Source organism: Fibrobacter sp. (genome assembly GCF_017545445.1).
Classification (GTDB): Bacteria; Fibrobacterota; Fibrobacteria; order Fibrobacterales; family Fibrobacteraceae; genus Fibrobacter.
Map to the genome: position 1 here is coordinate 1 of NZ_JAFWOM010000069.1, position 57671 is coordinate 57671.

General features: G+C 48.2%; 40 protein-coding genes and 1 tRNA gene (1 of these 41 running past the window's edge). 21 read left to right on the forward strand and 20 right to left on the reverse strand.

Annotated features, from left to right (window positions below):
* Nucleotides 1–239 precede the first annotated feature (239 nt).
* Complete coding sequence (locus IKG78_RS07815) at nucleotides 240–431, reverse strand: hypothetical protein (protein WP_290941948.1); 192 nt, start codon at nucleotides 429–431, stop codon at nucleotides 240–242.
* Nucleotides 432–700: 269 nt separating this feature from the next.
* On the opposite strand from IKG78_RS07815, the gene IKG78_RS07820 reads away from it, so the two are divergent.
* Nucleotides 701–2110: an ATP-binding protein gene (locus tag IKG78_RS07820; RefSeq protein ID WP_290941951.1), complete on the forward strand. Its 1410-nt coding sequence runs from the start codon at nucleotides 701–703 to the stop codon at nucleotides 2108–2110.
* 165 nt (nucleotides 2111–2275) lie between these two features.
* On the opposite strand, the gene IKG78_RS07825 is transcribed toward IKG78_RS07820, so the two are convergent.
* From IKG78_RS07825 to IKG78_RS07850, 6 genes are all read right to left on the reverse strand, one after another.
* Nucleotides 2276–5212, reverse strand: a complete 2937-nt coding sequence (locus tag IKG78_RS07825; protein WP_290941955.1) for an FISUMP domain-containing protein — start codon at nucleotides 5210–5212, stop codon at nucleotides 2276–2278.
* Between the two features lie 228 nt (nucleotides 5213–5440).
* A complete protein-coding gene (locus tag IKG78_RS07830; RefSeq protein WP_173802956.1) occupies nucleotides 5441–6601 on the reverse strand; it encodes a sodium ion-translocating decarboxylase subunit beta in 1161 nt (386 codons plus the stop codon).
* A gap of 14 nt (nucleotides 6602–6615) precedes the next feature.
* The gene (locus IKG78_RS07835) at nucleotides 6616–6978 is read right to left on the reverse strand and encodes an acetyl-CoA carboxylase biotin carboxyl carrier protein subunit (protein WP_290941963.1); all 363 of its coding nucleotides are present in this window, start codon (nucleotides 6976–6978) and stop codon (nucleotides 6616–6618) included.
* Between the two features lie 49 nt (nucleotides 6979–7027).
* A complete protein-coding gene (locus IKG78_RS07840; RefSeq protein ID WP_290941966.1) occupies nucleotides 7028–7861 on the reverse strand; it encodes a hypothetical protein in 834 nt (277 codons plus the stop codon).
* A gap of 174 nt (nucleotides 7862–8035) precedes the next feature.
* Entirely contained in the window at nucleotides 8036–10387 is a 2352-nt protein-coding gene (locus tag IKG78_RS07845; RefSeq protein WP_290941969.1) for a histidine phosphatase family protein, read from the reverse strand.
* 46 nt (nucleotides 10388–10433) lie between these two features.
* Entirely contained in the window at nucleotides 10434–12437 is a 2004-nt protein-coding gene (locus IKG78_RS07850; protein ID WP_290941973.1) for a histidine phosphatase family protein, read from the reverse strand.
* Between the two features lie 257 nt (nucleotides 12438–12694).
* Between IKG78_RS07850 and IKG78_RS07855 the strand changes: the two genes are divergently transcribed.
* From IKG78_RS07855 to IKG78_RS07890, 8 genes are all read left to right on the forward strand, one after another.
* On the forward strand, nucleotides 12695–13486 hold the full coding sequence (locus tag IKG78_RS07855; protein WP_290941977.1) for a hypothetical protein: 792 nt from the start codon (nucleotides 12695–12697) through the stop codon (nucleotides 13484–13486).
* A gap of 277 nt (nucleotides 13487–13763) precedes the next feature.
* Nucleotides 13764–15191: a phosphopyruvate hydratase gene (gene eno / locus IKG78_RS07860; RefSeq protein ID WP_290941980.1), complete on the forward strand. Its 1428-nt coding sequence runs from the start codon at nucleotides 13764–13766 to the stop codon at nucleotides 15189–15191.
* 208 nt (nucleotides 15192–15399) lie between these two features.
* Nucleotides 15400–16566 carry a phosphoribosyltransferase family protein gene (locus IKG78_RS07865; RefSeq protein ID WP_290941983.1) on the forward strand — a complete coding sequence of 389 codons (1167 nt, stop codon included), beginning with the start codon at nucleotides 15400–15402 and terminating at the stop codon, nucleotides 16564–16566.
* Nucleotides 16567–16704: 138 nt separating this feature from the next.
* A complete protein-coding gene (locus IKG78_RS07870; RefSeq protein WP_290941986.1) occupies nucleotides 16705–20487 on the forward strand; it encodes a response regulator in 3783 nt (1260 codons plus the stop codon).
* 7 nt (nucleotides 20488–20494) lie between these two features.
* Nucleotides 20495–23524 carry a response regulator gene (locus IKG78_RS07875; RefSeq protein ID WP_290941989.1) on the forward strand — a complete coding sequence of 1010 codons (3030 nt, stop codon included), beginning with the start codon at nucleotides 20495–20497 and terminating at the stop codon, nucleotides 23522–23524.
* A gap of 63 nt (nucleotides 23525–23587) precedes the next feature.
* Entirely contained in the window at nucleotides 23588–24922 is a 1335-nt protein-coding gene (gene nhaA, locus IKG78_RS07880; RefSeq protein WP_290941991.1) for a Na+/H+ antiporter NhaA, read from the forward strand.
* Nucleotides 24923–25331: 409 nt separating this feature from the next.
* Entirely contained in the window at nucleotides 25332–25796 is a 465-nt protein-coding gene (locus IKG78_RS07885; protein ID WP_290941994.1) for a GIY-YIG nuclease family protein, read from the forward strand.
* A gap of 482 nt (nucleotides 25797–26278) precedes the next feature.
* The gene (locus IKG78_RS07890) at nucleotides 26279–27226 is read left to right on the forward strand and encodes a hypothetical protein (protein WP_290941996.1); all 948 of its coding nucleotides are present in this window, start codon (nucleotides 26279–26281) and stop codon (nucleotides 27224–27226) included.
* Nucleotides 27227–27229: 3 nt separating this feature from the next.
* Here IKG78_RS07890 and IKG78_RS07895 read toward each other — a convergent pair whose 3' ends face one another.
* From IKG78_RS07895 to IKG78_RS07920, 6 genes are all read right to left on the reverse strand, one after another.
* Complete coding sequence (locus tag IKG78_RS07895; protein ID WP_290941999.1) at nucleotides 27230–28000, reverse strand: sulfite exporter TauE/SafE family protein; 771 nt, start codon at nucleotides 27998–28000, stop codon at nucleotides 27230–27232.
* Nucleotides 27997–29268, reverse strand: coding sequence for a hypothetical protein (locus IKG78_RS07900; RefSeq protein WP_290942002.1), 1272 nt, complete (start codon nucleotides 29266–29268; stop codon nucleotides 27997–27999). Before IKG78_RS07900 ends, IKG78_RS07895 begins: the two co-directional genes overlap by 4 nt.
* A gap of 131 nt (nucleotides 29269–29399) precedes the next feature.
* A complete protein-coding gene (locus IKG78_RS07905; protein WP_290942005.1) occupies nucleotides 29400–30071 on the reverse strand; it encodes a hypothetical protein in 672 nt (223 codons plus the stop codon).
* 257 nt (nucleotides 30072–30328) lie between these two features.
* Nucleotides 30329–30580 carry a hypothetical protein gene (locus IKG78_RS07910; RefSeq protein ID WP_290942008.1) on the reverse strand — a complete coding sequence of 84 codons (252 nt, stop codon included), beginning with the start codon at nucleotides 30578–30580 and terminating at the stop codon, nucleotides 30329–30331.
* Nucleotides 30581–30702: 122 nt separating this feature from the next.
* Entirely contained in the window at nucleotides 30703–31254 is a 552-nt protein-coding gene (locus IKG78_RS07915) for a hypothetical protein (RefSeq protein ID WP_290942011.1), read from the reverse strand.
* Nucleotides 31255–31565: 311 nt separating this feature from the next.
* Nucleotides 31566–34979, reverse strand: coding sequence for a transglycosylase domain-containing protein (locus tag IKG78_RS07920; protein WP_290942015.1), 3414 nt, complete (start codon nucleotides 34977–34979; stop codon nucleotides 31566–31568).
* 178 nt (nucleotides 34980–35157) lie between these two features.
* Here IKG78_RS07920 and IKG78_RS07925 point away from each other — a divergent pair.
* The 4 genes from IKG78_RS07925 to lysA all read left to right on the forward strand — a co-directional run bounded on the left by IKG78_RS07925 (nucleotide 35158) and on the right by lysA (nucleotide 38401).
* Nucleotides 35158–35246: transfer RNA gene (locus tag IKG78_RS07925), tRNA-Ser, on the forward strand.
* A 116-nt stretch (nucleotides 35247–35362) separates the two neighbouring features.
* Nucleotides 35363–35923, forward strand: a complete 561-nt coding sequence (locus tag IKG78_RS07930) for a hypothetical protein (protein ID WP_290942018.1) — start codon at nucleotides 35363–35365, stop codon at nucleotides 35921–35923.
* Nucleotides 35924–36300: 377 nt separating this feature from the next.
* Nucleotides 36301–36915 (forward strand): FISUMP domain-containing protein, encoded by a 615-nt coding sequence (locus tag IKG78_RS07935; RefSeq protein ID WP_290942021.1) that lies wholly within the window; start codon nucleotides 36301–36303, stop codon nucleotides 36913–36915.
* A gap of 226 nt (nucleotides 36916–37141) precedes the next feature.
* Nucleotides 37142–38401: a diaminopimelate decarboxylase gene (gene lysA, locus IKG78_RS07940; protein ID WP_290942024.1), complete on the forward strand. Its 1260-nt coding sequence runs from the start codon at nucleotides 37142–37144 to the stop codon at nucleotides 38399–38401.
* Between the two features lie 864 nt (nucleotides 38402–39265).
* Here lysA and cas6 read toward each other — a convergent pair.
* Both cas6 and IKG78_RS07950 read right to left on the reverse strand, forming a co-directional pair.
* Complete coding sequence (cas6, locus tag IKG78_RS07945) at nucleotides 39266–39778, reverse strand: CRISPR system precrRNA processing endoribonuclease RAMP protein Cas6 (protein WP_290942026.1); 513 nt, start codon at nucleotides 39776–39778, stop codon at nucleotides 39266–39268.
* Complete coding sequence (locus IKG78_RS07950) at nucleotides 39736–40128, reverse strand: hypothetical protein (protein ID WP_290942029.1); 393 nt, start codon at nucleotides 40126–40128, stop codon at nucleotides 39736–39738. The genes cas6 and IKG78_RS07950 overlap by 43 nt, the downstream gene beginning before the upstream one ends.
* Nucleotides 40129–40219: 91 nt before the next feature.
* Here IKG78_RS07950 and IKG78_RS07955 point away from each other — a divergent pair, with 91 nt between their 5' ends.
* From IKG78_RS07955 to glmM, 4 genes are all read left to right on the forward strand, one after another.
* Complete coding sequence (locus IKG78_RS07955; RefSeq protein ID WP_290942032.1) at nucleotides 40220–41125, forward strand: bile acid:sodium symporter; 906 nt, start codon at nucleotides 40220–40222, stop codon at nucleotides 41123–41125.
* A gap of 196 nt (nucleotides 41126–41321) precedes the next feature.
* On the forward strand, nucleotides 41322–42095 hold the full coding sequence (locus IKG78_RS07960; protein WP_290942035.1) for a lysoplasmalogenase family protein: 774 nt from the start codon (nucleotides 41322–41324) through the stop codon (nucleotides 42093–42095).
* Nucleotides 42096–42154: 59 nt separating this feature from the next.
* The gene (locus IKG78_RS07965) at nucleotides 42155–42487 is read left to right on the forward strand and encodes a cupin domain-containing protein (protein WP_290942038.1); all 333 of its coding nucleotides are present in this window, start codon (nucleotides 42155–42157) and stop codon (nucleotides 42485–42487) included.
* A gap of 60 nt (nucleotides 42488–42547) precedes the next feature.
* On the forward strand, nucleotides 42548–43888 hold the full coding sequence (gene glmM, locus IKG78_RS07970) for a phosphoglucosamine mutase (protein ID WP_290942041.1): 1341 nt from the start codon (nucleotides 42548–42550) through the stop codon (nucleotides 43886–43888).
* A gap of 349 nt (nucleotides 43889–44237) precedes the next feature.
* On the opposite strand, the gene IKG78_RS07975 is transcribed toward glmM, so the two are convergent.
* Nucleotides 44238–45737 carry a T9SS type A sorting domain-containing protein gene (locus IKG78_RS07975; RefSeq protein WP_290942044.1) on the reverse strand — a complete coding sequence of 500 codons (1500 nt, stop codon included), beginning with the start codon at nucleotides 45735–45737 and terminating at the stop codon, nucleotides 44238–44240.
* Nucleotides 45738–46118: 381 nt separating this feature from the next.
* On the opposite strand from IKG78_RS07975, the gene IKG78_RS07980 reads away from it, so the two are divergent.
* Nucleotides 46119–47000: a hypothetical protein gene (locus IKG78_RS07980; protein ID WP_290942047.1), complete on the forward strand. Its 882-nt coding sequence runs from the start codon at nucleotides 46119–46121 to the stop codon at nucleotides 46998–47000.
* A 185-nt stretch (nucleotides 47001–47185) separates the two neighbouring features.
* Here the strand turns inward: IKG78_RS07980 and IKG78_RS07985 are convergent, their stop codons facing one another.
* The 4 genes from IKG78_RS07985 to IKG78_RS08000 all read right to left on the reverse strand — a co-directional run bounded on the left by IKG78_RS07985 (nucleotide 47186) and on the right by IKG78_RS08000 (nucleotide 54634).
* Nucleotides 47186–48727, reverse strand: coding sequence for a T9SS type A sorting domain-containing protein (locus IKG78_RS07985; RefSeq protein WP_290942050.1), 1542 nt, complete (start codon nucleotides 48725–48727; stop codon nucleotides 47186–47188).
* 349 nt (nucleotides 48728–49076) lie between these two features.
* On the reverse strand, nucleotides 49077–50636 hold the full coding sequence (locus tag IKG78_RS07990; protein ID WP_290942053.1) for an esterase: 1560 nt from the start codon (nucleotides 50634–50636) through the stop codon (nucleotides 49077–49079).
* A gap of 484 nt (nucleotides 50637–51120) precedes the next feature.
* Nucleotides 51121–52641, reverse strand: coding sequence for an esterase (locus IKG78_RS07995; protein WP_290942055.1), 1521 nt, complete (start codon nucleotides 52639–52641; stop codon nucleotides 51121–51123).
* A gap of 229 nt (nucleotides 52642–52870) precedes the next feature.
* Nucleotides 52871–54634 carry an ABC-ATPase domain-containing protein gene (locus IKG78_RS08000; protein ID WP_290942058.1) on the reverse strand — a complete coding sequence of 588 codons (1764 nt, stop codon included), beginning with the start codon at nucleotides 54632–54634 and terminating at the stop codon, nucleotides 52871–52873.
* Between the two features lie 132 nt (nucleotides 54635–54766).
* Here IKG78_RS08000 and IKG78_RS08005 point away from each other — a divergent pair, with 132 nt between their 5' ends.
* The 3 genes from IKG78_RS08005 to IKG78_RS08015 all read left to right on the forward strand — a co-directional run.
* The gene (locus IKG78_RS08005; RefSeq protein ID WP_290942061.1) at nucleotides 54767–55318 is read left to right on the forward strand and encodes a PEGA domain-containing protein; all 552 of its coding nucleotides are present in this window, start codon (nucleotides 54767–54769) and stop codon (nucleotides 55316–55318) included.
* 116 nt (nucleotides 55319–55434) lie between these two features.
* Nucleotides 55435–56043, forward strand: coding sequence for a penicillin-binding protein activator LpoB (locus IKG78_RS08010; RefSeq protein WP_290942063.1), 609 nt, complete (start codon nucleotides 55435–55437; stop codon nucleotides 56041–56043).
* A gap of 232 nt (nucleotides 56044–56275) precedes the next feature.
* Nucleotides 56276–57671, forward strand: the 5' portion of a protein-coding gene (locus IKG78_RS08015) for a hypothetical protein (RefSeq protein WP_290942066.1). The gene runs 5 nt beyond the window's last position; only the first 1396 of its 1401 coding nucleotides appear in the window; its start codon is at nucleotides 56276–56278; its stop codon lies beyond the right edge, outside the window.

A 57671-nucleotide genomic window follows, 5' to 3' on the forward strand; every position in this document is an offset into this window, starting at 1 on the left:
AGCTTATACAAATTTTTCATAACAAACCACCGCAAAAAAGCTCGCCGCCAACAGGACCCGCAAGCAGTAGAAAAAATGGGTGAGAGCACCATCCAATAAGGATATCACAATCTTATAATAGCTAAAAATATGGCAAAGCGTTAACATTAATTTAAAATTTTATTACAATATGGATATTTACCATAAAAACACAAAAAAACGACAGGTTTAAAGCCTGCCGCTTTTGAAAAACAATCAAGCTATATTAGCTGATACATAAAAATACAGCCTTCGTCGTATTTGGGCTTCACATGCTGGTGTACAAACTTTTCTTCTTCAGCACCCAGCCTATTAAAACCCATCGTCTTGTAATGTTCTATAAGTTTATCCTGCGGAAGGGCATAAATGTAGATGGCCTGAACACCAACAAAAGAACTGAGACACTTTACCAAAGGTAAAATAAACTCCGAAAAAATTGTTGATCCCAGATTTCTTGAATCCGGATGATTAAGCCTGTATGAAGGGTTTCATGCTGTGGTTCCTTGTTCTGTAAAAAACACGGAACTATAATAGCAAAATGTAATGCAAGATATCAGCATTGACTTAAAACTGAATTATCCCCCATTCTTAATTTACCAAATCTGTACTTTTTTATAAGATTTGGTAAATGATTTATAAGAATGCGTTACCAAATCTCACTTTTTATATTAGATTTGGTAATATGGATAAAAAAGAATTAATCGGAAGAGAAGACGAAATCGCACTCCTTGAAAAGTGCGTCAACAGCAAAAAATCCGAATTCGCAGTCGTTTATGGCAGACGACGCATCGGTAAGACTTTTCTAGTCAACCAAGTGTTTAAAGACCGCTACGACTTTTGCTACGTAGGTGGACATAACCTGTCAGAAGAAGAACAACTGCAAAAATTCGCCGAAGCCCTGAAGAAATACGGAAATTCAGCATTCCTCCCTCGATTGAAGGACTGGTTCGAGGCATTCACCAACTTGCAAGAAATTTTGCAGGCAAGCAAAGCCAACAAAAAGGTTCTTTTTATTGATGAAATGCCCTGGATTGACACGCCAAATTCCAAGTTCATAAAAGCACTGGAATCGTTCTGGAATGGATGGGCCGCCCTCCGTAGCGACATCTTGCTGATTGCAAGTGGTTCAGCAATATCGTGGATGGCGGAGAATCTCTTTGAAAATCAAGGCGGACTCTACAACCGGATAACAGCAAAAATTTACCTGCGTCCATTTTCACTGAACGAGGTGGAACAGTTTTTCAAGAACAACGGCTGCCATTGGGATCGCTACCAGATTGCACAGTCCTATATGATCTTTGGTGGCATTCCTTATTATTATAGTCTTCTTAATTTTAGCAACAGTCTTGCACAAAACGTGGACTCTATGTTTTTCAGCAAAAGCGGACAACTCACAAACGAATTCGAGGAACTGTATAGCGTTTTGTTCAGGTCTGCAGATAAATACCTTGCTGTGGTGCGGCTTTTGGCGAGTAAACCCAAGGGACTTTCTCGCGACGAAATACTGAAAGGAACTAAATTACAAGGCGGTTTTTTGACCAAAATATTACTGAATTTGGAACGATCTGATTTTATTCAGGGAATTGCCGCATTCGGAAAAAAGAAAAAAGGAATCGTTTATCGATTGACTGATTTTTTCAGCATATTCTATTTAAAATTTGTCGAACACAATCGAAGCCGAGACATACACTTCTGGACGCACAGCCTCAATTCGCCCGTAGTCAATTCTTGGCAAGGATTAACTTTTGAAACCCTTTGCTTACTTCATGGTGAACAAATCAAAAGAAAGCTAGGCATTTCGGGAATGCTCACGAGCATCAGTTGTTTCCAGAATAAAAACGCACAAATTGATATGGTTATTGACCGGGCTGACCGAATCATCAATCTTTGCGAAATTAAGTTCAGTACGGGGCCATACGCCTTGACAAAAAGCTATTCCGATAAAATCCGCTCGCGTATGGCAGAATTTCAGGCGGCAACAGGCACACGCAAGGGAATTATCAACACATTTATTACAACTTATGGAATCCACCATGGGGCAGATTCCAGTATTGTAGGGAATGAAATCGTCCTTGACGACCTGTTTGCCTAATGTGAATGGAGAATCCTTACCAAGTCTGGCAAAATGACGGCTCTATACCGTAGGTGCATTAAAGCTCAGACTCCTAAGGGATAGACTTTATGGACGACATGCAGACTATGAGAATCGGATAACCGTTCTTGCACGAGTCTGCATGATCGAGTTCATAGGGATTGCCTACGGTGTGTCTTGAATGCAACGAACCGAGAAGCGCAATCTCTTGTAGCTGCCGTCGAAGGACGCTCTACCCGCCTTTAAATACCAAAATTTGGCATCGTTATATTCGCTCTCGGAGGCACTCCAGAAGAAGGCTTCGGAGGCGCTAGAACCGCCATGATTGCCGACTGGGAGTGCAGAAAAGCCACTAGCATTCGTCGCATCCGGCCACCCCACATTGCCCTTAGCCTGTTGTGATGCATAACCAATATCTTTAAACAATGCTTTCCATTCATCTCCTGTCGGAATATGCCAGCCATCTGGGCAAATTCCTTGGTGTGGAATCTCAATCACTCCAGCAGGAACAGAATCCGTCAGCCATTTAGAGTCGATATCCATTGCGGCAGTCCAAGTGTAGTAGCGGCCACCCTTCAAGCAATTTGTGGTATCGTTATTGTAGCACCAGTTGTTACCCACCAAGTAACTGTGAGCTCCTTCGTCCGCGTAGTTCAAGTTCTCCGCCATCACAGTTATGCCATTGATGGTTACAGTCTTGTAAGTGCGACCATCACGTTCGTCTTTTAGCGTACCGTATTCCACTTCGGGATTAAAATAATTTTTGACACCCACATCAAAGTCATACACATGAGTTTCGCGGAACTTATTGTTTTCGCATATTCGAGTTGAATCCTGATTAAAAGTTCTATTCATAGCAACGGTACAAGCCATACCTTCTTGTTCTTCAGCAGTTGTCGCTTCACGCCAAACCCCGGAATCGCACACAAAATAAGTTTTTGTATCTACAAGGCCTGTTACATATTTGCCTTCCTTATCGCAATCATAGCCGACGGTATTGTAGGCAACCTTATCAACCATTAATGTCCATGCATGGTTCGCCGCACAACTGTAATAGCGGTTGTCCTTGCTAGAACGCCCCATTTCACCCGTGCGGTTCGTAGTACAGCCCATCAAGCCCAAATTCACATCATTCGCACTTGCATCACGCCATTGTTTTTCAGCCTCATCATAAACATAGTAGGCCGAAGTGCTGTCGCCCTTTTGAACATCGCCGTCGCTACCTTTAACCCAACCTTGCGTATCCACGATATAAGCGGTAGTGCGTACCCATTCGCGATTTTCGCACTTGTACCAATAACCGTTCACAAAGCCCGTATTTTTGCTCATGTTTGCGGTGACACTTTCAATACAGCCGCCTAACTTCTGTTCTACAACAGACGCATCTCGCCATTCCTTGGTAACAGCATCGTATAGATAATACTTTGATTTCGTTACAGAGCCGACTTTTACTTCGCCGTCTTTGCCGGCAGCCCACCCGTACGTGTCTTTTTCAAAATCGCTCGCAATCACCCAACGAAGGTCGTTTGCGTTCGATCCCTCAGCAGCGTCTTTGCAGATGTAACGTGTTTTTGTTCCTTTCTGTTTGCCAGAGGTCGCCGCTTTGACTGTTCCTGTCTTTTTCGCAGTACAGCTATCTAAGCCGTATTCCTTGTACCAAAAGTTACGTACAAACTGTTCAAAGTTCGGAACTTTAGAAGACAAGCCCCAGCCAGCTACGTTATTACGAATCGTCGCGAGTTTGCCCGCACTATCCGCGTCGGCACTCCATTCCGCAATTTTCATGCGTGTCGCAGCGTCGTCCCATGTTCCGTCTTTTTCCATGTCGTTTGCAATCGTCTGCAAAAGCGTGGTGAGATCTGCTACGGAGCGGTCTCCCTGGAACATGAGAGAAAATGCGAGCAAGGCACCATCTTCATCGGAACTACCTGCAATGTTCAAATCTTCAGAATTGCTGAAATTGGTAGCGTCAATGTTCAGCAAGCCGAACACTTCTTTCTGGGCTTGTTTCTTGGCTGCACGGACTTTCATCTTCTTTTGCGTGACCAAATAAATCACGCGTTCATATTCCAAATGCGTGAGCAAGTTGATGTTCACGATGTTGCGGTCATTTACGTCCGTAATTGCGAACAGAGTCAGCTCCGAATTTGAATTTTGCCCCGTCACTTCGTTGCGGTAGTAGCCGGTCGCTTCGAGCATCACGTACTGGCTCACGAGCATGCGAGCGTTTATCTTAAATTCTCCCTTGTCGTTCAAAATTTTTCCGTTGAAGCTGTTGCCTGTTTGCGTGAGCGTGTGACCATCTTCCATTTCACGAACGAGCACCTTGGAACCCATCAGGAATGGGCCTTTCTGCGTCACACCCGAAACTTCGTCCAAAGAAACCGCAATCTTTTCGGAATCAAGCACAACAGTATCTTGCGTCGTCTCGCTAGGAGCACTGCCAGTATAGAGAATTGAGGAATCCTTTCCGCAAATCACGCGGACAGACTGTTCGTCAATCTTTTCCATGGAGCAACCTGCACCAGCCGCTCCGGTATCACCCTTGTCACCTTTTTCGCCTTGTGCTCCAGTCGCACCGTTTTTTCCTGCAACACCTTGCTTCCCCTGAGCTCCTGTTGCACCCGTATCACCTTTGTCGCCCTTTTCGCCCTTAGCGCCATCCTTGCCGTCTTTGCCATTGACACCGTCTTTTCCGTCGGCGCCGTCTTTTCCGTCCTTGCCGTTCAGCACAACGCCAATGGAATCGCCACCACAGATAATCTTGACGCCGCTTTTGTCCTTGAGTTCCTTTGTCGTGCAAGTCGCAGCCACGCTACCTTCGGCAACAGCATACCACTTGCTATCGGTGCATTTTCTGGGAGCGTATTCGCCTTTGACCCACACCATTTCGCCGTCGTTGTCCTTTTTGCATTTGGGGAGCTTTGAAACATCCGAAATGACTTCGATGCCGCTCTGGTTCACCTGCGTAATGTTCTCGACCGTAGAATCTTCGCCGCAAGACGCAAGGAAAATCGCGATGGATCCTATCGCCACGATGTGGCTCCAGGGTGACATGTTAGAGAGTGACATTTTCTTTTGGGTGGCGTTTGTGGGTTTCATGGCATTTCCCCTTTTCGTTCTGTAAAAAAACACTAACCTATAATAGCTAAAAGTAAAGCAAGGTGTCAATATTGGCTTAAAACATCTTTACAAAGCGAACTCATTCCGTAAAAAAATCCCTCGGCGTAATGCCGAGGGGTTTAATGGCGATCCCGGAACGGAGTCCGGGATGACAATGTAGGCGATGCCTGTCACCCCGTGCGTGTCACGGGGCCGGCATACACAATCTTAGCTCAAGCGGCTGATCATATAACCAGCGCAAACTGCCGTACCAATCACGCCGGACACGTTCGGGCCCATAGCGTGCATGAGGAGGAAGTTCTGCGGGTCATACTTGGCACCTTCAACCTGAGAAACACGGGCAGCCATCGGCACAGCGGAAACGCCTGCGGAACCGATAAGCGGGTTCACCGGGTTCTTCGGAGAGCACTTGTTCATGATCTTTGCGAGGAGCAAACCGCCGAAAGTGGAGAAGCCAAAGGCAACCACACCCATAGCGATGATCATGAGAGTCTGCGGCTTGAGGAAGATGTCGGCAGACATCGTGAGACCCACGGACGTGCCGAGGAAGATCGTCACAATGTTCATGAGTTCGTTCGAAGAAGTCTTCACGAGGCGTTCGACGACACCTGCTTCCTTGAAGATGTTGCCCATCATGAGCATGATGATAAGGGCAGAAGCATCCGGCACGACGAGCACGCAAACGATCATCACCATCACGGCAAACACGATGCGTTCGGCCTTGGAAACCTGGCGGAGAGCCTTCATGCGAATCTTGCGTTCAGCGTCGTTCGTCATAGCGCGCATGATAGGCGGCTGGATGAGCGGCACGAGAGCCATGTAGGTGTAAGCGGCAACGGCGATGGGGCCGATGAGGTGCTTAGCAAGCTTGTTCGCAGTGAAGATGGACGTCGGACCGTCAGCACCACCGATGATACCGATGGAAGCTGCTTCGCCGAGCGTAAAGCCACCGAGAGCGACAGCTGCAAACATGGTCATGAACACGCCAAACTGTGCGCCACCACCGAGGATGAGCGTACGCGGATTAGCGATAAGCGGTCCAAAGTCCGTCATGGCACCCACGCCCAAGAAGATGATGGGCGGGAAGAGTTCCAGATGGATACCCTGGCTGATGTAGTAGTAGAGACCGCCAGTCGGGCTGAACATACCTTCGATGCTCCAGCCACCGTCGTAGAACGCGACGGACGGGATGTTCACCGCAAGTGCACCGATAGCAATCGGCAAGAGCAGAAGCGGTTCGTATTTTTTGACAATCGCAAGGAACATCAACACGAAGCTCACGATCCACATAATCACCATCGGGAAGGTGATTTGCGCGAATCCTGTGCTCGAGGCGAAGTCCGCGACTGAGTTAATAATTCCACTCATTGACTTTTACCTCATTAGGCAATGGTCATCAAGACCTGGCCATCAGTAACAGTGTCGGTTTCCTTGACGGAGATGGAGTTCACAGTGCCTGCGCACGGAGCGACGACCGGGTTTTCCATCTTGAGGGCTTCGATGATAGCCACTTCCTGGTTGGCTTCGACGTGATCGCCGACCTTGACCTTCAGCTTGAATACAGAACCAGCGAGCGGGCACTTCACTTCAGTACCACCAGCAGCAGCCGGGGCCGGAGCTGCGGCAGGAGCCGGGGCCGGTGCGGCAACCGGAGCAGCAGGAGCTGCAGAAACGGCGGAATCAAGAACTTCTACTTCGACGTCGTAGGTCTTGCCTTCGAAACTGATACGGACTGTTTTCTTCATTTTGATTTTTCCTGGCTTATAAGCCTGTTAAGTTTTTAAAAGTTGAACCTTACTTGACGATCGTCCAAGCAGGGGAGTTAATGTTTCTGTAAGCGGTCACGCGGCAGGGCTGACCAAGAGCCTGCGTTGCAGCAGCAGTAGCAATCACGAGGAACTGTTCGTTTGTAAGTCCCGGATGTTCTTCGAGAGCGGCGACGGCGGCAATGCCGAGGAACGCCTGGAGCTGCTTGTTGGTGAATCCCGGATGGATGCTCTTTGCATTCGGATCCCAGTCGCAGTGTGCCGGAGCACGAACCGCAGGAGCCGGAGCGGCAGCTGCCGGAGCAGCCTTCTTAGTAGGAGCCGGAGCTTTGACCTTGTCCAAGCCGAGCTTCTTCATGATTGTGCTCATGATAGTGCAGAGGACGAGGAGGCCAATAATCACAGACATCACGACGATGAGGCCTGTAGCTTGGAATTCGATGAGCTTGCCAATGCCGAACTTCTGGACTTCGCCATGGCACTTGCCACCTTCCATCTTGCCTTGGCAGTATTCGCTGCCGAGCTTAGCCTTTGCAATCGGGAGCACGGCCGTACCGTTAGCATTTTCGACGGAATCGCGGATATCGCGGGCGCGAACGGACTGTTCGTATGTCTTATAAAGAATGGAATAGCCACCACCGTGAGTTTCCACAATCTGGAAAACAGTAGATTCATCCATCCACTTGAGCTGTTCCTTGATCGGGGCGGCAATGGAGTCCGGCATCAGAGCAATCTGCTCGTCAAAACGGCCAACCTTTGCACCCTTGGAAGCAGCAGGTTGAGCTACGAAATCAGACGCGAAGGCACCGGAAACCGTTGTCACCGCGGCAAAAATCATAGCTTTCTTTAGTGTATCATTCATATCGGAATGCGTCCATGTTTATTAAGTGAACTGTTTGATAAAAATCAACGCGCGTGAATATAGCAATTTTAGGGAGTGGTTAGTGGCTAGTGGTTAGTGGTTAGGAATGTAAAAAGATCGTTCTTATCACGATCCTGTTTACTAGCCACTGTTTACTAACCACTGGCGAAGCCACTACATCGTCATCGTGCCGGAACTGAGGCCCTTCACAGGCACATAGCGGATAGAACCGTCAGTACCCATGATAATTGCAACTCCAGCGAGGTAATTGATCCACTGCTTCGTATCGAAATAACGCAGATTCACCTTGCCCTCCGTGCAATAAACAACAAGCGGAACGACAAGCATGTCATGGGAAATCCAGACCGCCACCTTATTCACTTTTTCAAAGCGTGGTTTCACGACTTCAGCGATATATTCATCGCCACGAGACTTCATCGGGTAGAACGCATCGGAGTAGCTCCCCCTGTACGCATAGGCCGAAGTGACCACCCAGCCGCCACCATCGGAATTCTTGTATTCTTCGAACTTCGATTCGTCTTTGACGAACCATTCGCCGTCCAATTCCGGAATGGTATCGTTCCCCATCGCCGTAATTCCAGCTCCCAGAGCGATATTTTCGCACGTTTCGTAGCTACGTGTGTAAGTCGAATTGGCAAAGTAAATATCTTCGCCCTTGAACATTTCGCCTACGGTCTGAGACTGTTTCTTTCCGTTCGTCGTCAAGTGACCTTTTTTACCAGTGTCGTCACCGCGTTCCGCATGGCGCAAGAAGAAGATGACTTTTTCGCCAGCCGCAAGGGATTTCAAGACATCGTCAACACTAGAGAAATCAAGGATTTCACCCGGCAGCGGTTCACGCCAGCCCCTCTTGCTTTGGTCATAGACGTACAACTTATTCTGGTTGATAATTCCGTTCTTAATTTGTCCATTGTAATCGCCCTTCAAGCCGTACGTATCCTTTTCAAGGTCCGTCGCAACGCGCCATGACTTGGTCGAGGCATCACAAATAAAGCGGATTCTCGGGCCATCGGGCTGTTCGTAATAAGAGACAAAGTATTCGCTTTGGCTATTGTTCACATGTTTCACTTGCCCTGCGTTCATCGTGCCGCAGGTTTCAAAGTTATGCGTTCTCGTCCAGAAACTACGCACATACTTTTCGAAGTCGGGAACTTCGCCAAGCTTCCAGCTTTCCATGTTCCTGCGGATTTTTGCAAGCCCGCCTTCCGAGTCTAGTTTTAATAGTTTATCTGCAAGTTTCGCTTTCGTATTGTTGTCGCCCCAGTTTCCGTCGCCCTGGATGTCTTCGGCGACGCGGTTTGCAAAATAAAGCATCTCGTTTGCCGAGCCATAACTCTGCATCATCACGGAAATGGCAAGCAGCGCGGCACCGTAATCGTCATTGTCGAAAATGCTCAAGTCTTCCGCAGCCTTCTGACCTGATGACGCGGTCGCCCCGCCACGATTCCAACCTCCGTTGAAACCGCCCGTCGAGCCGCCAAGACTAATGCCAAAGGACGAAAGCACGTCGCTCAACGCACGCCCGCTTTGGCTCCCGATGGGCTGGTTGTTGCCCGCATCTTGCACAAGCTTCAACACACGCGGTGCAGCCATGTGCGTCAGCATGTTCACGTTGAAGGAATCGCGCTTTGACAAATCGACAACCGCGTTGAGCTTTAAAAGAGATGATGACTGGCGGCCTGTCAACTCGTCCCTGTAAAAACCGTACGCTTCGACCTTCGCATAAGGAGAGACTAAATCGACTCCGTCAAAGGCAAACGTTCCGTTCGCCGAGACGATGCACGCTTCGTGCGTTCTCCTAGTTTCTGCCAAACGCTTGGCGCTGTCCAATTCTACAATCTTTATAGACGCGCCCGCCTGGAACGGTCCCTTTTGCGCGACACCCGAAATGCGGACGCCCTCCCTACGGTACACCGACGTAGCAACGGAATCAGAATCCGCAGCAGGAGCAAACATCGGCTTGTACGCCCTTACTTTTTTCAAATTCAAAACGCCATCTTTGCACGTTACGCCTTCTGTTATCTGGACATCCGTTTCCCACTTGCCCGATAGGCAATAGTAAAGTACGCCCGCAAGCGTATAGGCTCGGCCTTCGCTGGCTGCATTGCATTCGGGGAGCGTTTCCGGCTGTTCTTCAACAGACGAACTTGTGGGTAAACTGATTGAACTCGATGGAGTATGCGAGGCAGACGACGTTACAGGAGTAGATGCACTAGACGTTTTCTCTACGTGGGTGGTATCCTTGGTCCCATTGCTACTAGAGGAGTGGCGTTGCCACCGGTGCGTCGAGCTGCTCGAACTATTTGAAGACTTTTCCACCGAAGAACTGGATTTATTTTTGTCCTTCGAGGAACTGCTTCCAGAGCTTTCTGGCGAATCATCGTCTATCGAAGACGAACTGATTTCGGAATCCACTCCATCGCTCAAAACAGCGATGCAATCGTCCCCTTCGCACGGCAAAGTACCGTGATGTACAGAGTCACACGCGGTCCATACTAGAACCAATGAAATTAATAACCACCGAATCCTCATAATTTGAAGTTAGTAATTTCTAGTTCATAAATCCCGAAGCCAACCCTCGAATAACGACATAACGGCGATTTCCGTCCTTATCGATGATGATGGCGACCCCGGCGAGGTAATTAATCCACTTTCCGTTGTTCTCGTACTTCTTAAATTCAATCTGCAAATTTGAGCAATAAGCCACAAGCGGCACCATCAACTTGTCATGCGAACTCAAGAGGACAAATTTTTCCTTGGTGTATTTTTTTGCAAGGACATCTTCGATGAGTTCCACGGAGCGTTCAGCAAGATTATAATAGGCGGCATTCGCACCCGTCGAATAGGCTCCCGTATAAGCGTACTTGGAAGTCACTTCCCAGCCGCCGCCGCATTCATTCTTCGCTTTTTCGACTTCATCGCTGTTCTTCGTGTACCAATCGTCATTCAACTGCGGAATCGTATCGCGCTTGTCGTAAGCCTGTCCGCGGCCTTTTGCAATGGACTCCACCGTCTGATGGGCACGCAAGAATTCCGACGCGCCAAGAACAAAGTCTTCCTTGAACTTTTTGAGCCTTGCACCGACTTGTTCGGACTGTTTCTTGCCGTTGTCGGTAAGCGTCCCGCCCTTGCTCGTATCATCGCCGCGTTCCGCATGGCGCAGCACAAAAATCACGCGTTCATCGTCCTTGATGCTTTCATAAACATCCTGGATATCGACAAACTTATCCGCATTGGATTTCAGAACAAAATATCTATCTTTTTCAATAGCGTTTGCCTTGTGCCACGTCTTGGTTTTTCCGTCATACGCAAGCAATTCGCCTGAGAACGCGCCACGACGTACTTCGCCATCTTTTGCCGGAGTCGCATCTCCCATGACATCCTTCAGACTGTCTGGGATTGCTGTCCATCCCTTCTTTTCGTCGCAGATAAAGCGTTCACTGGACTTCGTAACATCGTCGTACTTCGACGCATAGAAATTGCTGGACTGGTTCTTGACAAAGAATACTTCGCCTTTAGAACTGGCATCGCAAGTGGGGAATTCAAGTTCAGTTAAATAGAAATTCTTGAGGTAATTCTCAAACTTGGCTGCCTTGCCTATCTTTTTTTCGATTGATTTTCTAAGCGCTGCAAAACCGTCTTTTATGTCGGTCGCAAGTGCCCAGTCCGCAATCGCGAGTCGGGTTCCGTCATCGTCCCATTTACCGTCATTGGCCACGTCAGCAGAAACGGCTTTGAAGAACTTTGCAAAATCGCCGTTGACGCTACTGGCACCGGCCTGCAACAGGACCGTAGATGCTAAAAGTGCCGCCCCTGATTCGCTGGCGTCAGAAACATGAATATTCTCGGTCACGTCAAAATCAATTGATTCGAGATTGAACATTTTCCACACGTCTTCGGCGGCTTCAAACTTCGCTTCTTCAAACGACGCCTTCTTTCCACCCAACAGCTCAAGAGTGCGTTCCGCTTCAAGCGTCGTCAGCAAATTCAAATTGAACTTTTCACTCGAAGTCGCATCGCCCAAAGCCTTGAGCGAAACCGACGCAGACTTGCCGTCCGTGACATTTTCTATTTTACCATCAACCGAAATTTGCACATAAGGTTGCGGCAATTCTATTTTCTTTATCTCGTATGCGCCGCCTTTGCCGACATCACCTGAAAAGGCAATACTCGTTTCTTTGTACGCATCGGCGGTATCCAACTGCACAATGCGAACCTTCGCCTTTGCAAAATCATCCAAGGCGACAACGCCCGAAACAGTTCCATCCACGAGCACATAAATGATATCCAGCCCTTCAAGTGTATCAATCTCCATCAAAGAAGAACTCGAAGACAAAAGAGTCTCCTTTGCACTACTTGACGAAGTACCCTTTGGGGAGCTTACGCTAGACAAGGTGGTTTTCGCGCTACTGCTAGAAGAAACAGGTTTTTCATTACTGTCGGAAGAAATTTCCGAATTAGGAAATACAGCATTGTTGCTGGAATCATCACCGCACGCCACAAGAAGTGTGGTAATCAAAACAGGTATATAAAGCTTTTTGAGAATAAATCCCATAGAATGTCGCCCTCTCCATCAAAATTTTACGCCTAACAAAACACCCCTTAGTTAAAAAATATAATTATTGTGTATTTTTTGCAACAAAAAAGATACAAAGTCCCTGCCAAAAACCCTCAATTTAATAAATGCCCATTTTGCTGTTTCTTATTGTTCGATGATAATTTATTTGGATCTTTTCCTTTGGTTTTTCTAACCGCTAACTACTTTTTTATAATTAAAGCATAAAAAAATCGCTCTAGCAGAAGGTTTATAAAGTGGCTAAAAACGTTAAAGTTTGGGCTCGTCAGATCTTTGTGTGTTGCATTTTGATGCTTGCGGTGTGTGCTTTTGCGCAACCGTCTGCGCAGGATTTGCAGGACTCGTTGGATGCAGATTCTCTTTCGAAAATTTCGCTTGCGCTTGATGTTGATACGAATGGCGTTGTTGATACGAATAAAGTTGAGCATATTGATGCTGGGATTGAAAAAATTCCTATTGCAGAAAGAGAGTTTTTCCCGAGCGGTTTTGTTATGGAAATAGCTTATGCCGCACCAACGGTGATACAAGTCCCTTTTTTAGGAATGCGTGATAAATCTGCGGTATGGGGAAATGAGTTTGTTGCTACTGGATATGCGGTAGTGTCAGTAGATGTTGAATTTCGGTCAGGTGGGGTAAGAGTTTCGGATGAATTTTTGTGGGCATTTATTTTATCTGTGTCGGTTTCTGGAAATCCCAATGATCCTACTATTAACAGAGAAAAACGTGAGAGAATTTCAGAATGGGTTGAATACATAATGATTGGCAATACTTATTGGGCGTTGTCGCAAAATGCGAAAATTGGGTTGTTTGAATCGCATCATTTTGTGGATTATCTCTTCAGCAGTGCCGCTTATTCTGAATTTTGGGAATTTGGTTGGTCACAAGCTGTGGGACTTAGGTATGTTTATTCGGGAAACGCAAAAGATGGAGGTGCTTATATTGATTTGGGCGCACACGCGAGAATCACGAATAAACATTTCCTTTTTGGCGTATTCGTGCAGCTAGGAATTTTTGGCAATTATAAGTAAAAGTCACTGGATCCTGTCGGCTTCTGCGAACCCTCCAGGATGACACCTTTGTTTCTACTGCCTACTAACCACTAATCACTAACCACTAAAACTTTACTGGATCCTTCCCCTTACAGGGTCAGGATGACGAATAAGCATTAACTAACAACTAATGACTAATGACCAATAACTAATAACTAAATCTTCACATTTTTTCTTCCTACTGTCTACTTCCTACTTCCTACTTTTTTATATTTAAAACACAAAAAATTTTTCACTCTAACAGAAGGTTAATAAAATGGCTAAAATCGCTAAAGTTTGGGCTCGTCAGATCCTGGATTCTCGTGGCAATCCGTCTCTCGAAGTCGATGTCACTCTTGACAACGGTATCGTTGGTCACGCAGCAGTTCCGAGTGGTGCATCCACTGGTGAACGCGAAGCTTGCGAACTCCGCGACGGTGACAAGAAGACCTATCTCGGCAAGGGCACTCTCACTGCCGTGAAGAACGTCAACACCAAGATCGCTAAGAAGATCGTTGGCATGGATCCGTCCAAGCAGACTGAAGTTGATGACGCTATGATCGAACTCGACGGCAACCGCATGCTCAAGAACACGCTCGGTGCAAACGCTATCCTCGGCGTTTCCATGGCTGTTTGCTGCGCTGCTGCTAAGGATGCTGGCCTTCCGCTTTACCAGTACATTGCTAAGCTCCATGGCACTGAAAAGCTCACCCTCCCGTGCCCGATGTGCAACGTGATCAACGGTGGTGCTCACTCTTCCGCTCCGATCGACTTCCAGGAATTCATGATCGCTCCGGTTGGCGCTAAGACGTTCTCCAAGGGTCTCCAGATGGTGACCGAAATCTTCCACGCTCTTAAGGCTGTCCTCAAGAAGGGTGGTTTCGACACGACGGTTGGTGACGAAGGTGGCTTTGCTCCTGGCGTTGCTATCAAGCCGGCTAAGAACAAGTTCGGTTACGAAATCAAGGACGTGATGACCCTCGAAAAGGCTCTCGCTGCTTTGAAGACCGCTACTGAAAACGCTGGTTACGTTTTCGGCAAGGACATCAAGATTGCTCTTGACGTTGCTTCTTCTGAATTCTGCGACAAGGATTCTGAAAAGGAAGGCTCCAAGGCTGTTACTTACACGTTCAAGAAGAGCACCAAGAAGACCCTCAAGTCTGCTGAAATGGTCAAGCTCTATGAAAAGCTCATCGACAAGTATTCCATCTTCTCCATCGAAGACGGTCTCGATGAAGCTGACTGGGCAGGTTGGAAGGTTCTTACCGACAAGCTCGGTGGCAAGATCAACCTCGTGGGTGACGACCTGTTCGTGACCAACCCGACCATCTTCGACGAAGGCATCAAGGCTGGCATCGCTAACGCTATCCTCATCAAGGTGAACCAGGTCGGTTCTGTTTCTGAAACCCTCGCTGCTATCAAGCGCGCTCAGGTTGAAGGCTATGCTCCGATCGTTTCTCACCGTTCTGGCGAAACCGAAGACACCTTCATTGCTGACCTCGCCGTCGGTACTGCCGCTGGCCAGATCAAGACTGGTTCCCTCTCTCGTACGGACCGCGTCTGCAAGTACAACCGCCTCCTCCGCATCGAAGAAGAACTCGGCAAGGCTGCTGTCTATGCTGGCGATCCGCGCAAGGGTGCCAAGGCTTCTGCTCCGGCAAAGAAGGCCGCTTGCAAGAAGGGCTGCGCTAAGAAGGCTAAGTAATCTAATTTTTTAGAGTTACTAAGAGAAGCCGCTCCCATGTGGGGCGGTTTCTTTGTACAACGATTAATTACTTTATTCTAAATCACGCAATTTGCGATGTCCCTGACATTTTGTTTTTGCTTTTTTAGATGTTCAAAACTTGAAACCCCGCCCAATTCTAACTATATTTGGGATTAAACAAAAATAACCCTTCAATCAAGGCAAAAATATGTCAGATCGTTTTATCGTGACCGGTAACTTTACCGATGATCCGTTTGCCATCGACATGGCGCAGTACATCGGTCTCCGTGAAGATATCTCCGACGTGGTCTCCCTGAAGACTTTCGCCAACTCCGAATTCTGCCCCCGCTACATGCTGGATGTGGCCGACATGGAACATATCGGCAATCGTCTTGAAGGCAAGATTGTCTTGATTTGCTCGGTTTCGAACCACGAACGCAGCCGCAACGACTACGCTATGCGCAACTGCATCCTCGCTCGCGCCGCCAAGGACAACGGTGCCGAACAGGTCGTGTTGGTTGAACCGGACCTCTTCTACAGCGCCCAGGACCGCGGCCCGCACCGCGTTGGCGAACTCGAAAAGGACCGCCCGGATATCGACCTTAAAAAGTTCGACGGTCAGGCTTTCACGAGCCTCCTTTACGCCCAGCTTTTGAAGACCGCCGGTGTCGATGCCGTTGTCACTTGCCACAACCACAGCATCAAGGTGCAGAACCTCTTCAACGAAATTTTTGAAGGCAACTTCCACAACTTGATCCCGACGGACGTTTACGCCCACTACATCAAGAACAGCAACTTTGTCCAGACCGGTAAGGACGGCAACAATCTCGTGATTGTCTCCCCGGACAAGGGCGCACGCCCGTTCATGAACGCCGTGTTCGACGCTCTCCAGCTCCCGGAATGCAAGCGCGTGGTGATGGACAAGGTTCGCACGGGCGAACGCGAAATCTCTATGACGTTCAACCCGGAACTCTCTGACATCAGCATCGAAGAAATCGAAGGCAAGGACGTAATCGTGTTCGACGACATGGTCCGCACCGGTACGACGATTGTTCAGTGCTGTGAACACATCAAGAAGGGCAACCCCAACCGCGTCTGCTTCGGTGTTACGCACTTCCACACCAGTGCCGAAGCTCGCGAAAAGCTCAACAGCCCGGCGATTGACGAAATCCTCACGACCTCTACGCTCCCGGACATCATGAACCGCGACTGCCAGGGCCGCCTCCGCAAGAAACTCACCGTGCTCAAGCTCGGCAAGTGGATTGCACGCCACGTGATGCAGATGTACGGCATGGACGACGGACGCTTCCAGAAGGACTTCTACAAGATCGATATGTCTTCCAAGAACCCGCGTTGGCCGCCTGCATTCTTCTAAAATTTGTTGTATATGGAAAAGAGTCCCGGGCGGCAACGTCCGGGATTTCTTTTTTAGGGGAAAAGGGTAAAAATTTCACTGGTTTGGAATTTTAATGATAAATGGTATTATTTTTATAAGGTGATAATTGGGATTCCTATGACTGAAGAAAAATCGATACCGTTGACTGTTGATATCTTGGAGGGTGTGGGCATTGGACTTTGGGCTGTCGAAATTGACGATGGCCAGGCTCCCCGAATGTTCGCTGATAAAACCATGCTCAAGTTGCTTGGGCTTGATGCGGGGCTTTCGAGCGAAGATATTTTCCATGCTTGGTTCGACAATATCGACCCGGAGCATTTTGCTGAAGTCAAAGCGTATGTCGATAAGATGAGCGCGGGCGAGAAGGCCGAAATTCAGTATCCGTGGCATGCGCCTGACGGCCACGTCCGTTTTGTTCGTTGCGGCGGGTCCCGTAATTTTGATTATAAAAAGGGGGTCCGGCTCGAAGGCTGGCATCGGGATATTACCGAACTTGCCTTGATTCAAAAGACGACCGAAGAAGAATTGCGTGATGAAATCAAGGCGATGGACTTGGACGCAAAACGCGAAAGTTTCTTGAGGACCCTCAATGAAAAATTGTACGGCAAGGCGATTCTCGACAAGGCTTACAGTTACTTCAAGGTGAATCTATCCGAGGATAAGGTCTATAGGCCGTTCGTCCAAATTGTCGAGGGAAAATCCGAAGATGTGAGCGGCTTTTTTGGCTCCGATTTCCCGTCTTACAGTGCTGTAGTGGATCGAATTGCGAACCAGCTTGTCGATAAGGAATACCGGGATGCGTTTGTCCAGCATCTTTCGGCGAAATCGCTTATCGAGCAGTTCCAAAAGGGCGATTCTATCCCGGAATACACATGCAGGTTCTATTCACCGCATATCGGTTGGCATTACAGCCGCTTTGTCTGCTATGTGTCCAAAAATGAAATTTTGAATGAGTACCAGTCGATGATGGTTGCGTACAATGTTTCGGAACAGCAGAAGCAAGATGCGGCCATCCGGGACTGTATAGATGTTCTTTATAAGGAAAAACGCTCAAAGGATGCCATTGAAGATGTGCTTTCGACGCTTGCCTCTTTTTACAAGGCGGACAGGGCTTATATTCTGGAATGCGACAAGGAGAGGTTGAATCTCAACAGCACGTATGAATGGTGCCGGAAAGGGGTGAAGTCCAACAAGGCGATTCTTCAGCGGCTTCCGTTTGAAATTGTTCATCCGTGGATAAAGACTGTTGGCGATAGGGATGCCGTCTATCTCGATTCGCAAAATGATGAATCCGGCGTTTGGGAAAAACTGTATAGCATTTTGCCGGTGCAGGATGTAAAGAGCATTAGCGTATCGACGATTGTGTCCAGTGAACGGCGTTATGGCTTTGTCGTGCTGGACAATCCGAAAGAATCGCTGAAGAGCTTTACGTTGCTCAAGTTCGTGGCGGGGTTTGCCGAAAACGAAATCAACCGCAGAAAACGCATGGACGAAGATGCCGCCGTGACCTCGCTTTTGGCATCGGATTATTCGTGCATTTTCTATTGCGACCTCGAAGCGGACCAAGTGACTCCGCACAAGCTGAATGCCAACATCCAAAAGCTGTTGGGCAACTCCCTCAGTGAAATGACTTATAGCGGGGCGATTGACTTTATTGTGAGTAAAGTGGTCTCTCCCGAAAATGCGGATGTTGTCGCAAGAAAGCTTTCGCTGAAAAACTTAAAACCGATTCTCCAGAAGACCGGCATCACGAGTTTTGAATACTTGAACTATGCAGACAGGTTTTGCGAATGCAAAGTCGTTGGTGTTAACAAGAAGCAGAAAGCTTTTGTGATTGGCTTTGCCGACAAGGATGAACAAATCCGCACGGTCCGCATACATCAGAAAAAGATCGAACAGGATTTGGAAATTATCGATGTTCTTGCGTCGGAATATTCGTCGGTTTATTACATCGATTTGGAAAAGGATTCCATTACGCCTTATTCGATGAACAAGGAATCGGAATCGCTGTTCGGGAGCAGTTTCCGTACGGGTATTTCGTATTCCGACGTGTTTGACGAATTTGTCGAAAACGTGGTCTGGGAACGTGACCGTCAGATGGTACGCTATGCGGGTGCCCTTGAAAATATCAAGAAAGAGCTAGCGCTGCAAAAGACATTTATTACAACGTATCGCGGCAATGTCGAAGGTCGGCCTCATTATTGCGAAATGAAGTTCGTGAAAGTCGGCAACGAATTCGATAGCCCGAAAGCTGTTGCGTTGTGCCTTGCCGAAAAGGATGATTTGATTCTCAAGGATTTCGTGAACGATATTTTGTATGATGACTACGTGTCCATTTACTTTGTGAATGTCGAAGACAATTCGTTCCGCACCATCAAATCTTCTAACCTTTCATTGGTGGATAAGCGGCCCGCGTATAGCACTTATTCTTACGAAGTCAAGAAAATAAGCGAAATTGTGCAAGCGGAGTATGAACAGGATTGGCGTAAGCTGTCGAACTTGTTCTATGTGCAAAATTTTTTGAAGAACGCCGACCAGCGTGAGCTGGAATTCAAGATTGAAAGTGGCGAATGGCTGCGGGCGAAGTTTACGACTATTGAACGCAATGACGACAACGAGGTCGTATCGTTCGTGCTTTCTTTTATGCTTTTGAGCGATGACCAGATTGAGAAAAATGAACTGGACGCAAAGATTGCAGAACAGAACGACTTGCTCGAAAAACAGCAAATAATGTTGCAAAAGGCTCTTTCGATGGCGCAGTCGTCTGACCGTGCAAAGACGGCGTTCCTCTCGAACATGAGCCATGATATCCGCACGCCGATGAACGCCATTGTCGGCTTTACGGGGCTTGCAATTGCCCACATTGACGAAAAAGAACTTGTTCTGGATTATTTGAAAAAACTTGCTCAAAGCTCGAATCATCTGCTATCGCTCATCAACGATGTGCTTGATATGAGCCGCATTGAATCGGGCAAGATGGTGATTGCAGAAAATGCAGAAAACCTCTATGAAATTATCGACGCACTCAAGGATATTGTCCAGGCGGATCTCCATGCGAAAAAACTGACGTTTGAAGTTCAAATGAACGTGACCAATGCCGGAATCATGTGCGACAAGCTACGCTTGAATCAAGTGTTGCTCAACGTGTTGTCGAATGCGATTAAATACACGCATGACGGCGGTTCTGTCGAGTTCTTGATTGACGAAATGAAATCGGCAAAGCTAGGTGCCGCGCATTTTAAATTCCGAGTCCGCGATAACGGCATGGGGATGAACGCCGAGTTCTTGAAGAAAATTTACGAACCGTTTACGCGGGCGAATTCTTCGACGGTGAGCGGCATCCAAGGGACGGGTCTTGGCATGTCCATTACAAAGAACATTGTCGAGATGATGGACGGTTCTATTGAAATCTCTAGCGAAGAGGACAAGGGAACCGAGGTTGTCATCGATATTGATTTTATGCTGCATGATCAGAACTGTGTTGGGAAAAAGCCGTTGTCGTTCAACTTCAATTTTGCGGGCAAGAAAATCTTGCTTGTTGAAGATAACGAAATGAACCGGCAAATCGCATGCGATGTTCTGGCGGATTATGGACTTAAAGTCTTTACGGCGGAAAATGGCCGTGAAGCTGTTGAAATGATGAAATCTTCTACGCCGGGGCAATATGACCTTATCCTTATGGATGTGCAGATGCCTGTGATGGACGGCTTTACGGCGACTCATGAAATTCGCGCTCTCAAAGAAAAGTACAAGTCGAACATTCCGATTATCGCCATGACCGCGAACGCCTTTGAAGAAGACCGTCGCGCAGCTTTTGACGCAGGCATGAACGAGCATATTGCAAAACCGATAGACCTTGAAAAAATGAAGTATATTTTGGCAAGGTTTCTTAAAAAGTGATGAATGAATGATTAAAAATATTGATGATGTTCACAGTGAAAAGGTGATGCGTCGCGATCACTTTATTTTCGCTATAGTTCTTGTTGTTGTTGCCGCTTTGTCTTTTTTATTTTCGTGTCAGAAAATTTTGAAGATTGTCAAGGATAGTTGTTTTAGTAGGCTTCAAGAATATGCGAATGTCGTATCGCATGAATTTATTATAAATAATCTGCATTACGGCGGAACGCTCCAGTTTGTGGCGACTTCATTGGAAGATCGCTCGGAGTATTCCGTCGATAGTGTGCAGTCATGGCTCAAGGACATGCGGCCTTTTTTAAAGGACCAAAAAATCAATGTCCTCTTGCCGGGCGATACGGTGATTCTGCCGAATGGCCTTGTCACTCAGGCTTCTGCGATGGGGCTTTCTTATGAAAAAGAAAAAACGACAGAAGCGCATGTGACTGTTCGCCTTGAAGGTGATGACCAGAATGAAAAATTCCTATACCATTTTGTTCCTGTAAAAAATCAAGGGCAAACGGTTGCCATGATTTTTTGGAGCTATAGCTTGGGACTGATCCATCAGTATTTGCGGACTGAAAAGGGCTATGACCGCAAAATGTTTGTCTATGTCGTCAATCGCGAAGATGGCAGATTCGTGGCGGATACGGAACACGATTCGTTGAAGAGCATTTTTGATTATAAGAATGAAAAGGACAATGAAAGTGGTTTGTTCTCCGCCATTGTCGATAGCATCCTTGCTGGTAAAGAAGGGCAGGCGTGCATTGAAAATTATTGGGAAAGTTCCAATTGCATTTATTTCCGTCCTATAGAAATTGGTAATTGGAGCATTTTAATCTCGTCTCCTGAAGAGTATGCAATGAGCGATATTCGCAAGATTCGTTTTATTTTCCTTTGCTTGGGAATAGGCGTGTTCTTGTTCTTTGTCGCTTATTTTATCCTTTTGCGGCGCGTGGCGATACGGTGCTTTGCCGAAGAAGCGGAACGCTCCGCTCTTGATGATGTGGGTAAAGTTCGTTACATGCAAATGAAATTACTTGGACTTCTTTCCAAGAATTTTACCAATATTTATTACGTGAATCCTGAGACCGGTTCTTACGTTGCGTATTCCAATGCTAAAAATGATTTGTATAAGGAAATTACAAGTCGTTTCGACTTGAATGCTTCGATTTACGATATCATGAACGATGATGAATTGACGAAGATCCACAAGGACGATTTGGAACTTTGCCATAGCGTATTCAACAAGAAATCCTTCCTTGAAGTTATGAGCAATTCTGAATCGAGGCGTATTGTTGATATGCGTTGCTTTATCAATGGTAACTGGGTTTGGATTCGCCATACGCTGATTGGCTTTGCCGATGCCAAGGGACAGGGTTATGTGATTATCGGCGTCGAAGACGTGAACGACGAAAAGGTGGCTATCGAGGCTGAAAGAGAAAGGTTGTCTGTTATCAACGGACTTTCGGAAGACTTCTCTCTAGTTAGCTTTATCAATCCGGCGACAAAGGAAGACCATCTTTATTACGTCAAGAAAAATGATTGGGCCGATAACCCGAACTGGAAAAAGGTCGGAAATTTTGAAGATCGCTTGAATTTGATTGCCAATACGCTTGTTCACCCAGATGATCGTCAAAAATTCTTGGAGATGACGAATCGTGATGTTGTTGTAAATAAGCTTTCGTCAAAGAATGCGTATTATGTGAACTTTAGAATGATTATTAACGGCACTGTTGAATATTGGCAGTTGAAGTTCGTGATGGTGGGTAAAGCCCCCGATGCACGGGAACAGATTGTCGCAGGATTTATCAGCGTCGATGAATCGACCCGCTTGCAGTTGGAACAGAAGGAACAGCTCGAAAGTCAGGCCGAGGCTTTGAAACAGGCTCTGTCGTCGGCACAATCTGCAAATAATGCGAAAAAGGAATTCTTGAACAGCATGAGCCACGAAATCCGTACGCCGTTGAATGCGGTTATCGGACTTACAGAACTGGCATCTTCGCATTTGGATGATAAAGATCGTGTCAGGGATTGCTTGATCAAGATCGATCAAAGTTCTGACCGCTTGCTTTCCATCATTAACGACATTCTTGACATGAGCCGTATTGAATCGGGCAAGTTTGATCTCAACGAATCTCCCACGCACTTGTTTGAAATTATTCACGAAGTGGAACGCGACGTTCGGGCCGATTTGCGGGAAAAAGATTTAAAATTCGAAATTGATTACGCCGACATCAATGATGAAGAAATTGTCTGTGACAAGGATCGCTTGCGTCAGGTCTTGCTTAAGATTCTTTCGAATTCGATCAAGTTCACGAAAGAGGGCGGTTCTATTTCGATGAGCGTCAAGGAAGCTCCTCTTTCGAAGTCGAGCTATGCGGCTTACGTGTTCTGCATCAAGGACAACGGTATCGGCATGAGCGAAGATTTCCTCAAGACGGTCTATGAACCGTTTACGAGAGGGGTTGCCGCATCGAGTGATGTTCGCGGCATGGGCCTTGGGCTTGCCATAACGAAAAACACCGTTGAAATCATGGGCGGTCAAATTGAAATTGCGAGCCGCTTGAACGTCGGTACGGAAGTTACCGTGACGTTTGAATTCAAGCTGGTGCAGTCGAAAAAGAATGAAGTCAATTCGATTGAAGTTGAGCAATCGGGCTTTGCCGGAAAGAAAATTCTTTTGGTCGAAGACAATATCCTCAACCGCGAAATCACGATGGAACTTTTGCAGGACAACGGTTTTATCGTGACGGCTGTGGAAGATGGCGATATTGCCGTGAAGATGCTTTCGAAGGCGTCGTCGAGACCGTTCGACCTAGTGTTGATGGATGTCCGCATGCCTGTGATGGACGGCTACGAAGCGACAAAGTGCATTCGCGCGTTCGAGAACAAGGACGTGGCCGAAATTCCGATTGTCGCTATGACCGCAAACGCCTTTGACGAAGACCGCAAGGCTTCTTTCGAGGCTGGCATGAACGAGCATATCGCAAAGCCGGTCAGTATTGAAAAGTTGAAGGATGTGCTTTCGAAGTTCTTGTAATATTGCGTAAAAAATGATGGACGCGAAAAATTTTTTGAAAAACTTATCTATATTGATTTGCATATGTCAGCACGAGTAACTAGCAGCGATAAAATTGAAGACATGTTTCCGGAAACCCCGGTACGTAAGATTATCACCCCGATAGAACGCCTCATGAAGGTGGAGACGACTGGCGGCATAGTGCTTATCATTATGACACTTGCAGCCCTCGTCTGGGCGAACCTCAGTCCTGAATCGTACGAGCATTTTTGGCATTTGCCGTTCGTAGTGACGATTGGCAGCTGGGTGGGCACGGGCGATTTGCACTGGTTCATTAACGATGCCTTGATGACGATATTCTTCTTCAACATCGGGCTCGAAGTCAAGGGCGAAATGACGTATGGCGAACTTCATGACCCGAAGGCGGCGAGCCTCCCGATTATCGCTGCCGCGGGTGGTATGCTGTTCCCGGCGCTCATTTACTTGGCGCTTTGTCCTCCGGGAACGTCACACGGCTGGGGAATCCCGACGGCGACGGATATCGCGTTCGTGGTCGGCTGCATGGCGATTTTGGGCAAGAAGGTGCCGCATGCGCTCCGCGTGATGATTTTGACGCTTGCGATTGCAGACGATATCGGCGCGATTCTCGTGATTGCTATTGGATATCCGAGCGGCGACGGCATCAATTTTGCGGCTCTGGGAACCGCTTTTGCTCTCCTCGTCTTGATTAACTTGCTTTTCCGTATTGGCGTTCGCAACTTGCTTTTGCATGGCGTGATCGGCGTTGCCATTTGGGCGTTCTTTGTCAAGTCCGGCGTGCACCCGACGATTGCGGGCGTGCTGCTTGGCCTCTCTGTTCCTGCAAAGCCGGTCGTTGCAAAGGGTATGGTCGCCAATTTTGCGAATAGCGTGGGCGATGTGCTTTCTGGCGACGAGAAGGTTTCTGGCGAAGAAAAGTACCGCGTGTTCAATTTGCTCCAGCGTGGCGCCCGTGAAAGTGTCTCGATGCAGGAACGTTTGTACAAGCCTCTCGTGCCGTGGGTGAACTTTGCGATTATGCCGATCTTCGCTCTCTCGAATGCTGGTGTCGAAATCAAGCTTGGCGGTTTGGATGTTCCTGTACTTAGTGCTGTTGCGCTCGCCCTTGTGTTCGGCAAGCCGATTGGAATTTTCCTCTTCAGCCTGTTGTCTGTAAAGATTGGCGTTTCCAAGAAACCGAGCTACTCCTGGAAGGTGCTCTGGGGCGGCGGCATGCTTGCCGGTATCGGATTTACGATGGCTCTCTTTGTCGCAGGCCTTGCCTTTGAAGACGGCTCGAACAAGGATTCTGCAAAGCTTGGAATTCTCCTCGGAAGCTTCAGTGCTGCAATTCTTGGCACAATTTACATGAGCATCGTATCGAAGAAGAATAAGCAGTAGGAAGTAGACAGTAGTCGGTAGGAAGTTGGAGGTGAGGAATAATTGTTCTCGAAGCCGTCATCCTCGATCTGTCATCCTGGAGCCTGTCATTCTGGAGGCACGGAGTGCCGATAGAAACCATTATTTCTTGAATAGCACTTGGCGATAGGATCCAGTCACAGTCCTAGTAAGCAATGGCGAGTAAACAGGAAATGTCATCCCGGACTCTGTTCCGGGATCGGCTTGCAAACTAAGCAATAACTGACCCCGCAACAAGTGCGGGGTGACAGACTCAAATCACTAACCACTAATCACCAACCACTTTTAATTTAAATCCTAACCACTAACCACCAACCACTGTTTACTAATCTCTCGTCTCTCGTCTTTGTATATTCGCCTTCGGCTCATATACCAAATGCTGGGCTCGGTCATGGGTGTGCGAGCACCCCCGCGAACGCTCGCCCTCCGCATTTGTCGTCTCTCGTCTAATATGCCTCATTTCGTCTATATGCTCCGTTGCAAGGGTGACCGCATTTACACGGGCTATGCCGTTGACGTGCAAGCTCGCTATGAAGAACATTGCAGTGGGCGAGGGGCTAAGTTTACAAGGGCGTTCCCTCCCGAATGCGTTTTACGCACATTTGAATTGCCAGATTACAAATACGCCCTCCGCTTGGAAGCTCGCATTAAAAAGCTCAAACGCCCGCAAAAAGAACTCCTCGCCGCTGGCGACAAAACGCTGGAATCAGAATTGCTTGCTGGCCTCGGCGAAACACTCAAAAAGCGTGCCTCAAGAATCCGTCGTGAAAAAGCGAGAGCCCGTGAAAAATTGAAATCTTGCGAGAGCCAAGAATCTCGAAAGAAAGTTTCCACGAAAAAAAATCAGGAAAAGTGAAACGTCTATTTTCCATTCGGTCGGTTCTTGGCCAAAAATGCTAAGATTTCCGACGTGTCGGTTAATATACGCCCATTAAAATGAGGTCTTGGTATAGATGCAAGCTTTTCTGCGCGTTCCAAAGACTCTGCAAAACGCTTTGAGCCTTCAGGACTTATCACAAAATTATGCGTAATGCTTGATGTAGCCATATTTACTCCTAATATTGTGCCCTTGTGCTCTACGTTGAAAGTTAGGGGCCCGCCTCCCCAAAGGGTTCCTGCAGCGTTTGCTGCGACATCAAGCAGAGAGTTCAACTTGCCCCACGTATGGGGATTAAGAATACAGAGATAATATACTTTTTCTATAAGTATCGGTCAAGGGTTCGCGCATTTGCCAAATTTTGGGTTGAAGAGTCCTTAATGGCGTGTTTGTGATGGTGGTGGCTGCTTTTCGATTTAAAAATGAGTATTTTATTACTGAATCTTTTTTGAACGTCGATTATGCTATCCATCGAAGCTGCAAAAAATTTAGAGGATCTGTTCCAGATCAAAGCCGCCATCATGCGACAAAAGCTCGAAGATGTTGGCGGTCGAAATGGCGTGATGGAAATTTTGGATTTGTCCCTTGAAGCATATAAACGTAAAGATTATCAGAAATCGCTGAAAATTATTGCCCCGTTGATGGAGGCTTTGAAAAATCATCCGTTCGTATCAAATGATTCGGTTACGTTCGTTTCTATTTCTGACAGGATGGAGTGGGCACTTTATCTGCACTACTACCAAGCTTCTTCAAATCAACAGATAAAAAATATCAGTGCCGTATGTCCTGCGGATTGGATTTACCGCCAATACGCTTTGACTTCTTTGGATTTAGGGGATTATGATGGTGCACGGAATGCGGTGAACGAAGCTATCAAGTGGAACCCGACGTCGGCAAAATGCAGAATCTTGTTTGCGATGCTAAGCAGTGCAGAAGGCCACTGGGATGAGCTGCTCCAAGAGACGATTTCTGCCATGAAATGTGCGTACCGTTCGAACGATTTGGTCCATTGCTTCCGATTCCTGAAAGATTATTTTATTAATAAAAAGATGTATAAAGAAGCGGTGTATTGCAGTTTTTTGCGTGCTCGTTTTTCGTCTTCCCACGAAGTGCTGTGCGATATTGTTGACGATATGATTGCGCTTGTCAATAGGGCCGATTTTGACTATAAAAGCGTCACCGATGACGACATGGCTGAAACCTGCAATAAGTATGGCTTTTCATCGAGCTTTTATCCCGAAGTGCTTACGGTCGCCCAGAGAAATTACGAAGAAATGTATTTGGCGGGAAAGACTGAAAAAGCAAATTATTTTGCACAAATTATGGCGGACTTGAAAACGGAACAAGAAAAAAGAGATTCCATCAGTTTAAAGCAACTCGTCGAACGTCACCGAAACATTGTGAGCTAGGTTTTATTTTGCAATCAAGTCTATGACGAGGGCGATTGCCATGCCGATGCTGCAAACGCTGATGAATCGCTGAATGAACTTGTTGCCTTTTTTGCGCTGTGTAAAACTGCCGAGGTAGCCGCCAAGCCACGCTCCTGCTGCCATGACGAGGGCGATGGGCCAGTCGATTTTTCCTGCAACGCCAAGAGCGATCGTGCTTACGAGTAAAAATACATTGGTAAGTGCGTTCTTGAGAGCGTTCACGTGAATGGGGTCAAGTCCGGTGTAACGCGTAAGCCCGAAAATTTGTACGAAGCCGACGCCGACTTGCACAATGCAACCGTAAATAGCGATGGCGAAAAAACCGAGGGCGCCTTTAATCGTGAGCTTTGCTGGCGGAACTTCGGGAGGCTTGCCGAGAATGTCCTTGCGCAAGTTGCTCATCACGACCACAAGGCAAATAACAACCGCGAGAATCGCTTGGAACAGTTTGTCTCCAATGCGGACTAAAAAACACGCGCCAATCAGCGCTCCTAAAAATGTCGGCGCGAGGAGTTGCAAGAATAATTTTTTGTTCAAATAACCGTGCCGAGCGAGGTTCAACGCGCTGCTGAAATTCCCGATGATAAGCCCGATGCGGTTCGTACCGTTTGCGACAGTTGCAGGGAGCCCGAGAAAAATCATGATGGGGAGGCTAAGCGTAGAGCCGCCTCCGGCAATGCTGTTGATGAGGCTTACGACTCCGCCCAATATAAAGAATGCTGGATATTGGGCGTAATACCACCAGTCTGTCACTTGCCGAGTTCCTTTTCGATGAACTTCTTGTTGCTTTCGACTTTTTCTTTTTGCGTTGTTTCCGGGTATTCCGCAAGGCACTTGTCAAGCGCTGCGATGGCGTCGTTCAGCAATTTCTTTTTCTTGGCTTCGTCTGTTTGCTTTTGCGATTTTGCAAAGAATTGCGATGTCGCTTTGCGTTGCTTGTTACAGTAAGCGTCGGCGAGGACGATGTATTTTTCGTTTGCTTCTTTGCGGAGCTTGCTCGACTTGAGCTTGTTCAGCAAATCTTTTGCCTTGTCGAATTTCTCGGTGGCGATAAGCGTATCGACCTTGGCGAGAGCTTGTTCGGGGTCGTTCTTTTCCCACATTTTTGCGGTTTCGGAATCGACTGCTTTTTCGAGTTCTGCAATGTGGTCGATGAACGCCTGTACGTGAAGCGTGTCTTCGAAATCGCGGTAGCGGATGCGGAATTCTTCGGTTTGCTTGCGGGCTTCGGCGAATTGAGATTTTTCATCGGCGAGAGCCTTGATTCCGTTAAATTCTTTCGTCGCTTTCTTTAGCGTGTTCGTATAAGCGATTTGCTTTTGGCCTTTGGCCCAGTTGGCAAGCGAATCGCCCGGTGCGAGCTGTGCAATCAAGCTGTCTGCCGTTTCGGCGACCATGCTGTACGAAGACTGTACGCGGTTCATGTTCTGAATCTGGAGAGCCATTGATTCGAACTCTTTCGCTTTTTCTTCGCGACGTTTCCCGAATGCGTCACGCAACGTGTCCGATTGGGCTTGCCATTGTTGCCACATCGGAGCCATCGAAGAAAAACTGTTTAGGATAACAGAAGCGGAATCGCTTTGGCCCGCTCTGTTGAGCGTATCGGCATAGCTGAACACGTAATTGGCGAGTGCGGGGAAAGCCTTGTATGGGTCCATCGTCGTTTCGAGCGTGCAGTGCGAAAAGTGCGTCTTGTCGCAAGGCGGCAACATCATCAAGACCGTATCGACTCTAGTTTGTACGAGAACCGTCGGCGTTGCATCCTGGGGTTGGTCGGGAGTTGTCAACTTGAACTGGTCAAGGATTTGCGTTGCGCTGTCGCCTGTGACAACCTGCATTTCGGAGTAAGTGCCAGTTTGTGTTTCTGCGGCTTGAACTGTGTCTTGCCCTAAAATGATAGACGTCTGCGTTTTTTCAGCGGGAGCTGTATCTGGAGAAGGGCATTGGTAGGCGATGCACGCGGTGAGCGAAAATGCTGCGGTGATTGCTGCTGCTTGAACGAGAACCGTCGATTTTGACATGAAACGCTCCGAAAAATTTCGTTAATTACAGGACTAAAGATAATAATTTTTTAGTGGCTAGTGGTTAGTAAACAGTGGTTGGGGCGTTGTCATCCTCGACTTGATCGAGGATTTAATGATTCTTCTTATTCTTAGAACTGCAATACCGCGTTGATGCCGCCGCCGGCACTTGCCAAATTCACTGTGGGGATGATTGTAATTTGTACAGATTGTTTTTGCAATTTGTATTGTTCCAAAGCCTCTTTATATTCGTCCCGCTTAACGGCATGCTTTTTATGTTCTTTGTATTTATTAACATTATATCCTAAAACAGCAAATCCGGTAAGAGTGCAAACAACACCTGTAACAACCAACATAGCAGCCGCTAATGCGTTTCCCATGGCTTCACCAAAAGCATTCGCATTATCTTTGATTGAATTGTTTTTTTTGGATGATGAAGATTCTTTTTTGCTTGGGTTATATGTTATTCCCCAAATGAGAAAAGCTATACCTACACCAGTTACGCTACCTCCAACAGCGATTCCGGTAACATTTGGTTTATAGTTTGCTTTTTTATTTTCTTGAGTAATTAAATCTTCGTAGTAAAGAATGGTGCTGTCGATTGCGGCAATGTTTATTGTGTTATTCTGTTGTGTGTTGGGTTTGACAATGTTTTTTTGCTTTTGTGAAGTGAGTTTGTTCAAGTCAATAAACGCTGGTTCATTGTTTTCTATTAGATTTGCTTGACTCTCTGTAGCGAATACGTTGCAGAAAAACGAACCACACAGTAAAATGGCGAAAAAGATATTTCTGCAATTTGCCATAAAATTTTCTCCTTATTTTTTGTAAATATATACTATGAGTAAATAAAATGTTACGTATTTTGTAAAAAAAAACGTTTTTTGCATTTTTATTCAATAAATGCGCAATATCTTGCACATTTGCAATGCTAAGAGAGATTAATCAAGGACTTCACCTATGTTATTCTGGAGCGGAACGTAGTGCAGCGATAGGATTCCCTTCTTCGTTATCCTCGACCTGATCGAGGATCTAAGACATTTATCTTTACAAAAACCTAGCCCTACTGCATCACTTGTATGTGATAATGTTCCTTACCGACGCGGAGAATGAACTTGCCCGAATGCGGCACTGCAATGTTTAAAGAGCCTGCATTGAAGTTCCACATTCCGCTTTTGATAACCTGCCCAATCGCATTGACGAGCGAGTAATTGTTTTTCGAATTTCCTGACGAATTTGCAATCCTGTTCACAGTAATGTTTCTGCCTTGCGTTGCAATGCTGTAATTTGTTTGAATATTTTTGACGCTGCCCATCGAACGCCTATACTTAATCGAATTCGTGGAATCGACAACTTTCGGCTTTTCAGACGTTGCGATTATCGCGGTGATGGATTTTGCGGGGAGCGTAAGCGAAATCTTGTCGCCTGCGATGGCGGCTAGAATTGGAGTACCGCATTGATGCCGCCACCGGCGCTAAGTAAATTTACGGCAGGGGCAATTATGAGTTGGGCCGATTTCTTTTTTTGTTTGTACTTGTTCAACGCATTTTGGTAATCATCGCGTATATCAGCATTTCTTTTATGCTCACTGTATTTACTCCTGTTATATATATAAACAGGAAGACCTATAAGAAGTAAAGGAATTGATCCAATAACAGCAATTGCTCCTCCGAGTGCTTCAAACCCGTTCGATGTATTTGCTTGATATAATCCTGTGATAAAAAAAAGGGAGCCTATGAAAGATAAGGGCGCTCCAATTATTATGCCGACGACATTTTGTGAGTATGAAGCGTCTTCATTGTATTTCTCTATCAATTTTTCGTAAAATTCGACACTGTCTATTTCCATATTGGTGTTGTTTATGCTTGTTTCGTTGTGCTTTGTAATGTGCCATGTTTCATGCCATGGTGACATTCTTTGTGCTAATGCATTGCCGAACAGTGCGCATACCAATAAAAAGACTAAAATGATATTTTTACTCGTAGCCATATAATTTTCTCCTTATCCTCTGTAATATACTTTGGTATAAGGAAAAAATTGCATATTATCTACAAGACAATATTCCAAAAAAGAGGATGCTACTCCCCTCATATTCTCATATGTCACCCCGGATTCATTCCGGGGCCGACTTACACGGAACTTTTTACTGTCATCCCGCGACCTGTGCTGAGCTGTGTCGAAGTAAGGCGGGCTGGACTGTGCAGTGTTTTATCCCTAGTTCTATAGTAAACGATAAAAGTGAGTTCTCATAAAAACTGACCCCGGCACAGTGGCCGGGGTGACAATAAAAAATATTTCGTCTAATCTGCGTCTGCTTCGATAGGCACGAATGCGTTCTGGCTGTTGAAGTTTTCAGGCAAATCCCAGTCGTCGTCCTTGGGCATGGCAGCTTGCGGTTTTGGCGGCTGAACGACGGGCTTTGCGGTTTGTGGGGCCGGTGTGCTTGCCGCGGTTGCGGTTGATGTTGCCGTTCCCTGCTGCGGTGCGGTTCCAGCGGCGGGCTGCGTTCCTGCGGCGTTCTTCGCGGCTTCGGCGGCACGTTTTGCAGAATCGGCCTTCATCACTTCGGAAACGGGCCTTGCATCAGCCGGAATCGCCTGCGCTTGCGTCGTTTGCGGAGCTGTTCCTGCCTGCGTCGCGGAACCCGTTGCGTTTGTTTGTGCTCCGGTATCCGGTGTTGCGGTCTGCGGCATCGGCAAGCTTACGACAATGCCCGATTTTGCGATGGTTTCTGCGGCAATCTTCTGCACTTGCGGCGGCGTGAATCCCGGCACGTCGAGCCACGGCAGCGGGCGCCCTTTTTCGCCGCGGAGTAAAGCTTCGCCGGTCAGCGGGTCAACTGTCAATTCGCCGCGTTCGTTTGTCAGCATCAGCGGCACTTCGCCTGTTGCAATCATCGAAATATCGAGGAAGTCAATCTGCCTTGGAATTCCGAGAATTTCAATTTCTTCCTTGGCGAATTCGGCCCATTGCGGGAGGCCGCCCGAAGCGCCTGCAATACGCGTACGTCCCGATTTCAAGGGCTTGTTGTCGTCAAAGCCGACGTAGCTTCCGATAGCGACAACGCTATCCAGCGCGATTCCGTTCTTTTCTTTCACGTACGTCGGGAGCGCTCCCAAGAATGCCACGTTCCTATAATCGTTTGTCGTACCCGTCTTGCCCATCACCGGGAAGCGGAGCTTGTTCGAACCTTCAGGATTCTTGACGCTGAGCGCCGAGAGTTGGCTGTGGGCTGTACCGTTCGTGAACACGGAACGCAACATGACGCCCATCTGGGTCGTTACAGTATCGTCAAGCACCGTCTTGGATTCCATCTTGTTCCTGAAGATGACGCGTCCATCGCGGTTCCTGATTTCCTTGATAAAGCAGGGGTCCGACCAGTCGGCATCCTTGCATTTGAAAACTTTTCCGGTGAGAATCGTCTGGTAGGCAGTGCTGATTTCTGCAAGCGTAATGTCGTTCACGCCGAGCGGCATGCTGAACACTTTCTGCAATTTCTGGTGGATGCCGATTTCGTGTGCGAAACGTGCGTATTCCGACATGGAAAGGGCTCGACGGTAATCCGGCCAATAACGCAGGTGCTCCATGCTATAGTAATCCGCGTCGCTATCGACGGGTTCAATCATCGCGTTCAAACGCTTGAAATCTGCAAGCGAGAAGTTGTCTGCGAGTTTCACGGAATCGAGCGGCAACAAGTTTGCTGATTCATCCGGATCGAGTTCCTGGATTTCGCGGGCTCGCCAAATTTCGGAGTAACGCTTGAAGTTGTGGTTGACGTACTTCGTCATCTTGGCGTCGCGTTTAGCTTGTTTTAAGCCGATGTCGTTGAACGTCCCGTAACGCAGATTTTGCACGGCGCGGGCTTGCAATACTTTGCCGTCGTTCATGTAGCGCTCGACAAGGGCGTCGCGGGCCTTTGTGAATTCAATTTCACGCTTGACTTCTTCTTTTATCATGAGGCCAAACTTGTCGCGTAAGCGTTCGACGAAGCGTATGCGTTCTTCACCCGGTTCACGTGCAAATCCGTTTTCGCGGGCGACATCTTCGAATTCCTTGTCGGATAGCTTGTCCAAAAGATGTTCCAGCAGCCAAACGCTGGCGATGTTTTCGGAACGAGTCGCCGCCCACGCGATGCTCACCACGTCGCCCTTGTTCTTGTGGTCGGGGCGCGGGAAATAGAACTGGTTGCCGTACTGGAATGCGTTGAATTCGTTTTCGAGGTTGTCGAGATAATTCCAATGGTATTTCAGCGCGAGTGCGTAAAGGAGCGGCTTCCAGCTGGAACCGAGCTGGCGGAGCGCCTTGAAGCTACGGTCAAATCCCGTGTTGTGGAACCCGCCCTGGCTTGCGAGTACCTTGCCGTTCCGGATGGCGATGAGAGCTCCTTGCAGTACCGGTTCCGTTTCGATTTTGCACGGGGCGTAACCGTCAATCGGGGTTTCGTCGATGATGCTCACGAGGAGGATGGCGCCCGGCTTGAGCTGGGTCGCGAGAATCTTGTTCACATCGCCGCCCGCGAGTTTCGCAAAGTCGTTGACCGCCTGTTCTGTAACGATGCCTTTCAGTTGTCCGAAGTTCAGCTTGAGCGATTGCAGTCTTCCGGTCGTATCGAAAAATACGCTATCGACGGCGCCGTACAAGTAATCGCCTTTGCGTGCGGTGCGTGCCCTGTTCGCAAATTGAGCCTTGGGGAGCACGAAACCGCCCAGTTGCAGCTGCAAGTTGCTGATGTTTGTCTGCAATGCGCGCTTGGCGGCGTCTTGGGACTTTGCGTTCAACGTTGTCGTGATTTCGAGCTGGGCCTTGCGCCAGTCTTCGATGCCTTCTTCCTTGAACAGTTCGTGGAAGTAGTCGCTGTCGAGGCGTTCTTCCAAGCGTTCGAGCGTCGTGCTCATCGTGAAGCGGAAGTTACCGTGGTTGAATTCCAGCGGCTTTTCGGTGGCCTTGTTCATGTCGGCCTGTTCGATGTAGCCTTCTTCGACCATGCGCCCGAGCACGTACCGGAGTCTATCTTCGCCACGTGCGATAGCCATTTTTCGGCGTTCTTCGGTACGTTGGATGAACGGGTCGTAGTTGAACGGCCCCTTGACCGAGCCGGCGATGAATGCGCATTCGGCAAGCGTCAAGTCCTTGAGTTCCTTGTTAAAGAAATACTGTGCCGCGATGGCAACTCCCTTGCCCGTGCCCGAAACGTGGAACTGGTTCAGGTAAAATTCCAGAATGTCTTCCTTGGAGAAATGCTTCTCCATGCGCAGCGCGTTCAGGAATTCCTTGAGCTTTTCCTTGATGCTGCGTTCTTCGCGACCGAAAATGTTCTTGACCGTCTGCTGCGTTAGCGAGGAGCCGCCCTGGGTGATGCGCCCGGACTTCACGTTGTTGACCATGGCGCGCATGAACCCCTTGAGGTCATAGCCGTTGTGCGTCCAGTAGCGGGAGTCTTCGGCGGCGATAAGGGCGTTGACCAAATTGACCGGAATGTCGCCGTAAGGGACATAGACGCGGTGGTTCGCATCGAAGAATGCACCTAGCAAGCTTTCGCCGTCTTCATAGAACACGCGGGTTTCGCCCGAAAGAACCTGCAAAATGTTGGCGCGGTTGAATTGATTGTCCGGGTCGCGTTCCGGGAGAATCTTGAATACGACAATATAAAAGGGGATGCAGCAAATTAAGGCTACGAGGATAATGGCGACAATGATTTTGACGAATTTGTTCATTTTTCTTTGTAAATTGTTGTCTATTAACGACTTACAAGATACAAAAGTTTTGGCGGGGTGTCTTGCAGGAACCGCGATTTCGTATAAAAATAGAGCTTTTTTCAAGGAAAATTAATGTTTTTACTTATTACCCCTTGAAATTTTTCTGAAATTTTGTTAAAATTAGTGTCCCCAAGATGGGAAGATGGCCGAGCTGGCCGAAGGCGCGTCCCTGCTAAGGACGTATAGGACTTAATCCTATCGCGAGTTCGAATCTCGCTCTTCCCGCTGAAAAGCCCCGAGTCGAAAGACTCGGGGTTTTTTCTAATGACAACGACCAACTACTAATAACCAATGACCAACAACCAATATCCAAAAAACAAAATAATTGTATATTCCAATATATGAAACAAATTATCCTTTTGATGCTGGCTGTTTTTTGGGGAGCGTGCTTTGCGGAGCCCGATTCTTTGACTGAACATGGATCAGAATCGTACCAAGAAGTTTCGCTTCCTGCATATCATTCCGATAGTGTCATGTTTGCGGACAGTGCTGCGTTTTACGAGTCGTTGGCGGATCGTTACAAAAAAGAGGGAGAAAATTTGTTAAAAGGCACTTCTAGACAAATGATATTGGGTGGCGTTTTAACATTGGTTGGCCTTGGTTGTTTGGCCGTGATGAAAAATCACAAAAATCCCTCGTCACTAGGAGGTCTAGGTGTGATGGCTCTTTCTTTAGGGGCAACAACTGCCGGTATCGTTATTTTCTCAACCAACGGAATCAGAGATGGTAATGGTCGTCGTAAAATGAAAATGTCCGAAGAGTACCGGAAAAAGGCCGAAGAGTATCGTGAAAATGCTTGGAAAGAGAGATACCGAAGGACTTCGCAAATGAAGATTCAAATTGTTCCTGAAATAGATCCGTTGAACAAGACGTTTGGAGCGAAACTTGCTTTGAGTATTTGACTTTTTTTGCAATCAAAATGCTGTTATGTTGTATGCTTACATATTAAAAAGCGATTTTGACTCATTTAGTATGTAATTTTTGCGGAAAAACGGCTGTATTTGAACGTTTTTGCAGAAATAATGCCGATAAAGCCTATTTTAATGCGTTTTGAACTGGTTTTAGCTCAATTTTTACATACTAAAACGTCAATTTTGTTGTTTTAGTATGTATTGTAATAAAGTAATGCTGAAAACGGAATGCAATTTTACTCTTTATAAATTAATTTAAAGTTCCAAAAAGCGGAACTTCGGAAAAACTTGATTTCGCTTTTACCGCAGTCTATATTTTGTGGTGTAAAAATCAGCAGTTCCGTTGGTTTCAAAAAATGGGAGTTTATATGATTATGCAAAAAGAGGATGCTGTTCCGGCGGTTGCGACATCCGGTGAACTGGACAAAAAAGCGTCTGTGGAGACGGGGACATTTGTGGACCCCCGCGATGAAGTCGAATATAAAACATGCAAAATCGGCAAGCAAGTGTGGCTGGCAGAAAACTTGAAATTCGAATTGAATTCAAGAGATTGCGTTGCCTACGATGACGACTATCAGTATTTCGATAAATACGGTTACTTGTACACAAAGAAGGGATTGGAGCGTGCAATTCCCGACGGTTGGCATATCCCGACAGAGCAGGAGTGGGAAACGTTGATTCGCTTTGCGAAAAAGGACGCTCGCTGTAAAGACGTTTTGCAAGTTATCGCGTCGAATGAATGGGTGAAATCGAGTTCCGACAGATACGGTTTTTCGATGATGCTTGGTGGCATGGGCGACAGCGATGACTATTTTGACTTGATAGATATCTCGGCGCATTTTTGGTACGTCGACAAGTTCAATAATCCTTTGAGTCATGACAAATTCTATGGGTGCGTGCGTTTTGAAGATGGCGCGGATGAGATAGACTTTGACGATGATGTCCCTGAGTATGCGTCAGTCCGTCTTGTCAAAGATGCTTGATAAATGTTGCCTTTGCGGTATTTGTCGTAGTATTTCTTGAAGAATGCGCTGGTTTTTCTGCCAGCGTTTTTCATTTTTTGTAAAACAAATTGTGACAACATCTGCACAGATGTTCTATGGATCCTATCGACCCTTTGGGCCTCCAGGATGACCGTTAAAAACATAGCACATCCAACAATCTATTAACCACTAGCCACTAACCACTATTTACTATCTTTGCTCTCGTATGAAATATTCCATCCCTGATTCAGTGCTTTTGAAAGCGGCCAGTGAATACGGCACTCCGCTTTGGATTTATGACCGTGCTACCATTGAACGTGCTGTAAAGGACGTGCAGGTTTTTGACACTGTGCGTTTTGCCCAAAAGGCATGCCCGAACCTCTCCGTGGTTTCGCTTATCCGCAAGCTTGGCTGCGCTGTCGATGCCGTGAGCGCTGGTGAAATTGTGCGCGCCCTCAAGGCCGGGTTCAAGGGTGGACAGCAGAAGGGCAAAGTTCCTGAAATTGTCTATACAGCAGACATCTTCGATCGCGATGCCTTGGAACTTGTTAAAAAGTACGACATCGCCGTGAACGTGGGTTCGCCGGACATGATCCAGCAACTTGCCGATTTCGGCGTGAAGTCTGAACTTACGCTCCGCGTGAATCCGGGGTTTGGCCACGGGCATTCGAGCAAGGTCAACACGGGTGGCCCGCTCAGCAAGCACGGCGTGTGGCACGAACAGATCAAGGACTGCATCAAGCTTGCCCAGAGCAACGGCATGTGGATTACCGGTCTTCACATGCATATCGGTTCCGGCACTGACTTTGAACATTTGGCACAAGTTTGCGATGCCATGGTCGATGCTAGCCGCCGCTTGGGTTCTCACCTCCGCACGATCAGCGCTGGCGGTGGTCTCCCGATTCCGTACCACGAAGAAGATAAAGCAAACCGCATTGACGTGAAGGCTTATTACGACCTCTGGGACAAGGCCCGCAAGAACATCCAGCAGAGTATCGGTCACGACGTTCACCTCGAAGTGGAGCCGGGGCGTTATCTTGTTGCAGAAAGCGGCTACCTCGTGACGGAAATTCGTGCAGTGAAAAAACAGGGCGATAATTTGTTCTACTTGCTCGACGCTGGCTTTACCGATCTCGTTCGTCCGAGCTTCTACGGCAGCTACCACGGCATTTCTATCGTCGCTCGCGACGGTCGCGAACTTAACGAAACTGTAGATGCTGTTGTTGCAGGCCCGCTTTGCGAATCCGGTGACGTGTTCACGCAGGAAGAAGGCGGCTTTGTCGTGACGCGCAAGCTCCCGAAGGCTCAGGTTGGCGATCTGTTGATTCTCCATGATGCCGGTGCGTACGGTGCCGCCATGAGCAGCAACTACAACAGCCGTCGCTATGCTGCCGAAACGATGTACACGAATGGCGAAATCAAGCTCATTCGTGAACGCCAGACTTTCGAACAGCTCTTGCAGAACGACAGAATTATTGAACTGTAAACGTCACATCGCGGCGATTCGTCATGCTGAGCGGTGAATAGCCGCGAAGCATCCAGTTAAGGTATGAATCCGCTTGTCCTCCCTGCCTTTTTATACTGTCATCCCCGCCTCCGTGCGGGGATCTCCTTTGCTAAGGTTTGTGTTTAGAAGTTTTTGAACAATCCGTATATAGCAATCCGCGTGCCAAAAACGAAAAACGCCCCGAAATACTTGAATTTCGGGGTTTAAATGTAATGGTATATAGTAATGTATATGAAAATACATTTTTGTATAAACGGCAAAAATTGCAGTGTTTGATTAAGATTGGTGAGCCCGCCGAACCGCTGAGTAGGGCTACGTAGTAGCCAATCCACAGTGTATCGTGGAGTGCTTTCAGGGGGCACCCTTTGGGAACCCGCTTAAATACTGGGTTCCAGAGGGCGTTTTTCTACCAGCCTTTTTTGAGCACTACCTCTAGGCGACTTTTTCTAGAGGATTTTTCTCTAACTCGTTGATACAACGAGAGATAACCAAACAGGTTTTTTGCCGTCGTTTTGAAACTACTGCTCAAAGGTCGTGCCTTGACATTTTTTATGCCTTAAATATACCTCTTTTTGGCCCAAAAATCGCAAAAAATCCCCAAAAAACGGAAAATCCCTGATGTCGTGGCATGGGATTTGCTTATAACGCTTGTTGCTTTTTCACAAGACAATATTGGATCCTTTGCCCATGAGAGCTTAAGAATTGTAAGCCAATAAATTGTCAACAATTCTATACCGCCGCTGTCGTCATAACGATTCGCGCGCGTTTTTAATTGCGGATACGGAACCCTTCGGCATCGCCCCTGATGATTCGGGCGCGGAATATATTTTCGTATAAGCGGCGTTACCTGCTGATGGTGTAGCGCCCTCCGCCGAAGGTCGTGTTTTTGCCCACTCCGATTTGTGCACCTATAGACAGAATACGCCCAGCATCTGGAGAAATGTTTTTCAAATGTACTTGGCCTGTAAGCCCTGAACAGTCTATGCGTTTTTTTTGACGGCTGCTCAATCTAAATCGGTTGCTTATGTCAGTGCTGGCGGTCGATGTCATGGCGAGCATCTGCTGCAATAGTTTTTCTTGCGGCCATTCGGTGCTTTCGCCGTAATTGTTGCAAAGGAGTTCGGCTCGTTGGAGAAGGTTGTTGCAGAACATCTCTAAATCCCAGTAGCGGGATTCTTTACGGTTGAGGCGGAACGATGTTGGACTGTAGAAGACCAGTGTTGCGGAGTTCGCTGTGAGCGGCGGCAATGTCGCGATGTCTAGCGTTTGTGGGGGGCGCATCCCGTCAAAGTAGAACCGGTTGGCTCGCCTTCCTATGCCTTCTTCGCCAAGGATTTCCGGGCTTTCTTGCAACAAGGGTTGTAATTCTTTGCTGTTTCCAAAAAGGTGATTTCTAGCCCCATGTGGTCGCAGTTGTCGGGGATGTCAAAAAAGCGGATATTGATGGAGCGTGGCATGGGGCCTTCGGGGGGAATGCTTGTTCCGGGGAGCGTGCCGAGCAGTGCTTTGTACAAATTTATTAGCCCCTGTGTTTTTTCGGGCCGGCGGTTCTTTTTGATTTCGTCGAATAGATAGTAGCCCATGGCTCCGCGGACACCGGCTTCGGGGAATCTGCTAAAGTCGGGCTTGTTCTCTACGACAAGCCTGTAGTAGATTCTTGTAATGAAAAGATGCGGAATTTTGAAAAATTCTTGATCGTTGTTCATGGAGTTAAATATAGAACGAGCGTGTTTGCTCGCGTGGTGCTCTCTTGTCTGTGCGTTGCCTTTTTTCTATCTTTGGCCACGGAATAAAACTATGGGAAACTTACGCGCTATCCTCATGCCCATCGCTATTCTTGCGGGCATCCTCATTCCTCAGGCGCACTTTTTAGCGCCGCTCTTGCCGTTTACAATCGGCATCATGATGTTCCTTACGTTCGTGACGAAAATTCCGCCGCAAACGCACGGTTACACGTTCAAGATTGAAGCCCGCGCGTTTATCGCAAGCCTCGTGATTATCGCTGCCCTCTGGGGCGTTGTGGAACTTTTCCATTTGCCGCGCGAGGTTTTGCTTGGCGGTGCGATTATTGCGCTTTGCCCGCCTGCGAACGCAGCTCCTGCGATGGCGAAAATGCTTGGCGGCAGTGCGTCCTTGGCGCTCAAGATTTTCCTGAGCGGCAACTTGATTGCGTGCTTTAGCATTCCGATTATCTTTGGCTATTTGACCGGTGCCGAGGCGGATCTTTCTGAAATCGCGATGAAGATATTCAATACGATCCAGCCGATTATCAGCATCCCGCTAGCGTTTGCGTTTGGATTGCGCAACTTTTACCCGGAACTGGCCGACCGTGCCGCAAAATTCCAAAAATATACGATGTTCGTGTGGACATTTTCGGTGTTCATTATTTTGTCCAAAGCTAGTTTCGATATCCGCGAGATGGGTTTTGCCGACTTGTGGAACAGCGGCAAGCTCCCTCTGATGGCTGCGGTATCGCTTGTACTTTGCCTTTTGCAGTTCTGGCTCGGTTGGGTGTGCGAACGCGGTCGCCGTCCGATTGAAGGCTCGCAGAGCATGGGCCAAAAGAACACGACGCTCGTCATCTGGGTCTCTAGCCTTTATGCGGGTCCGGTGGTCGCTCTTGCCCCTACGTGTTATGTTGTCTGGCAAAACCTTGTGCTCAGCTACATGACCGCGAAAATAAAGCCGAAAAGCGGAAATTAGGGCAGTTCTAATTACAATAACCCCATACCTCAAAGGTCGCCAATGGCGACCGTGCTCATACCACAAACCTCATCCCTCTAAACCACTGTTTACTAACCACTAATCACTTCCCACCGCCTTCTGCTATCCCCTAACTGCATTTTTTCTTGTTCTTTTTGCAAAGAATAGTTTATATTTACATCAAGGGGAAAATACTATGGGGTATTCGAAATATGTATATCTGCTTTTGGCATTTACGTTACTTCTTTTCGTGACGTTTTTTGTGCGTGACTGGATTGTTTTATATCAGTGCGGTGCAGTTGATTCTTGTCTGAAAAATTCCAGCCATTACCAGCATATTGCAAAATTCATTGTACCGATCCTTGCTGCCATGATAACGTTGTTTATTGGAAAAAGGTCCATTTGTACACGTGACCGTCTGTTATTGCAAGCAGCTTTTTTGATGATTATCTGTGCAGACTTCTGCTTTAAAATTTTACACAATTACTTTATTCCTTATGAAGAAAATCAAGGTGAGTTTATTTCGTTCGGAATTATATTTTTTATGCTGGCGCAGCTCCTGTTCATTTACCGCCATACGCGTGTGAGCGATACGGACCACACGTTTCCGTGGATTCTTTTTTTCCCGTTTGCAGTGTCAATTTCAGCAGCGGTTCTTTTGATGTTCCATATTTACGACTCGATTATGTTTTTTGCGGTTATCTCGTATGGACCGTTTCTATTTTGTTCGCTATATGCTGCATGGAAAACTTTAAAGAAAAAGTATTTCCCTAAACGGAATGCTCGCTTGATTAAACGGGGATTGATTTGCTTTACGTGCTGCGACTTGCTGACGGGGCTCTCGCTCTTGACAGGTGCCGATCATTCCGCTTGCGAGATTATGGCGATTATCTCGAATAATTTCATCTGGTGCCTTTATACTCCAGCCCTTATATTCCTTGCGTTGAGTGGTTTTCGTCACACGGACTAAGCATCTTGATTGACACGTTGACTTAAAATTCTATAATTTCCTCTGTAAAAGAGGTTGTGATGATTATTGATTTAAAAGGTATGGAAACGACTGTGCTCCCGAACTTTAAGGGGGGCGAAAAGGAATACAAGGCCAAGATGTATTTCGACGGCACAACGCGCATTATGCACGGTACGCTTGAACCGGGAGCTTCCATCGGCTTTCACAAGCACGAAACCAACAGCGAAATTATGTTCTTTGTCGCGGGCAAAGGCAAGGTGCTTTTCGATGACGGCGTTGAATACGTCGAAGCGGGTCAGTGCCATTTTTGCCCGAAGGGCCATTCTCACAGTTTGATTAACGAAGGACCGGAAAATCTCGTGTTTTTTGCTGTGGTCCCGGAGCTTGGATAAGAGACTGCCACGGAAGCAGAACTTCCACGCAATGACAATTTTTAATTTATAGGAGCTAAAATGTCTAAACTGATGCGTTCTATTTCGGGTATCCGCGGAATCGTGGGCGATACTCTCACTCCGCAGGTTTTGCAGAGTCATGTGCGCGCTTTTCTTGAAATCACGAAGGCGAAGCGTGTGGTGATTGGCCGCGACAGCCGTCCGACGGGAGAGGCTATTGTGCAGTTTGTTGCAGGTGTTTGCCGCCTTTCCGGTGTCGATGTCGTAGATGTCGGGCTTTCGACAACTCCTACTGTGGAGCTTTTGACGACGCATTTCAAGGCTGATGCCGGTATCATCATTACGGCTAGCCATAACCCGCTTGAATGGAACGCGCTCAAGTTCCTCAATAGCAAAGGGCTTTTCTTGGGCCCGAGCGATGTGAATAAGCTCTTCGCGCTCGCTGATGCAAACCAGTTCACTTATCCTGACTACCATACCATGGGTAAGTACGAAGTTGCTCCGGATGCAGACGGCGTCCATGTCGAAGGTACGCTCAAGATTCCTTACGTTGATGTCGATGCCATCAAGGCAAAGCATTTCAAGGTCGCTGTCGATGCTGTGAACGGTGCCGGTAGCTTTATCGTTCCGCGTTTGCTGGAAGAACTTGGTTGTGAAGTTGTTCGTGTTCATTGTAGCCCGGACGGAACGTTCCCGCGTGGGGCTGAACCGATTCCTGCAAATCTTGGTGACTTGCGCAATGCCGTGAAAGAGAACGGCTGTGCGGTGGGTTTCGCGGTTGACCCGGATGCGGACCGTTGCGCTCTCGTGAGTGGTGAAGGCAAGAGTATTGGCGAAGAATACACGCTTGCCATTGCTGTCGATGAAGTCCTTGCAAAGCAGAGGGGTGGCGTTTGCGTAAACCTCTCTACAAGCCGCATGAATGAAGATGTCGCTGCAAAGTACGGTTGCGAATTTAGCCGTGCCAAGGTGGGCGAAATCAACGTAAGCCTCCAGATGATTGAAAAAGGCTGTATCATCGGTGGCGAAGGCAACGGCGGCGTGATTTTGCCTGCTCTCCATTACGGTCGTGATAGCCTCGTGGCTGCTGCGCTTGTGCTCAGCTGGATGGCTCGCCATGGCGGCGGTCCGGAAAAGTTCGTGGCCGAGAATCCGGCTTACGTGATGCCGAAAAAGAAATTCGATCTCGGCGACAAGAAAGTTGCGGATATTCTCCAGAAGGTGATGGTCGAATTTAACGGCTGGAAAGTTGATGAACGCGATGGCCTTTGGCTTGGCAAAGAAAAGTCCTGGGTGCATGTGCGCGCAAGCAATACCGAACCCGTTATCCGCGTGATTGCCGAAGCCCCGACCGTCGTCGAAGCCGAAGCCCTCTGCGCAAGAGTGGAAAAACTCATTTAGTCGGAAGTAGGTAGCGACTGCGTCATCCACGAAGCCTGTCATCCTGGAGGGAGCTCGCGACCGATAGGATCCACTAAATGGTATTTTTTGCATTGTCACCCCGGATTTGTACAAGTACAAAGCCCTTCGGCTCAGCTATGAAAATGCAAGCATTTTCGCAGCGTTCGCCTTGGTTGCTTTTATTCCGGGGTCCGTTTTTTTTTGCATTGTCTTCCCTGGCTCCAGAGCTGAGTCTTATACGTCTTCGTCATCCTGAAGGCGTCAGCACGAAGGATCCAGTTAAATTATTTGTTGAATTGTCACCCCTGCCCAAGGTCCCTGAGCCTGTCGAAGGGCCGGGGATCAGTTTTTAGAACTGCGTGATGAATTCCCAGGCGGTGGGTGTTGTCCACACCTTGCCGTCGTCGCTGGCGTTGTATGCGTGTTTACCGTCGAATGTGCACCACTTCACAGGGAAGCGCGGATCGACTGTCTTATAGTCGTAGCACACGTGCTTGCCGCCGGAGTATTCTTCGGCCTCTTCGCCGCGAGCGTCGGTGAAGTTGCCGTCGGCGTCAGGTTTTCCGTTGTTCTTCAGGATCCTGTCGCGGGCACTGCGGCCGAGCTTGGGCGTACAAAGTTCGTCTCCCATGCCGACAGTCCCCATCCATGCGATGGGGAGTCCCTTGTTCTTGGGCAAGTAAATCACTTGGTCCATCGTTGCAAATACCACCACGCCACGCAGGCGGTGCTGGAAATCCTGTGCAAGTGCGTTACTGAACATGGCGCCGAAGCTAAACCCGACGGAGAACACGCGCGATGTATCGACGCAGAGGTTCTCGTTCAGGTAGGTGAGGAATTCGTCAAAGAAGATGTGGTCCTTGTCGTCCCCGCATCGCCATGGATTTTCTGTTTCTTTCCCGGATCTATCTGTTTCAGTCGTGTATCCGTGCGGCGCGACGAAGATGGTGTTCTCCTTGGCGCCTGACTGGTTCCTAAGTCCATAGTAGGCTTCCCTTGTTGCCACGTTCTTGGCGGAACCGCCCATGTAGTGCATGCCGAACACAAGGCGGTAGGGCTTGTTTTTGTCGTAATTTTCGGGCATGGTGAGGTAGATTTCGTGCTCGATGCCGGCGCTGGTGAACTTGAAGTTGTCTTTTAGCGTGTTGTCCTTGCCGCAGCCCTTACTAGGCGTGGGCGCATTGCCCATCGCATAACCGAATGCGTAAGTCTGCTCGCCGGGGGTTACGGAACTCGCCTTTTTGAGCTTCAGGGTTACGGTCGTGTCGAGGTTCGGAATTGCGACTTTCAGCGTGTCGAACCCGGAAGCTATGACACGGAGCGTGTCCCCGTCACCCGGTTTTAGCAAAGCCTTATGGCCACGCTTGTCGTAAGTTGCATCTGCGGTGGCGCTAAAACGGGAACCGTTCGCGGTGAACCGGACCGTTTCTATGGCGCTACCCACGCGGACCTTCGCAAAGTACGTGCCTTGGGCGGTCACGCCCTGCCTCAAGTCGACTTGGCCTGAACCGAGCAAATCCTGGCGGAGAACACGGTTCCCCATTACGTCGAATATGCTCACCTGCACGGGGGCGTTGCTGCTCTGCGAAAAACGGAGCACCCCGTCGGAGATGCTGATGTGCCCAGGTTTGAAACTGCCGGAAGGCAGGGAAGTCTGGTCTTCCTGGATGGTGAATTTGCCATCTTTGTCAGTTTGTGTGGAATCTCCCTTGGCAAGGAGTTTTATGAGTGCGCCCGAAACGGGGGCTCCGCTCTCGTCGGTGACCGTTCCGGCCAGCTTGAACGCCGATGCCGTAGAAAACGCTGTTATCAGCGCCATAGGGAATACGAAAAAAAAGGCTTTTTTCATGATTAAGCTCCTTTCTCGTAACCCCAAAGGCTTTCGATTTCTCGAATGCCAATATAGACAATATAATTTCTAAAAGAACGAAAAGAACGTGGTAAACAAAATTTTCTAAAAAGCCGATTTCTGTTATTAGGTGGGGACTTTTGTCATTCTTGACCTTGTCATGCCGGATTTATTCCGGCATCTCCTTTTTTGCCGTCATCCTGAACTTTGAAACAGTCATCCTGGAGGGAGCGCATGCGACCGATAGGATCCAGAGAATTTGAAATTGAGATAGTCATCCTCGACCGTCAGGGAGGGGATCCATAATTTCTTGTTTATATTTATGTTGGATATTTTTTTTGTGTTTCCTGTCGGTTTGAGAAATGACAAGAGAGGGATTTTATGATGGGTGAAATTAATAGACTGATTGGTGTTGTGATGGTTGCACTCGCATGCGTATGCATGTGGGGGTGTTCGGATGATGTGTCGTTTGAATGGGAAAGAACTCGACGCAATGCTAAAGTTGTCGGATTTGTTGATGACTCATTGGTGATGGTCGGCGATTATCGTTTTTGGTTGGAAGTCACGGATTCATGGAATGGCGAGCACCTTGAAGAATCTGGTGCTGGTAATCCACGTTTGTGTGTCTATAATTATCGCGTTCAAGAGGATGGGCCGAGATGGTGCGATTCTGTGGCGGAGCGGAATAATTCAGGGCGGTTCGGTGGACAGATGACCGATTCGATTATTTGGGGTGGTGATTTTACAGCTAAAATGAGATTATGGAAAATTGGGGAACAACCGCATGAAATTGCTATAGCGAGAAGGATAGAGGATGGATGCTCCGGTATATTTAAGATAACTTCCGTAAAACAGTGGCTTGATGGAACGTTTATCGGACGAGGGGATAAATCGTTGAATGTGGGTGGAGATAGTTGTCAGTATGCAGTTTTGGATACTCTTGCAAGAATGATTACTTACAAACGTCTTGATCAAGATTTGGAATGGATTAAGAAATGTAATGATGTGAGAGCGAGGGGTGATGATGTGTATTGTGTAATTTTGGATGATGAAGGTGAAAATAGTGTTGTTTTGAAAAATGAAAATGATACAATCCCTGCACCTCGAAAATTTGCAATTGGCGGTTTTTGGGGCGATATGATTAAAATGAGCGGAAACATTTGCAATATAAAAAATGATAAAATTACTTGTTCTGATGTAGTATGGTATGGTAATGAATTAAAGTTTTATCAGAATGGTGAAATTATAGTTGATTTGAATTAAATATTTAATAGGATAAATTATGAAAAAGGTGCTGTTGTTATTTTTTTTTTTGCCATCATGGGTTGGTCTGTTCCCAAGCCAATGGAATCTATTGACTAACAACTATAAACTAATAACTATAAACTAATTCCAAAAAGGGCTCGCCAATCGGCGGGCCCTTAATGTTGGAGGTGTATGAAGAAAAATTAGAACTGCTCGAAGAACTTGTGGACTTCTTCGGGGACCCAAGTGCTTTCCCAGTTCCAGCCGACGCCCATGTTACCGGTGTCGTGGGCGGTCCACTGGTGGTCTCCGGGCCAGCTGCACCATTTGACTGGGAAGCGTTCATCGACGTTCTTGAAGTCGTAGCAGACGTGTCCGGTGTTACCGTTGACTTCTTGCGGTTTTTCGCTGCTGGCGTCGGTGAAGTCGCCGTTGGCATCAGCCTTGCCGTTGCGCTTGAGGATTCTCGGGAGGGCGCTGTTCTTGGCGCGGTTGTAGTCGCAACGACCGTCGTTCTTGCCGTGAACGTTCATCCAGGCAATGGGCAGGTTTTTCATATTGTTGCCTTCGGGGAGCCAGATGTTGTAATCGGCCACAGCGTAGGTGGCGGCGGCACGGACGCGGTGCTGCATGTCCTGCATCAAGGAGTAGCTGAACATGGCTCCATAGCTAAAGCCATTAATGAACACGCGGCTGGTATCGATGCAGTAGTTTTCGTTCAAGGTCGTGAGCGTCTGGGCGAAGAAATCATGGTCGCCCTGGCCCTTGTTCCACAAGCCTCCTATAGCATCCAGCGAGACGAAAATGTAGTCGCCGTTCTTGTCGAGCACCTGCTGGCCGTAGTACGGAGTCGGATGGTCATAATCTGCGGCGTGGTGCACGAAGTCCTCGCCATTGCTGCCGTAGCAGTGCAGCGCAAAGAGCACCTTGTGCGGCTTCTTGTTGTCGTAGTTCTTGGGCAGGGTGATAAAGTATTTGCGGGTGTCGTTTCCGACTCTAATCTCGAATTGGTCGCCGTTTTCGACGCTCTTGACTTTTCTCAACGTGGAATTGGTGCCGCAGCCTTTACTCGGGGTCGGATCGTTCTTCAATGCGTAACCGAATTTGAATGTCGGTGCGGGAGGAACCGTTTTCGTGAGCTTCACGTTGAGTGTGGTGTCGAGAGTGCCCAGCGGCACCGTGAGCGTATCGAAACCTTCGGCGATAAAGCGGATAGCTTCGTCTTTTTGAGCGTCCTTCATAAGGGCGGCTGCACTTGCAGAGCCGAAAGAGCTGCTGAAGCTACCGTCTGTCGTGAACTTGAAATTCTGCTTGGCACTGCCGACGGAGACTTGTGCGAAATACGTGCCTTGAGATTTGATGCCCTTGCTCAAGTCAAACGTGCCGGAACCCTGCAAGGATTTCTTGAAAACTTGATGGCCGAGCGAATTGAAAATCTTGACTTGAACAGGCTGCGAACTGCTCTGGTAAGAGAGTATGCCGTTGTTGATGTTCACGTAACCGACTTGATTTCTGAAAGCCGGGGAGATTGCTTCAAGAGAATCCTTCTCGTCTTCGTGGATGGTGAATTTGCCCTTGTCGTCGGTCTTTGCAGTCTTGCCCTCTTTGAGGAGGCTTACCGAGGCGTCTTTGATGGTCTTGCCGTCTTCGTCAGATACGGTACCCGTTATGGTGTAAGCTGATGCAAATCCGCAGAATGCCAAAAGGCACGCTGTCGTAAAAACATGGGATGACTTGATAATCATGTGGACTCCTTTTTTCCCAAATACCCCTAAATGGTAACACACCCATTATGAATTAATTTATAATGCGATGGGGCTAAGGTCTCACGCCGAACGTTCATGCCTATGGACGAATTGTCTATAAAAAGATGTTTACAGTAAAAATATGGACTCGCCGCTATTCTGAATTATGATTAGAATAGACGTCATTCTGAGTTGATTATGATTGGAATAGACGTCATTCTGAGTGAAACGAAGAATCCAGTGAAGTCTTGAAAGTTACGACAAGAAATAACTGGATTCAGGATGACGGTACAAAAAAACGGCTTCCGGGGAAGCCGTCTTTTGGTAGAGAGCTGATTATGAAATTCGATTAGAACTGTTCGAAGAATTTGTGAACTTCTTCGGGAACCCAAGTTTCTTGCCAGCCGGCACCGACGTTCATACTGCCGTTGTCGTGAGCGGTCCACTGGTGTCCACCCGGCCAGCTGCACCACTTGACCGGGAAGCGTTCGTCAACAGTCGTGAAATCGTAGCAGACGTGTCCGGTATTGCCGTTGTTTTCCTTGGGCTTTTCGGCACTTGCGTCAGTGAAGTTCCCGTTGGCATCGGCCTTGCCGTTACGCTTCAGGATTCTCGGGAGGGCGCTGTTCTTGGCGCGGTCGTAGTTGCACATGCCGTCGTTCTTGCCATGAACGCCCATCCAGGCAATCGGCAATTTTTTGGCGTCATAACGGCCCGGATTTGCGGATTCTGCCGGCAGCCAAATGTTGTAGTCGGCGGTTGCATAGACGGCCACGGCGCGGAGTCTTTCTTGCATGTCCTGGGCGAGGGAGTTCGTGAACATAGCACCGAAGCTAAAGCCGGTTGCAAAAACGCGGGTCGTGTCGATGCAGTAGTTGTCGAACATCGCGGTAATCATCTCGTCAACGAACTGGTGGTCTTCCTTGCCATTCCATGTTCCGTTGTCATTGCCCTGCGGAGCAATAAAGATGTAGTCGCCGTTCTTGTCCAGATTCTGCTGGCCATAGTACGGAGTCGGATGGTCGTAGTCCGGAGAATGGTGCACAAAGTCTTCGGCTTTAGAGCCCATGCAGTGGTTTGCGATGAGGAGCTTGTGGGCCTTGGTGTTGTCGTAGTTCTTCGGCAAGGTGATGAAGAACGTGCGGTTCTTGCCGCCGACATTCAGATTGAATTGCTCGCCATTTTCGACCTTTCTGTTCGATTTCAACGTAGAATTCGTGCCGCAACCCTTACTCTTGCGCGGTTCGTTCTTCAAGGCGTAACCGAACTTGAACGTCTGTTCAGCCGGGGTGCTTGCGGTGAGCTTCACGTTGAGAGTCGTGTCAAGCGTGTTGAGGGCGATCGTAAGCGTGTCGTAGCCTTCTGCGATGAAGCGGATGGCTTCGTCTTTCTGCGCTTCCTTCATCAAGGCGTTTGCACTTGCAGAACCGAAAGAGCTGCCGTAAGTGCCGTCAGTCGTGAACTTGATCGTTTGCTTTGCACTGCCCACGGAAACTTGTGCGAAATAGGTGCCGCGTGCTTTGATACCCTTGCTCAAGTCATACGTGCCAGACCCCTGCAAGGATTTCTTGAAAACTTGATTGCCAATCGAATTGAAAATCTTGACCTGCACCGACTGCGAACCGCTCTGGTAAGAGAGAATGCCGTTGTTGATGTTCACATAACCGACTTGATTTCTGAAAGCCGGATGGATCGCATCGGAGGTATCCTTTTCGTCTTCGTGGATAGTAAATTTGCCGTCTTTGTCGGTCGTGGCAGTCTTGCCTTCCTTGAGGAGGCTTACCGAAACGTCCTTGAGGGCTTTGCCTCCGTCGTCGGAAACCGTACCTGTTATGGTATAAGCTGATGCGAATCCGCAGAATGCCAAAAGGCACGCCGCAGTCATAATATTAGGTGCTTTGATTGTCATTGATACTCCTTTTTTCACCAAACCTCTCTAAAAACGCACTCTTACAAACCAATCTAAATTGTAATACGAATAATGTTTTGTAATGAATCCATGCGGCTATGGACGATTTGTCTATAAAAAGATTTTTACGTTTTCTGGTTCTGTATATGCCGACCCCGGAACACTTCGGCGTAGCTCAGTGTATCGCGGTGTCCGGGGTGACAAATGAAAAACGGCACACAGCCATTCAGCGTGGATTATGATAGGGACAGTCGTCATTCTGACCCTGTAAGGGGAAGAATCCAGTGAAGTCTAGCATGTAACAACAAGAAATGACTGGATCCTTCGGGCTTTCAGCCCTCAGGATGACGGTCGTGGGTGGCGCGTCAAGATGACGAGGTGCAAGTGGTGTCAGAATGACGGTCGTGAATTGCGTTAGGATGACGGTACAAAAAAACGGCTTCCGGATGGAAGCCGCTTTTAGAGAGCTGATTATGAAATTTGTTTAGAACTGGCCGAAGAATTTGTGGACTTCTTCAGGAACCCATGTGTTCTGCCAGTTGCCGCTGTCGTAAGCCGTCCACTGGTGCTGTCCGTTCCAGCTGCAGAACTTGACCGGGAAGCGTTCGTCAACTGTCGTGAAGTCGTAGCAGAGGTGACCGCTGCCGCCGACTTCCTTCGGGACTTCGCTGCTGGCGTCGGTGAAGTTTCCGTCTGCGTCAGCTTTTCCGTTGTTCTTGAGAATTCTCTTGAGGGCGCTGTTCTTCGCGCGGCTGTAATCGCAGGTGCCGTCGTTCTTGCCGTGCACGGCCATCCAAGCAATCGGCTTGCCTTTGTTCGTCGGCAGGTAGATGTTGTAGTCGGCGGTTGCAAAGACTGCCACGGCGCGGATGCGATCCTGGAAGTCCTGGGCGAGGGAGTTGGTGACCATGGCGCCGAAGCTGAACCCAGTCACGAACACACGGGAGGTGTCAATGCAGTAGTTTTCTTCGAGGAGCGTGAGGAGTTCGCCAAAGAAGATGTGGTCCTTGTCGTCACCGGTGCGCCACGGCATGAAGTCGGTATCGCCATGCGGGGAGACGAAGATGAATTCGTTATTCTTGTCGAGCTTCTGCTGGCCGTAGTACGGAGACGGATGGTCCTGGTTTCCGCTCATGGTGGCGAATTCTTCGGCGTTACTGCCCATGCAGTGCATAGCGAAGAGAATCTTGTACGGCTTCTTGTTGTCGTAGTTCTGCGGGAGGCTCACCCAGAAATCGCGGTTGAGGCCAGCGCTAGTCATCTTATAGTTCTTGGCGCCGCTCTTGGTTGCGACTTCCTTGAGCGTGGAGTTGGTGCCGCAGCCCTTACTCGGAGTTGGCTCGTTCTTCAATGCGTAACCAAATTTGAATGTCGGTGCCGGAGGCTCGATCTTCTTGAGCTTCACGTCGAGAGTCGTGTCGAGCGTGCCGAGAGGGATGGTAAGCGTGTCGTAGTCTTCGGCGATAAAGCGGATCGCTTCATCCTTTTGCGCGTCCTTCATGAGAGCGCTTGCACTAGCCGAACCGAAAGAGCTTCCGTAGCTGCCGTCCGTCGTGAACTTGAAGTTCTGCTTTGCGCTGCCGACTGTTGCCTGTGCAAAGTAGGTGCCTTGGGCGGAGAGGCCCTTGCTCAAGTTGTACGTGCCGGAACCACGCAAGGTCTTTTTGAAAACCTGGTTGCCAAGAGAGTTGAAAATCTTGACTTGAACGGGCTGCGAGCTGCTCTGATAAGAGAGAATGCCGTTGTTGATGCTGATGTAGCCGACTTGGTTTCTGAAAGCGGGAGAGATGGCTTCGAGAGTATCTTTTTCGTCTTCGTGGATTTTAAATTTACCGTCTTTGTCGGTCTTTGTGGTTTTGCCTTCCTTGAGGAGGCTTACCGAGACATCCTTGAGAGCCTGGCCTTGATCGTCCTTGACGGTTCCTTCGACCGTGTAGGCGTAAGATGTAGTACATAATGCCGCAATAAATGCAGCAGAAATAAATGAAAGACGTTTCGCTTTCATTGAACACTCCTTTTTGAAATCCAAATATCTCTTTGGACCCACCTTAACCCATCTATAATTTATTTTCATCATGGCGATGAATCTTCAATGTAAATATAATGTTATGGACAATTTATCAATAGAATTTTAGTTTACAGAATAAAAAAACAGAAAAAATAAGGTATATGGTCTGCTGCTTAGCAGACCTTGCTAGAAAACAACATTTTTAACGGATTTTATTGTCTTTTCCCTATCCCCTCAACCTGTACAGCACGCACGCAATGTCGATGGCGCGCGGGAGGCTCATTTCTCGGCTCATCCCTTGCGGCAAGTTGCGGAACCCGACATTCCTGATTTTTTCGCAGAGAGCGTTAATGCATTCCATGATGGTCGCGGGTTTTGAGGATTCGTTATTGCTTGAACCGTTTACGGGAGCGTTGTTGCTTGCCGCATTTTGGCAAAGATTCAGCAACATGAAGCCAGCGCCAAATCGCTGTTGCCTATCCACAAGCGCCCCTGCTTTGGAAGTATCCGAAACGAGGAACCCAATTTGCAACAACGTGTCGCCTGAAATTTTCACCTTGACTTGGCGTTCTACGGCAGAAGCGGGTCGAAGCCCCGGAAGCAATGGTTTAACGTACTCCGCAAAACTGCGGCATTGCGGTTCTACGAACGTGGGCAATCCCGGCACGATTTTTGCAGCAACATCGGTGCTGTCCCCATCGACTGTTCCGCTAGCGATTCCCGCAGCTACGCCATTTATCCTCGCGCATTCCGCCTTATACGATGTCATGACGATAATGTTGTCGGCCAAGTCCAAAAAGTCACCGCAAGCACCCGCTACTAGGATAAAGCTACGCCCCTGGATCTCGCGGATGCGGTCCGTCAGTGGGATTAACGGTTCGCGGTCATCTCCCAAAAGCTTCCTCACTCGCACATCGCGGATTAAAAAATTCACCGCCGACGAGTCTTCGTCAATCAAAAACGCGTCGCTGCCCGCTTCCATCGCTTCCATCAAGTTCGCGGCTTCGCTTGTCGAGCCTGATGCGCAAGCTGTTGTAAAGTTCTTCGTCGAAATTCCGCCCGGCAAGTCGCGCACGAACGGCGACAAGTCCGTTCCGCGAACGCTGCGGCCATCTTCGACTCCCACGCGCACCGCCGATTCGCTTATGACAATGCCTTCGCGACCATCTCCCGGAACATGCGGGTAAACAGCTTTCGTCAAAGCTTGCAAAAGCGTCGATTTTCCATGGAACGCCCCGCCGGTAATCACCGTGATGCCTTTCGGGATTCCCATGCCGCGAATCTCGCGACCGCAAACGTCAAGCGTCACTTCCATTTCCGCAGGAGCCTTAAACGGAACGGCCCCGTCCATCGGCAGTTCGCTCAGTCCCGACGCACGCGGGAGCACGGCTCTATCCGGTACGAACGCGCAAAGACCGCGCTCCTCAAGTTGTGACAAGATTTCCTTGCGTTCTGCAAGCACGCGGTAATATTCCAAAAGTTCAGGCTCCACGCCCTCCGGTTTCGACTCGTAAGAATTGTATAACCCCGCCGACACCAAGTCCGGGAGTACCATCGTCAGAATCTCGGCGGCATCTTCCGCCTGGATTTTACGTCCGTCGCCTGGCAAACGCACTTGCAGGCAAGCCCGCAATTCGCCGTTATCGACCCACAGCGAATTGCGCACTAGCATTTCAGGTCCAGCGGCGTCAAAAACGATGGATGCGTCCTTGCCGGGATATTTTTCGCGTACCACTTTACCCAGTCTGCGGAATAGAAAATCGCTCAAGGCCAAGCGACGCTCGAAAGTGCCGCCCCATTCGCTAGGATAGCCGAGCATCTGCAAGCTGGATTTTATCATTATGCGGGATGCCGGTGCATATGGGTCGCCCTGCACATGGAGAAAATCCAGCACAAAGTCCCCAAAGTCCCACGACCTGTCCGCGAGGGACTTGTAAAGCCCGTAATTTTTCCCTTGTAAACTGCGAATTTTTTGGTAAAGCGCTTTCATACGCAAAAAAGTAGTTAATCTATACCAAATATTTACGTACTTTTTACGGCACTTTAACACTTATTGTGTAAAAAAAGAATTAAATTCTTAGAGTCGAATAATTCATGTACAAGCCAAACAGGAGTTTCTCCCATGAAAAAGCTTTATATTTTTGCCTTGATGATGGCATTCCTCTTTACTTCCGCCGTCGCAGACGACGAAGATCCACCTCCGCGTGGCAAGTCCGCAACCATCAATATCATCACTGAACCGCCTAACAGCGACGTGTTCCTCGGCGGTGAACCTCTCGGTAAGAGCCCGATTAAGGACAGGGAAGTCAAGTCTGGCCGTCAGACGCTCGTCGTCATTGACCAGGGCTTTGAACTTGTCAACAAGCGCGTGAACGTTTGGCCGGGTACTGACACTCGCAACAACTTCGACTTCAGCACCAAGATTCCGAAGGGTCATATCAAGATTACGACGAATCCGCCGCGCTGCATTATCTTTGTCGATGGCGAACAGTCCGACAAGACCGACGGTGCAGAACTCGTTGTCCGCAACCTCGATGCCGGCGACCACACGGTTCGCGCCCAGTGCAGCAACCGTAAGAGTGCAGAAACGCTTGTCACGGTCAAGGGCGAAGAAACTATCGATGTTCATCTGGATGCAACGACTAGCTCCGGCAAGAAGAAGAAAAAACGCTAATCTTCGATTCGATAGCGAACGAAAAAATCTTTTTTCAAAGAACTCTCCTTTTGGGGAGTTTTTTTTGTATGTTTATAACAAATCATTTAACTTATCATTCCAATTAGGAGTATATAATGTCAAAAATTTGGATTCTCGCCCTTTGTGCAAGCATCGCCCTTCTTTCTGCCTGCTCTAGTGGTGGCGGTAAAAAGGTTACCCGTCTTGACGCCAACGAAGTCACGGACCTTTCCGGCAGCTGGAACGATACCGATTCCCGCCTTGTCGCCGAAGAAATGATCAACGATTGCCTCGGTCGCCCGTGGTACAATGATTTCGCTGCACAGAAGGGTTCTGTGCCGACTATCGTGATTGGCAAGGTCCGTAACAAGAGCCACGAACATATCCGCGTCGAAACGTTCATCAAGGATATCGAACGCGCCCTCATCAATTCCAGCAAGGCTGAATTTGTTGCGAACGCCAACGAACGCGAAGACCTACGCAATGAACTTGCCGACCAGCAGGGCAACGTCACCGACGAAACACTCAAGGATGCCGGCATGGAAATTGGCGCAGACCTCATGCTCACCGGAACCATCAACTCCGTCATCGACCAGGAAGGCGGCGAACAGGTGGTGTTCTACCAGATTGACATGGAACTCACCGACATCCAGAGCCACCGCAAGGTCTGGATTGGCGACAAGAAAATCAAAAAGTACATGTCCCAGAGCAGCGTGAAGTTCTAGTTTACTAGCTATGAGGTCGTGCTTCGCACTTTGGGCACGCTTCGCTTTGGGCTGTGGGTACTCGTAAACTCGCAATGAGGCCGCTCCACGTTGAGCTTTTCTAATTACAAAAACCTCATACCCCAAGGCACGTGGTTCGACAGGCTCACCAACCTTAGCCGAGCCCATACCTCATACCTAATACCTTAACGGCTCGCAACTACGCGAGCATTTTTTATATAGATTTACCAACATGAAACGTTTATTCCTACTTCTTGTATCTGTAATTCTTTTCACGGCCTGCGCCAACAAGTCCATCACGCGGTACGAATCGCTCGCCCCTGTCTTTGAAAACGAAGGGTGCGAAGCCGCTATTGCCGAAATCAAAAAGCAGAAAGATGATTTGTATGGAGATAAGAGCGAGTTTCTCTATTACTTTGACCTAGGTACGCTGTACCACTACAATGGAAATTACAAAGAGAGTGCAGAAGCTTTTGCCAATGCTGAAAAAATTTATGACGACCTTTATACGCGTTCTGTCACGAACGAAGCCGCCGCCATCGTCACTAATGACAACATCCGTCCGTACAGGGCCCGCCCCTTCGAAGTGCTAGCCCTTCACGAAATGCAAATCATGAACTACCTTGCCCAGAAGGATATCGACGGTGCTTTGGTCGAGGTGAACCGTGCCCAGAAGGCGATGACCGGGCTTTATCAGAAGGATAGCGACAAGACGAACGACAACGGATTCTTGCGCTACCTCTCCGCTATCGTCTATGAAATGGCGGGCGAACCTGATGAAGCTGCAATCGCCTATTACAAGACGGTCAAGGCTTACGACGAGAACATCTTGAACCTCCCGAAAGAAGCTCGCGAATTCATCATCGAAAACTTAAGACGTGCCGACCGCGTAGATGACATCAATGCGCTCAAGCTCGACAATTCGATTGCGACTCCCAAGGCGACGGCGGCTCACGATCTCGGTCAAGAAATCATTGTGATTGGCTATGCCGGCCACGGCCCTATTCTCAATGAACTGAGAATGTCGGGCACCTACGTGAGCGGTGGACTTTTGAACCTCACCTACAAAGACAGCAAGACGGGCAAGACTCAAAGTACGACCGTGAATGCAGTTCCTGTCGAAGGAGCCTCCAACGGCCAGACTTTCCACATCAGCATTGCTCTCCCCGAGGCGTACTCTTTCAGAAGCCAGGTCAATCATTTCAGCGTTTCCGTCGATAACCAGGCTATCGCTCGCCCTGAAAAGGTGATGGCGCTTGACAAGGAACTCGAAATGAACCTCAAGGACGATTTTACGAATACCATGACTCGCACGGCAATCCGCGTTGTTCTCCGCACGATAGCTTCTCAACTAGCAAAGAAGGCTATGAAGACGGACAACTCTCTTATCAATCTCTTCACGAGCATTGGCACCGATGTCGCCCAGAGCCAGCTCGAAAAAGCAGACCTCCGCATAGGGCTTTTCTTGCCGAATTCCTTCCAGATGACGAGAATTCCTGTTGAACCGGGTTCACACCAGGTGACGGTCGCCGCCGAAGGCGATGCCGGGAACACGGTCAAGGTTTATGATTTCGGTAGCGTGAACGTGAAAAAAGGCGAAAAGAAATTCATATTTGTGCCTGCGGTCA

Excerpts from the sequence above, each read along its gene's own strand:
- IKG78_RS07875 (WP_290941989.1), top strand. The coding sequence starts at position 20,495 with ATGATTAAAAATATTGATGATGTTCACAGTGAAAAGGTGATGCGTCGC.
- IKG78_RS07820 (WP_290941951.1), top strand. The coding sequence starts at position 701 with ATGGATAAAAAAGAATTAATCGGAAGAGAAGACGAAATCGCACTCCTT.
- IKG78_RS07965 (WP_290942038.1), top strand. The coding sequence starts at position 42,155 with ATGATTATTGATTTAAAAGGTATGGAAACGACTGTGCTCCCGAACTTT.
- IKG78_RS07870 (WP_290941986.1), top strand. The coding sequence starts at position 16,705 with ATGACTGAAGAAAAATCGATACCGTTGACTGTTGATATCTTGGAGGGT.
- IKG78_RS07910 (WP_290942008.1), bottom strand. The coding sequence starts at position 30,580 with ATGGGCAGCGTCAAAAATATTCAAACAAATTACAGCATTGCAACGCAA.
- IKG78_RS07905 (WP_290942005.1), bottom strand. The coding sequence starts at position 30,071 with ATGGCAAATTGCAGAAATATCTTTTTCGCCATTTTACTGTGTGGTTCG.
- eno (WP_290941980.1), top strand. The coding sequence starts at position 13,764 with ATGGCTAAAATCGCTAAAGTTTGGGCTCGTCAGATCCTGGATTCTCGT.
- IKG78_RS07830 (WP_173802956.1), bottom strand. The coding sequence starts at position 6,601 with ATGAGTGGAATTATTAACTCAGTCGCGGACTTCGCCTCGAGCACAGGA.
- IKG78_RS07885 (WP_290941994.1), top strand. The coding sequence starts at position 25,332 with ATGGGTGTGCGAGCACCCCCGCGAACGCTCGCCCTCCGCATTTGTCGT.
- IKG78_RS08000 (WP_290942058.1), bottom strand. The coding sequence starts at position 54,634 with ATGAAAGCGCTTTACCAAAAAATTCGCAGTTTACAAGGGAAAAATTAC.
- IKG78_RS07980 (WP_290942047.1), top strand. The coding sequence starts at position 46,119 with ATGATGGGTGAAATTAATAGACTGATTGGTGTTGTGATGGTTGCACTC.
- IKG78_RS07835 (WP_290941963.1), bottom strand. The coding sequence starts at position 6,978 with ATGAAGAAAACAGTCCGTATCAGTTTCGAAGGCAAGACCTACGACGTC.
- IKG78_RS07865 (WP_290941983.1), top strand. The coding sequence starts at position 15,400 with ATGTCAGATCGTTTTATCGTGACCGGTAACTTTACCGATGATCCGTTT.
- IKG78_RS07850 (WP_290941973.1), bottom strand. The coding sequence starts at position 12,437 with ATGGGATTTATTCTCAAAAAGCTTTATATACCTGTTTTGATTACCACA.
- IKG78_RS07920 (WP_290942015.1), bottom strand. The coding sequence starts at position 34,979 with ATGAACAAATTCGTCAAAATCATTGTCGCCATTATCCTCGTAGCCTTA.
- IKG78_RS07950 (WP_290942029.1), bottom strand. The coding sequence starts at position 40,128 with ATGAACAACGATCAAGAATTTTTCAAAATTCCGCATCTTTTCATTACA.
- IKG78_RS08005 (WP_290942061.1), top strand. The coding sequence starts at position 54,767 with ATGAAAAAGCTTTATATTTTTGCCTTGATGATGGCATTCCTCTTTACT.
- IKG78_RS07995 (WP_290942055.1), bottom strand. The coding sequence starts at position 52,641 with ATGAAAGCGAAACGTCTTTCATTTATTTCTGCTGCATTTATTGCGGCA.
- glmM (WP_290942041.1), top strand. The coding sequence starts at position 42,548 with ATGTCTAAACTGATGCGTTCTATTTCGGGTATCCGCGGAATCGTGGGC.
- IKG78_RS07955 (WP_290942032.1), top strand. The coding sequence starts at position 40,220 with ATGGGAAACTTACGCGCTATCCTCATGCCCATCGCTATTCTTGCGGGC.
- IKG78_RS07985 (WP_290942050.1), bottom strand. The coding sequence starts at position 48,727 with ATGATTATCAAGTCATCCCATGTTTTTACGACAGCGTGCCTTTTGGCA.
- IKG78_RS07825 (WP_290941955.1), bottom strand. The coding sequence starts at position 5,212 with ATGAAACCCACAAACGCCACCCAAAAGAAAATGTCACTCTCTAACATG.
- IKG78_RS07900 (WP_290942002.1), bottom strand. The coding sequence starts at position 29,268 with ATGTCAAAATCGACGGTTCTCGTTCAAGCAGCAGCAATCACCGCAGCA.
- IKG78_RS07960 (WP_290942035.1), top strand. The coding sequence starts at position 41,322 with ATGGGGTATTCGAAATATGTATATCTGCTTTTGGCATTTACGTTACTT.
- IKG78_RS07930 (WP_290942018.1), top strand. The coding sequence starts at position 35,363 with ATGAAACAAATTATCCTTTTGATGCTGGCTGTTTTTTGGGGAGCGTGC.
- IKG78_RS07990 (WP_290942053.1), bottom strand. The coding sequence starts at position 50,636 with ATGACAATCAAAGCACCTAATATTATGACTGCGGCGTGCCTTTTGGCA.
- IKG78_RS07935 (WP_290942021.1), top strand. The coding sequence starts at position 36,301 with ATGATTATGCAAAAAGAGGATGCTGTTCCGGCGGTTGCGACATCCGGT.
- nhaA (WP_290941991.1), top strand. The coding sequence starts at position 23,588 with ATGTCAGCACGAGTAACTAGCAGCGATAAAATTGAAGACATGTTTCCG.
- IKG78_RS07915 (WP_290942011.1), bottom strand. The coding sequence starts at position 31,254 with ATGGCTACGAGTAAAAATATCATTTTAGTCTTTTTATTGGTATGCGCA.
- IKG78_RS08010 (WP_290942063.1), top strand. The coding sequence starts at position 55,435 with ATGTCAAAAATTTGGATTCTCGCCCTTTGTGCAAGCATCGCCCTTCTT.
- lysA (WP_290942024.1), top strand. The coding sequence starts at position 37,142 with ATGAAATATTCCATCCCTGATTCAGTGCTTTTGAAAGCGGCCAGTGAA.
- IKG78_RS07890 (WP_290941996.1), top strand. The coding sequence starts at position 26,279 with ATGCTATCCATCGAAGCTGCAAAAAATTTAGAGGATCTGTTCCAGATC.
- IKG78_RS07840 (WP_290941966.1), bottom strand. The coding sequence starts at position 7,861 with ATGAATGATACACTAAAGAAAGCTATGATTTTTGCCGCGGTGACAACG.
- IKG78_RS07975 (WP_290942044.1), bottom strand. The coding sequence starts at position 45,737 with ATGAAAAAAGCCTTTTTTTTCGTATTCCCTATGGCGCTGATAACAGCG.